Source organism: Cyclobacterium sediminis, assembly GCF_054781075.1.
Window position 1 is genome coordinate 230686 of record NZ_BAAGVC010000010.1, and the last position, 57671, is coordinate 288356.

General features: G+C 38.5%; 37 protein-coding genes (2 of these 37 only partly in view). 2 read left to right on the forward strand and 35 right to left on the reverse strand.

The window, feature by feature from the left end; translation table 11 throughout:
• The 24 genes from ACYVHJ_RS12380 to ACYVHJ_RS12495 form a co-directional block, all read right to left on the reverse strand.
• Nucleotides 1–1590, reverse strand: partial view of a TonB-dependent receptor plug domain-containing protein gene (locus ACYVHJ_RS12380; RefSeq protein WP_460515199.1) — the 5' portion only. Its footprint begins 45 nt before the window's first position; the window shows 1590 of its 1635 coding nt (coding positions 1–1590); the start codon lies at nucleotides 1588–1590; the stop codon falls past the left edge of the window.
• Nucleotides 1587–2309, reverse strand: coding sequence for a carboxypeptidase-like regulatory domain-containing protein (locus tag ACYVHJ_RS12385; protein ID WP_460515201.1), 723 nt, complete (start codon nucleotides 2307–2309; stop codon nucleotides 1587–1589). Before ACYVHJ_RS12385 ends, ACYVHJ_RS12380 begins: the two co-directional genes overlap by 4 nt.
• Before the next feature lie 282 nt (nucleotides 2310–2591).
• The gene (locus ACYVHJ_RS12390) at nucleotides 2592–3653 is read right to left on the reverse strand and encodes a glycoside hydrolase family protein (protein WP_460515203.1); all 1062 of its coding nucleotides are present in this window, start codon (nucleotides 3651–3653) and stop codon (nucleotides 2592–2594) included.
• Between the two features lie 125 nt (nucleotides 3654–3778).
• Nucleotides 3779–4114 (reverse strand): tRNA-binding protein, encoded by a 336-nt coding sequence (locus tag ACYVHJ_RS12395; protein ID WP_460515205.1) that lies wholly within the window; start codon nucleotides 4112–4114, stop codon nucleotides 3779–3781.
• A 236-nt stretch (nucleotides 4115–4350) separates the two neighbouring features.
• A complete protein-coding gene (locus ACYVHJ_RS12400; RefSeq protein ID WP_460515207.1) occupies nucleotides 4351–4887 on the reverse strand; it encodes a hypothetical protein in 537 nt (178 codons plus the stop codon).
• Nucleotides 4888–4905: 18 nt separating this feature from the next.
• Nucleotides 4906–6189, reverse strand: a complete 1284-nt coding sequence (locus ACYVHJ_RS12405; protein WP_460515209.1) for a hypothetical protein — start codon at nucleotides 6187–6189, stop codon at nucleotides 4906–4908.
• Between the two features lie 18 nt (nucleotides 6190–6207).
• The gene (locus ACYVHJ_RS12410; RefSeq protein WP_460515211.1) at nucleotides 6208–6786 is read right to left on the reverse strand and encodes a YceI family protein; all 579 of its coding nucleotides are present in this window, start codon (nucleotides 6784–6786) and stop codon (nucleotides 6208–6210) included.
• A gap of 464 nt (nucleotides 6787–7250) precedes the next feature.
• Entirely contained in the window at nucleotides 7251–7991 is a 741-nt protein-coding gene (locus ACYVHJ_RS12415) for a DUF4397 domain-containing protein (protein ID WP_460515213.1), read from the reverse strand.
• 497 nt (nucleotides 7992–8488) lie between these two features.
• On the reverse strand, nucleotides 8489–10024 hold the full coding sequence (locus tag ACYVHJ_RS12420) for a sulfatase (RefSeq protein WP_460515215.1): 1536 nt from the start codon (nucleotides 10022–10024) through the stop codon (nucleotides 8489–8491).
• Between the two features lie 58 nt (nucleotides 10025–10082).
• The gene (locus ACYVHJ_RS12425) at nucleotides 10083–10877 is read right to left on the reverse strand and encodes a DUF1961 family protein (RefSeq protein ID WP_460515217.1); all 795 of its coding nucleotides are present in this window, start codon (nucleotides 10875–10877) and stop codon (nucleotides 10083–10085) included.
• 16 nt (nucleotides 10878–10893) lie between these two features.
• Complete coding sequence (locus ACYVHJ_RS12430) at nucleotides 10894–12573, reverse strand: N-acyl-D-amino-acid deacylase family protein (protein ID WP_460515219.1); 1680 nt, start codon at nucleotides 12571–12573, stop codon at nucleotides 10894–10896.
• 365 nt (nucleotides 12574–12938) lie between these two features.
• Complete coding sequence (locus ACYVHJ_RS12435; protein WP_460515221.1) at nucleotides 12939–14396, reverse strand: RagB/SusD family nutrient uptake outer membrane protein; 1458 nt, start codon at nucleotides 14394–14396, stop codon at nucleotides 12939–12941.
• A 27-nt stretch (nucleotides 14397–14423) separates the two neighbouring features.
• Complete coding sequence (locus tag ACYVHJ_RS12440; RefSeq protein WP_460515223.1) at nucleotides 14424–17726, reverse strand: SusC/RagA family TonB-linked outer membrane protein; 3303 nt, start codon at nucleotides 17724–17726, stop codon at nucleotides 14424–14426.
• A 463-nt stretch (nucleotides 17727–18189) separates the two neighbouring features.
• On the reverse strand, nucleotides 18190–18495 hold the full coding sequence (locus ACYVHJ_RS12445; protein ID WP_339901229.1) for a hypothetical protein: 306 nt from the start codon (nucleotides 18493–18495) through the stop codon (nucleotides 18190–18192).
• 357 nt (nucleotides 18496–18852) lie between these two features.
• Nucleotides 18853–19932: a hypothetical protein gene (locus ACYVHJ_RS12450; RefSeq protein WP_460515225.1), complete on the reverse strand. Its 1080-nt coding sequence runs from the start codon at nucleotides 19930–19932 to the stop codon at nucleotides 18853–18855.
• Nucleotides 19933–19956: 24 nt separating this feature from the next.
• Nucleotides 19957–23118 carry an FAD-dependent oxidoreductase gene (locus ACYVHJ_RS12455; RefSeq protein ID WP_460515227.1) on the reverse strand — a complete coding sequence of 1054 codons (3162 nt, stop codon included), beginning with the start codon at nucleotides 23116–23118 and terminating at the stop codon, nucleotides 19957–19959.
• Entirely contained in the window at nucleotides 23115–24452 is a 1338-nt protein-coding gene (locus ACYVHJ_RS12460; protein WP_339901232.1) for a TolB-like translocation protein, read from the reverse strand. The genes ACYVHJ_RS12455 and ACYVHJ_RS12460 overlap by 4 nt, the downstream gene beginning before the upstream one ends.
• A 35-nt stretch (nucleotides 24453–24487) precedes the next feature.
• The gene (locus ACYVHJ_RS12465) at nucleotides 24488–26170 is read right to left on the reverse strand and encodes a RagB/SusD family nutrient uptake outer membrane protein (RefSeq protein WP_339901235.1); all 1683 of its coding nucleotides are present in this window, start codon (nucleotides 26168–26170) and stop codon (nucleotides 24488–24490) included.
• A 10-nt stretch (nucleotides 26171–26180) separates the two neighbouring features.
• Entirely contained in the window at nucleotides 26181–29495 is a 3315-nt protein-coding gene (locus ACYVHJ_RS12470) for a SusC/RagA family TonB-linked outer membrane protein (RefSeq protein ID WP_460515230.1), read from the reverse strand.
• Between the two features lie 157 nt (nucleotides 29496–29652).
• Nucleotides 29653–30762 carry a FecR family protein gene (locus tag ACYVHJ_RS12475; RefSeq protein WP_460515232.1) on the reverse strand — a complete coding sequence of 370 codons (1110 nt, stop codon included), beginning with the start codon at nucleotides 30760–30762 and terminating at the stop codon, nucleotides 29653–29655.
• 154 nt (nucleotides 30763–30916) lie between these two features.
• Nucleotides 30917–31522, reverse strand: coding sequence for an RNA polymerase sigma factor (locus ACYVHJ_RS12480; RefSeq protein ID WP_460515234.1), 606 nt, complete (start codon nucleotides 31520–31522; stop codon nucleotides 30917–30919).
• A gap of 450 nt (nucleotides 31523–31972) precedes the next feature.
• The gene (locus ACYVHJ_RS12485; RefSeq protein ID WP_460515236.1) at nucleotides 31973–32680 is read right to left on the reverse strand and encodes a 3-keto-disaccharide hydrolase; all 708 of its coding nucleotides are present in this window, start codon (nucleotides 32678–32680) and stop codon (nucleotides 31973–31975) included.
• Between the two features lie 220 nt (nucleotides 32681–32900).
• Nucleotides 32901–33791, reverse strand: a complete 891-nt coding sequence (locus tag ACYVHJ_RS12490; protein WP_460515238.1) for an endonuclease/exonuclease/phosphatase family protein — start codon at nucleotides 33789–33791, stop codon at nucleotides 32901–32903.
• Nucleotides 33792–34044: 253 nt separating this feature from the next.
• Entirely contained in the window at nucleotides 34045–35709 is a 1665-nt protein-coding gene (locus ACYVHJ_RS12495; protein WP_460515240.1) for a neutral/alkaline non-lysosomal ceramidase N-terminal domain-containing protein, read from the reverse strand.
• 154 nt (nucleotides 35710–35863) lie between these two features.
• On the opposite strand from ACYVHJ_RS12495, the gene ACYVHJ_RS12500 reads away from it, so the two are divergent.
• The gene (locus ACYVHJ_RS12500; protein ID WP_460515242.1) at nucleotides 35864–36904 is read left to right on the forward strand and encodes a carbon-nitrogen hydrolase family protein; all 1041 of its coding nucleotides are present in this window, start codon (nucleotides 35864–35866) and stop codon (nucleotides 36902–36904) included.
• A 330-nt stretch (nucleotides 36905–37234) separates the two neighbouring features.
• Here ACYVHJ_RS12500 and ACYVHJ_RS12505 read toward each other — a convergent pair whose 3' ends face one another.
• Nucleotides 37235–40009 carry an outer membrane beta-barrel protein gene (locus ACYVHJ_RS12505; RefSeq protein ID WP_460515244.1) on the reverse strand — a complete coding sequence of 925 codons (2775 nt, stop codon included), beginning with the start codon at nucleotides 40007–40009 and terminating at the stop codon, nucleotides 37235–37237.
• Between the two features lie 472 nt (nucleotides 40010–40481).
• On the opposite strand from ACYVHJ_RS12505, the gene ACYVHJ_RS12510 reads away from it, so the two are divergent.
• Nucleotides 40482–40835: a hypothetical protein gene (locus ACYVHJ_RS12510; protein ID WP_460515246.1), complete on the forward strand. Its 354-nt coding sequence runs from the start codon at nucleotides 40482–40484 to the stop codon at nucleotides 40833–40835.
• A gap of 350 nt (nucleotides 40836–41185) precedes the next feature.
• Here ACYVHJ_RS12510 and ACYVHJ_RS12515 read toward each other — a convergent pair whose 3' ends face one another.
• The 10 genes from ACYVHJ_RS12515 to ACYVHJ_RS12560 all read right to left on the reverse strand — a co-directional run.
• Nucleotides 41186–42676, reverse strand: coding sequence for a hypothetical protein (locus ACYVHJ_RS12515; RefSeq protein WP_460515248.1), 1491 nt, complete (start codon nucleotides 42674–42676; stop codon nucleotides 41186–41188).
• Between the two features lie 13 nt (nucleotides 42677–42689).
• Entirely contained in the window at nucleotides 42690–43604 is a 915-nt protein-coding gene (locus ACYVHJ_RS12520) for a hydroxypyruvate isomerase family protein (protein WP_460515250.1), read from the reverse strand.
• A gap of 25 nt (nucleotides 43605–43629) precedes the next feature.
• Nucleotides 43630–44478: a sugar phosphate isomerase/epimerase family protein gene (locus ACYVHJ_RS12525; protein WP_460515252.1), complete on the reverse strand. Its 849-nt coding sequence runs from the start codon at nucleotides 44476–44478 to the stop codon at nucleotides 43630–43632.
• Between the two features lie 36 nt (nucleotides 44479–44514).
• A complete protein-coding gene (locus ACYVHJ_RS12530; RefSeq protein WP_460515254.1) occupies nucleotides 44515–47541 on the reverse strand; it encodes a PVC-type heme-binding CxxCH protein in 3027 nt (1008 codons plus the stop codon).
• A gap of 36 nt (nucleotides 47542–47577) precedes the next feature.
• The gene (locus ACYVHJ_RS12535; protein ID WP_460515256.1) at nucleotides 47578–49077 is read right to left on the reverse strand and encodes a hypothetical protein; all 1500 of its coding nucleotides are present in this window, start codon (nucleotides 49075–49077) and stop codon (nucleotides 47578–47580) included.
• Nucleotides 49078–49091: 14 nt separating this feature from the next.
• On the reverse strand, nucleotides 49092–50516 hold the full coding sequence (locus ACYVHJ_RS12540; RefSeq protein WP_460515258.1) for a hypothetical protein: 1425 nt from the start codon (nucleotides 50514–50516) through the stop codon (nucleotides 49092–49094).
• Between the two features lie 109 nt (nucleotides 50517–50625).
• The gene (locus tag ACYVHJ_RS12545) at nucleotides 50626–52161 is read right to left on the reverse strand and encodes a hypothetical protein (RefSeq protein WP_460515260.1); all 1536 of its coding nucleotides are present in this window, start codon (nucleotides 52159–52161) and stop codon (nucleotides 50626–50628) included.
• A 105-nt stretch (nucleotides 52162–52266) separates the two neighbouring features.
• Nucleotides 52267–53853 (reverse strand): hypothetical protein, encoded by a 1587-nt coding sequence (locus ACYVHJ_RS12550; protein ID WP_460515262.1) that lies wholly within the window; start codon nucleotides 53851–53853, stop codon nucleotides 52267–52269.
• Between the two features lie 93 nt (nucleotides 53854–53946).
• Nucleotides 53947–55572, reverse strand: a complete 1626-nt coding sequence (locus ACYVHJ_RS12555) for a RagB/SusD family nutrient uptake outer membrane protein (protein WP_303614456.1) — start codon at nucleotides 55570–55572, stop codon at nucleotides 53947–53949.
• A gap of 11 nt (nucleotides 55573–55583) precedes the next feature.
• Nucleotides 55584–57671, reverse strand: the 3' portion of a protein-coding gene (locus ACYVHJ_RS12560) for a TonB-dependent receptor (RefSeq protein ID WP_460515264.1). It continues 1359 nt past the right edge of the window; only the last 2088 of its 3447 coding nucleotides appear in the window; the start codon falls outside the window, past its right edge — the gene reads right to left on this strand; it ends in the stop codon at nucleotides 55584–55586.

Consider the following 57671-nt stretch of genomic DNA (forward strand, 5'->3'; position numbering starts at 1 on the left):
CGGTATTTCATCGATTTCTTTTTTAACGTTATTGTAGTAATAATCAATCGCTGTATTATTATTTGTCAGATTTTGAATATCCAGTTTGACCTCATGGCTTAGCTTTTGTTTATTCACTCGATAACTTATGGCTATATTAAGGTAGAACACATCATCTGCCTTATCCCCCAGGTATTGACCTTCATTTTCCACTTGCTTTTCCTGTTTGATGGATTCTTCCAGGTCAATTGAAGTATACCTTCTGCCTCCCAAAAAGGTAATTCTTGAATTAACTCCTATGGTTTTATCATTAGAATTTTTTCGTCCCACTGTAAATTCTTTTCCAAATAGAAAGTTCCCTACATAATTCCCATTGTATCTGGAGTTTTTCCAAGCTCTATTTTTGGCCTTGTATTTAGAATCATAGAGGGAAGTCGTTAGCAAGAAATAATATTGATTGCTAAAATACCGCTCCAAGGTAAGTTCCAAACCAATATTTTTTCCTTCACCTTCATTTACTAAAGCCTTGTCCACAAAATAATCATCTTGATTGATTAAAGAATAGAGACTCCCTAATTTGTCCTCGACAGGGATATTATACAAATGCTGATAATAGGCTTCCAGCTTTAAAAACAAATTGCTGTTCAATAAATTTTCATAGCCAATTACATAATGGGAAGCCTGCATAAGCTCTAAATTTTTGTTGGGCATGGAATAATTGCCATTGGGCTGGTAAACCAGGGCATAATGATTAGGCAGAGAGGCCATTTTACTATGTAGGCCAAAAGCTGCATTTATATTTTGCGATTCATCCAGTTCGTATTTCAAAGCCAATCTGGGTTCAATATATACCTTGCCATTCAAATTGCTTTTGGAAACATGCACCCCGTTTATAGCAGTAAGAAGTGCTGAAACCCTCCATTTCCAATTGAAATAACCCTCAGTAAAATTGGCTACTCCTTCATTCTCCTGCCCTTTCAAATATTGATTTTGAGGAATACTGAAATAGCGATTCTCAAAATCAAAGTTACTATGAGCATACATCAGTCCTGCCTGAAAATTGTGCTTGGAATTAATTTTATGATGTAAGGTGGACAATAGACGTGAGGTTTGATTATTTAAGCTTGCGTTATAAAATTCTTTCAATATTTCTTCTTCATAAGGTCTTTTTTCTATCAATTTACTCCCATTGAAGCCATATGAGACTATGGATTTTAAGTAGGTATTGTTTCCCAAGGGGATAAAATGTTTAAGTCCTGTTACTGCCAAGTTACTGTATTGGGAACCATCTTCCAATATGATTTCTTCGTCTTCCTCATCTTTGGTAACAAAGCCTATTTTACTAGCTCCCCCTAATCCAAATAAGGTAAAAATTCCCGCTTTTTCTGTGGGGAAATAAAATTTAAAACTTAAATCCTGATACCTGGGAACGCCACCAAAATCAACCAAGCCTATATCATCCAATAAGGAAAGGGTAGAGTAACGGTAGTTTACCAAGTAACTACTATTGTTCTTTTTACTGATGGGGCCTTCAGCGGTAAAATCTAGGCCCAAAACGCCTAATGAGAAACTATATTCCTGCCTTTCATCATTGCCTTTCCTGAGTTTCATGTCAAAAATACCCGATAAAGCGTTCCCATATTGCGAGCAAAGGCTCCTGAATAGAATGCTGAATTGGCCAACATTTGGCTATTCAGGGCATTGATGGGGCCACCTGTAAGCCCTTCAATGGCAAAATGATTTGGATTTGGAATTTCAATGTCTTCCAACCTCCATTGAATAAAACGAGGGTTATTCCCTCGAACAATAATGTCATTGTTACCGGATCCCTCATTGATAATTCCGGCAAAGGAAGACACCAGACGTGCGGGATCACTTATGGCTCCTGCATGTCTTTTGGATTCTTCAATGGAGAGTTGTTTGGCGGAACTAATGGCCATTTCATTGGTGGATTCTCCCTTTTTATAGGCCCTTATTTCCACCTGATCCAATTGCTGAAATGATTCTTTCATCTCAATGTTTAAAACAGTCTCCTTACCTGAAATCAACAAAATATTTGGAACGGTAACCCTTTCATAACCTAAGCTTGAAACCGACAAAGTAACCCGACCTACGGTAACATTCTCAATTTTAAAATTGCCATCAATATCTGAGGTCACACCAATTAATGGGTTTGAATTGTCTATTGTGACATTTGCAAAGGGAATGGCACTTTTACTATCGGTATCTACAATTCTCCCTCTAATCGTTTGATGGGGACTTTGTGCATTAACTGCATTCACAAATAAAAAAGTGGCAAAAATAAATAGGCCAATTACGTTAGGTTTCATAAGATAAATTTTTAGTGTTTACCTAATGACAACAGAAGTTGCATTTCCCCCTAGTTTGGGGGAAACTGAATCAAACCTATCGAAAGGGTGATGGCCTTATTTTTGGTCGATAATATTAAAAAAATATATTTTAAATGGGTGGATTGGTTCTAATTAGCGTGTGCTCCTTATTAAAAATCCTGAGTTTAAAGAAACGATAATAACCTGGCTAAAAACATTTAATAACTCATGTTTACTTTTACTCATTAAAATTAAAGGCTAAGAAAAGGTAGTTTAGCCTGTTTAGTTCTTTTTCAAATCTTCGGATGTAGCCAAAGCGATTACTCTTCCTTCGCTGCCTACTGCATTGTAGAAGTGATAAACCACACCCTTCCACTTTATTACCCATGGCTTATGGGCATACTTTTCGTCAAAATCTTCTGAAGGTGCAACCAGATCTTCCCCCTCCCAATCTGTCCAGTTAATTAAATCATAGGAACAAGCAAACCTTTCAAAAGCTCCAGGCTTCCAGAAGGCTCCAAAATAAAACATAACATATAGATCATATATTTTAGCAATTTGGGCATCTCCACAAATTCCTTTTCCTCTGCTTATGACGGGATCATTTCCAAAGCGTTTCCAAGTCAACATATCATCTGAAACAGCCATTCCAATACTTTCATAATTTGCTGAATCTCCTTTCGCATTGTAGTACATGATAAAAGGATGTCCGGTGTTTTCATCATTGTCTCGGATGACCAAGCTTTTGTAAATGGTTTTATTTTCAAACCAACGAATATCCTCATCCTCAGGAGACAATAATGGTTTATGGTTTGTTTTCCATTCTTTAGCATCGGTCAAGGTAGTGGTGTTGGCCATGCCTATTTTAAGTGTTCCTGCTTCATAACCTTCAGAGCTCCCTCCCAAATAACTCATCCAATATTGATCCTTAAATTTTTCCACACTATAATCTCCACCCCATTCTGTATTGACTAGGGAGACATATCCTGCCTTTTGGTTGGCATCCCAAGTGTCTTTGGTGAAAGACAAAATTTTACCTTTGGATTCCCAGTCTAACAAATTTTCACTTTCTGCCAACCATGTTTCATAGCCTTGCCCATCAAAAACAATATATGTCATGTACCAAATCTCATCTTTTTGGAAAATGGTTGGTGAATCAATCATCTTAGTAGTATCCGGATGCTGAAAAACCACTCCATATTTGAAAGGGGTTTTAACTTCTTCAAATACTTGATCCATCATCTCTTTAGAAACTGCGGTCTTTGGATTTGATTCCTTTTGGTTACAACAGCTCAATGCTAAGGATATGAATGTTAGGACTATGGATAAGAATGAAGATTTCATTGGATACAATAACTTTATTAAAAATTATTAAGAATAGAAAAAGCCCTGTGTAAAATGGGCTTAAAATTAATTTGAATGCTGAATATAAAGTAAAATATCTTTGTACTCAATTTGCACCTATGATATTACCCTATTCGCATTCCATTTGGCACCGCACTATCAGGTTGAATTAATGTCACCTCTTTATTGTCTCCTAAACCTCCCAACACCAGGCACTCACTCATCATGTTGGCAATTTGTTTGGGTGGAAAATTAATTACAGCAATTACTTGTCGGCCTATTAATTCTTCAGGTTTATATTTTTTTGTTATTTGAGCTGAAGTTTTCTTTTTGCCAAAAGCCCCAAAATCAATCATTAATCGATAAGCAGGATTTTTTGCTTTAGTAAATACTTCAGCCGAAAGTATTGTTCCTACTCTCATTTCTACTTTTAAAAAGTTATCCCAAGATAATTCCTCCATTATTATTCGCTTAAATTTTAAGTTCTCAGGCCATGAAAACAGTTTTTGATTTATATCCTAACTCAAATATATCGGAAAAAAGTAAGGTTATGAAGCCTACTCAGTTTAAGAAGGCAGGGTTAATGTCCGTATCAATACCTTCGAAAAGTGATTCCATCATGGAAGAATAGTTCTTTTGCACATTCAAGCTTTAAATGGTTTTGATTCAGTATATCTAAATCTTAGCCCTTAAGCATTCAAACATCCTCCATAAAAAGTTTTATTTCTAAATCAATGGACTCTTCAATCTTAACTAAGCCTCCTAAACGGCTTGAAGCATTAAGCCCAAGCTCTTCCATGGAGAGGTTTAGGGAACCTTGGTATTTACCATCCAATTGGTAAAATGCCACTTTTTCTAAAACATGATCTTTACCCGCCATTTGTAAAAATATATCGCCAAAAATCATTTGAGAACCACGTTGCAAATTACTTACAGAAACCAAACATATTGGATGTTCTTCAGCTTTAAGCGTTTTTCTAAAATCACTGTTCAATAAAAAATTACCACAACCAAAAGCACTTACAGGGATTTCAAAATCCAGGGAAGCTACTGCACTGGACTTTGAATCAAAAAGTAGCGTATCGCGTTTGTCTTGACTCTCATAGCTGCATTCAAAACTCCCGATTGTAGTTTTGCCTTTTACAATGATTTCTGTTTGATCAATAACCAATGCTTCATTTTGAAATGAGCCGGTTAGGAATAAACAACAGCCAAGTAGTAACGCGATACGCATGATTTAATAAATTAAACTTTAAAAACCTATTACTCCTTCGATCATTAATCCATTGAAAGAACCTCCATTACGGATATCAGTTGGAGCAAAATCCTGATAGTTTTGGCTAACATATTCTAATTTTGCCAGAATATTTTTGGTAATATACCAACCACCACCAACTTGAACACGAGAAATGTTTGGTTCTATTCCACTTACCATTTCACCACCAACCTTATTGTAACGGCCCGCCAAATAGTAATTGTCACTGGCGCCAAAACGGTAAACTGCGTCAACACCTACTTGATTCCAGGTTCTGTCTTCGCTTTCATTGGACGCTTTACCTTTTGATTGCTCAAAGTTTCCAAAAAGCTCCAAACCACGATACGAAATAAATGGGTTCAACACAATTGCGGTTACATTGTCTCGCATACCGGGATTAAAGCGGCCTGTTCTAAAATCGGAAGAAGTAGAAGCCAATGTATTGGACATGACAAGGTAATAACGTGAACCTGATCTATCTCCTGCCCACAGGGTGTTATTTACAGAACCTGAAGTTGTATAAACTGATCCTGTCAACCTTAGGCGTAGTTCATTGTCTAAGGTTTTATCATAGCCTAGTTTTCCGATAAAAGATGGCTTTCTTTTGTCCGGATTGGTAACTCCACCTTGAATTTCCCCCCCAGTCATGGATGCTACAGCAATAAAACCGTTGTTTTGGTAAATAACTTCAGCACCAATTTCCGTAGCGAAGGCATCCATTATATAGTTTCCAACAAATGGATTATAAAATGCATTGCCATTGTCAGATCTTCTAAAATGGGAATCACCATAGTTGACTTCCATATGACCCACCTTAATGGTCACATTCTCCATGATTTTATCAAAGGCTTTACTATTGAGAAATGAAAGCTTATCCAATTGCAAATACCCTCCTTTGACCCAAGTTTCCGGATGGTGCCTTGACGATAAATAGGTTATCAGATTCAATCGGACTCCATCAGCCAAGGCCACATCAATATTTAAATTCGCTGTAGCAAGATTAAATCCTGAACCTATATCCATCAATTGATTGGTGTTGACTCCATTGTCATTAATAACCGCCGAAGCTGTGTTTTCATGGCTAATGGATTGAAATTGTTGGGCAAAGGCTCCTCCAATTCTTACTTTTACCCCATCAAAAGCAACAGTATCTGCCTTTCCGGTTTCAAATACATTGATTCCTCTCTGATCATAGGGTCTCCAAAACTGCATGTCTCTTTGTTGTGCAAGGCTGCTGAAAGAGAATAATAATGCTGTCAGAAATAAAATGCTCTTATTCATGATTGAAAAATTAATGTGTTATTTACTTGGATTAAATTTAATTTTTATTTGAATTGCCATATCGTCACCCGTCTTTATGGTACCAAAAACAGCAGTTGGAGGCACTACATTAAAATCGGTTAATTTAATGTCTGCAAGCCCTGTCAATACAATACTTTCACCTTCCGGGGCGATTTTTATCATAAAGGGAACCGTTTTCGTTTCTCCGGCAATTTGAAGCCTGCCAGATACCTTCCAATCATTACCTCCATCTTGATGGGCTTCAAGCATGGAAAAAGTAATTTCAGGAAACTCCATTTCTTTTAGCGCATTGTAAGCATTTTTATCCATTTGGCTTTTTCCACTTTTGAGTGATTTCACCTTCATCGATACTTTAACAGCTTGAATTGCTGTCACTTTTCCAGCAGAAACTCTTATTGAAGCTGTTCCTGTCGCCTCCTCAGAAATCATGTCCCAGTCATGAAGTGTTGACGTACCAGACACCTTCATTTCAGGATTGGGAGCTACCGAGTAAGTCTGTTGAGCAATTCCCTGTACACCTTGGGAGAGGAAAAGTATAAATATAAAAAACGAGGCTAATTTTAAGTGATTGTACATTACTGTTTAATTTAGCTTTACAGAAAATTCATCGCCAAAACATGACCACTTGTTCGTTTTGACAGGTCAAAGGTATGGTTCAACCGAGTTGAAAAACATGATCAAAATCATCTTTTGCCATGATATATTTAGTGAATAGTACGAGCCATTTAAGGAAAGTAGCGAGTGTATATATTGTAACGCCTTCAATAGCAAATAAAGTGCGAAAAATTACACGTCTCTAGATCTTTTAAGATATTAATTTTCAATATAGAAACACCTCATATATTGAATAAAATTCTTTTAGATTTTCGAAGTGGAAGTGAAATTTACCTTATGTGAACAACAACCATAAGTAGTAAAAAAGCCCCAACTCCGGCTGATAGCAGGTATTGGGGCTTTTTATCAAATAATAAGTATTTATTAAAATCCTTTCCTATTTGTTATCAGGAATCTCTTATTATCATCCTTATGGTAAATAGGAATTAATTATTGATCAACACATCAGCACTTAGGTTATGTTGGTTGCCAGACGGTGGATTACTATATCCTCTTACTACGAAGGTATAGACTCCTCCGGATCGTAAATTTAAATCCGGTAGAGAGAGCAACTCTTCATCGGAGTCACTGGAATTTACTGTGAATGACTGAACACCACTGTCCACCACTGTAAAAGGAGTAGTATTTAAATACTCACTGTCCTCAACTAAAATGGTATTTTCTTCATCCTCCATCCTAACCAAATCTACTTGAGGAGAATCCGGTGAAAGGTGAATAAACCTTACAGCGGATTCTCCATCAGCTAGAGATTCCGGGTTGTCCTCTATCAATAGTGCTTTTATATCAGCATATTCATCTACATAAAATAAAGAATAGGCCAAGTTAGGTTCAAAATTAAATGTAGTATCTAAAACTACATTTGACGCATTGAAAGGATTCACCCGCATGGTTCTTTCTCCAGCATAGAAATTAAGGTAATCGGTATATTCAGAATACCTTAGCGGATAATAGTTGATTCTTCCATTTTCCATGTTAACATCGAGCGGAGGAGTATCCGGAGATGCATGGTATAGGCCTACATAGGATATATCAGGAAGAGGTTGTAAATCTTCATTATCATCCATGTCACAGCCGGAAATTATACTTACAATCAATCCAAGTAAAACCAGCGTTGGAATCCGAATGCTTGTTCTTTGTAAGAAATTAAATTTTTTAGCTAAATACATAACATTGATTTTAAATTTACAATTTATTGTATTCAAATAGCTCAATAATTATGCCGACGTATGGTAAATTTAAAAGATAATTAAAATTGATAAAATCCTTAATTAAATAAATTATTATTAAATAAATAACAAAAATAAATGTATTAATTATAATTATTAAAATTGATTTGAAACAAAATCTTAGTCCGAGATTTAAATTTTTTCATCTTGCATTTTGGTAAAGATCTTGTAGATAAAAGCATTAATTTATATTGTCTGTATAGCAACTTTTATCCAACCGATCAGGAAATTATAAGCGTAAATCTCCCCTACTTACTGAGCCGAAGGAAGCGTATTTTTACCGATCTACGTAAACAACAAAAGGTGAAAAGGGGTCATTATTGTAATTTCCTATTTAAGTTTTAAGCACTTTTGTAGACATTATTGATTAATAAACAAGAGTAAAACCAAATGATCAAGTTCAGAAAAAGAAAGTTACCTTTACCAATCCAAGATTGTTATTGCAAATTCTTTAATCCGGTCTGGGCATTGCTTTTGATCTCATTCAGTTTTTCTCGTATGGTTCCTAAAACAGTCTTATAACCCTTTTCTCCCACCAAATTGGTATTCTCTTCCGGATCATTATCATGATCGTATAGTTCCTCATTGGTACCCTTGGCACTTTCTCCCCAGCGATTATATCTCCATCTATCCGTCCGCACACTTGCTCCATCATTGTAAATGGTATAGGCAAAATTATCTTCCCCACCTTTTTTTTCACCTTTTAACTCATTAAGCAAACTCTTTCCTTGAAGGATCGCAGGTTTCTCAGAGGAAAATCCTGTAAGATCCGCAAGAGTAGGGTAAATATCCAGTAGTTCTGAAATACTTTTCGTTTGGCTTCCATAGGCCCCTTCAAAATCTTTCCCGGGCACAGAAAAAATTACCGGAACCCGAACACTACCTTCCCATAGGCTGGATTTCGACCAGCAATCATGTTCCCCTAGGTTATAACCATGGTCTGACATAAAGATCACAATCGTTTCTTTCCTAAGATCCAGCCTATCTAATGCATTCAATAGCCTACCAACTTGTTCATCCATAAACCTGACACTTGCCATATATGCACGAATGGTTTTGCGCTGCTGAAGTTCATCCATTCCCCATATCTTCTCATTTTGTCGTTTTAAAGCTTGGGATGGTACATTTTCACCTACTTTTACCGTAGGCAACAGCACCTCTTCTACCGGATAAGGGGCAAAGCTCTTTTCAGGGGCAATTAAGGGCACATGTGGCCTAACAAAGCCCACTGCCAAAAAAAATGGTGCATCCTTTTTAACTCTTTGCTTATTGGTTCCGCCTGAAGGGATTTTACCGGCGCGATTTTCCAACACGGCGATGGCCTGACTGGCAGCCATATAATCGGTCTGTGTTCCTTCTAAACTATCAGGAATAACCATTTGAGCAAAGTTTGAACCATAGTGAAGGTTTTTGGGAGAAAGTAATTCCAAGTTTCCTTGACTTAATGTTTCCGGACCAAGCACATTGTAGGCATAATCCCAAGAATCCGGATCATCTCCACCCACGGCTCCTCTTTCAATTCCTCCGGGCACCCCCATATGAAATATTTTAGATATCCTAGCCGTATAATAGCCCCTTTCTCTAAAGAAACCTGCCATAGAAGGATGATTTGCCAATGCAGGAGTTTCTTTCCTATAACTACCCAATTGATCATTATTACCCAATACACCATTGGTTTCAGGATACAAACCGCTCATAAAGGAGGCTCTAGAAGGACCACACAATGGAAATTGACTATAAATATTAGAAAAACTTACTCCCTCTGCTGCAAGTCGGTCAAGATAAGGGGTATGCTCATAGGTATTCATATAAGGCCCTATATTCGTATTTAGATCATCTGAGATAATCAACAATATATTGGGTTTTTGGGCCTTTAAACTAAAGGAAGTAATCAATAAGATAAGTAAGAGTGAAATTTTAAAAATTAAGCCTCTAATGCTTTTTAGGGAAGCCAAAACTATGCTATGAATCATATTATTTCTTGGGTTTCGTTATATTGCCTTACAAACAAGACTTAGCTGCTAAGTTAATTTATAATAGCCTCCAAACCTTAAAATCCTTATACCTTGCACTGCGGGTAAACATATGCCTTAAACCAATTCTTCCGGATTCAATGGAAGGAAAAATAGAAGCATCCCATCTGCAAATCAATGTGTCTGAAGAATCACTTTTGTTTTGTATATGCATTTCAATAGTATTGGCATACTTGAATACTTGTATGTGATAGGTTACATCAGATTTAAAAAGGCCTGTTTTGAAATGATCTTCCGGTACATCGGTCCCGGTAAGGCCCTCCATGCTGGGGTTGTATCTTCGCAAACGTATATAATCATTTTCTCCTGAGTATTCCTTCGCTCCAAATGCAGCATAACTAATGTGGTAAGTGTTCATATTATTAAAATAAGTCCGCATGGATGGCACCTTTCTTTTGTCATTCCATAATGAAATATCCTTAGGATAGTCCTCATCTCCTTTTCCCGAAGCATGAAAGTAAAGAATATTGACACATCGAGTGGTCGTATCTGTTCTGGTGTAATCGTACTCAATACAGATATTTCCTTCGAAGGATGGTTTGGCCCACAAAACAGTATGGTGGGAATCATTGCCATGTTCAGGTCCTGCTATAAGTTCCATTCCTTCATTGCTGTTGACCACCTTTGCTTTTTGTCCATCTAACATCCATTTTTTCTCCCAATTATCTGTACCTGAATCTTCAAATAATAACTCGGATTTGGTCCATGGCTTTTCTTCTGTTTCCTTGGATTTACACCCAAAAATAGAAATGATTGAAATTAAGATTAATATAAAGGATTGGCTGAGCTTCATTGTATTAATGTTTTAATTAATCTAAGGACTTAAATCCGGGACCTTTGACTACCTGTCCGGGCAAGGCCCCGGTATGCTGACCATCTTTTAGAACAAGTATTCCATTGACCAATACATGCACCATCCCCGTCGCATATTGCATGGGCTTATCATAGGTGGCATGGTCTTGTATTTTATCCGGATCAAAAATGGCAAGGTCAGCGAAATATCCTTCTTTTAGCGCGCCCCTTTTTTTGATCCTCAAATTCGTCGCCGGTAGCGTAGTAAGTTTATAAATGGCTTCTTCCAGAGAAATAATTTTTTCTTCACGGACATACTTGCCAAGGAGTCTTGCAAAATTTCCAAAAGCCCTAGGGTGGCTTCTTGATTTGAGGAAAACTCCTTCAGGAGCATAAGAAGCCGCATCTGAGCCAAAACTCATGTATGGAAGGGAAATTTTCTTTCTTACATTTTCTTCAGACATCATAAAATAAACTGTTCCCACTCTGCTCCCATCCTGAACAACCAAGTCCATGGCCGTTTCTACAGGAGAGGTATTCCTCATAGCTGCCACCTCAGCAAGCGATTTACCTGTCAGGTATTTTAAGGAATCGTTTTTAAAACCTATCAGGAGCATGTCGTCATATGATGCTACCCCCATCATCAAACTCTCCCAATCATTCGTCGGTGTCACCATTTCTTCCTTTAATTGGGCTCTAATTATTGGATCTTGTAATCGTTCGGCCCATTTATCATAGCCACCTTCTTGAACCCAGGGAGGCATGGAAGCATCTAAGCCGGTAGCTCCGGCAGTATAAGTATACATATTTGTGGTTATAGAAAGGCCGGCATTTCTAGCGGAGTTTATCTTTGAAACCACCGCATCAAATTTGTCCCAGTTGTTTTTCCCAGCCATTTTCAGGTGATACACCTCAGCTCTGATATTTGCCTCATCAGCGATACGAATCAACTCATCTAAACTTTCCAAAAGTTGATTTCCCTCACTTCGCAAATGAGAAATGTACATTCCATCGTATTCGGAAGCAACTTTACAAAGCGCTATTAATTCCTCAGTACTAGAATAAAATGCCGGGGCATAAATCAATGAAGAGCCAAGGCCCAATGCTCCTTCTTCCATGGCTTCCCTTACCAAGTTCTTCATGGTTTCCATTTCATCATTAGTGGGAGCACGGTTTTCGTATCCGACCGTGTGAACCCTAAGGGTAGTAGCACCGACAAAGGAAGCTACATTGGTAGCAACCCCTTTCTTAACAAGAAAATCAAGGTATTCACTTAAAGAAGTCCAGTTGATCGGATATTTGATATCACCCTGACTTTCCTGCTCTTCCTTTTTCATTTCCTCATTTAAGGGGCCCATCGAACTCCCTTCTCCGAAAACCTCCAAGGTCACCCCCTGTCTGATATCACTTTGTGATTTACCATCTTCTATAAGTGCATCTACAGCCCAGCTGAGCATATTAATAAAACCCGGAGCAACAACTAAGCCTGATGCATCTATCTCAATGTCCCCATGAGCTTCGGATAAATCGCCTATGGCGGCAATGGAATCAGCAACAATTCCAACATCACCAGTATAGGCAGCATTCCCCGAACCATCCACTATCTGTCCATTTTTAATTAGCACATCGAAAGATTGTTTAGGCTTGCAGCCGAATAAAACAAGAAGGCCTAAAAAGCTAAGAAGAAGTGCTTTCATAAGAATTGGCTTTGCAACAATTAGAAGAATCCATTTATCTCTCTAAAAGTAACAATTATGCACATAAAACTTAAATATGGGTCGATAAAATGATTGGGTTTGACATTTATACATCGATTATTAAGGTTGATAATTCATTAATGGTATTCCGAAAAAAACCTTGTAACATTTGAAAAAAATCTTTTATTCTGCTACTAGAATTTCTAGCTCTCTCAATGTTCAGAATCAGGTTATCGCTTTGACCAGAGTTGAATTTACTATTCTACTATTAACTCACATCCAGCCATCTAATTTTGGAAAGTAAAGTAACCTTCCCTTTAGGAGGGTTACATTTACAATCAAGAATTATTTGAATATGAACCCCATCAATACCCAGGGTTTTGGTTTATTTTGTTATTGACATCAATTGCCCGCAATGGAATAGGGAACACCAACTTTTCTTGGTCAATATCAAAACCTTTCGCTTGCATTAGTTCTACAGCCCTTCCTGTTCTGGCAAGGTCAAAAAACCGATGAAATTCAAAACACAATTCTACGCGTCTTTCATGTTCTAATGCTAAAGATAAGTCATTGTATTCCTCAGGGTATCCAGGTTCCCCAAATCCAGGTAAGCCAACCCTAGCTCGAACCATATTTAGATAGGTTGGGTCACTGGTTACCTCCGCGTACATCAATAAGATATCCGCAAACCTGATTACCTCGAAATTTTGACCTGGATATCTCCAGTTAGGATCATAAAATTTCATGGTAAATGGGTAATCAATGAACTGATCAGTATCCAAATTTAGGTAGCCGGGATATACAGAGACCCTCTTTCGAACGGTATCTTCAGCTTCGAATTCATCTACCAAATCCTGTGTTGGGGTATTCATTCCGTTTCCTCGGAAAGTTTCATTCATTCCCGGCAAGTGAAAAGCCCAATGAAAAGGAGTATATTGAGATTGGTGGTTGCTATTTACCGCATTTTCACCTCCCAGGTACTGAACTTCCAAAAGGGATGCTTTTGAATTTTTCGTGTTAGGCATGAATAAAAACTCATAATCGTCCGAATTAATATTCCCATCTCCATTGGCGTCTAGTGAAAACCTATTGCTATCAATAATTTCTTTAAGTTCATTCCCTGCATTTTGCGTATCCCCCATGGTAAGGTATACTTTGGCCAGAATTGCAGCAGCTCCATATTTGGTAACCCTGCCTACATCATTCCCGGTGTAGCTTTCTGGCAGGTTGGTTTTGGCATATTGCAAATCATTGACTATTTGTTGGTAAACCATCTCTTTGCTTTCCCGAAGGTAGTCATAGCCTTCTTCGGGTTTCAATGGTTTTAAAGGCAAAGGTATTCCTCCCCAAACCCTAACCATATTGAAGAAAATCAAGGATCGCACCAAGGTAGCTTCTGCTTTAAGCCTTTCTCTTAAAGTTGGGTCGGTAAACTGGACCTCAGAATTCTCTAAATGAAATAGGGCATTGTTGCAAATAAAAATGGCATTGTAACTGGTTTCCCAAGCATTTTCAATAAGACCGTTATTTGTTCTTATATAGTAATCTGCTATTTCTTCCGAAAAGGTGGTTGAACCTCCTGTAAATTCTATATAGGTGTTGTCTGAACGAAGTTCTCCGTACAGGTCTGCAATACCTTGAGCATTGTAAATTCTAGCCAACTGTCTGTAAATATCATTTACAGACAAGATTAACTGTTCCTCATCTTCATAAAAATTACCTTCGGTAATTTGGGTTTTAGGGTAAAGATCCAATTCATCTTCGTTACAAGAAAAGGCACCTAAAATCACAACTATAAGAATATATATACTATTGTTTTTCATGATTTCTATTGATTTGATGAAAGTGAATTAAAAGCCAACATTTACTCCCAAAGTATATATTTTGGCTGTTGGATACGGAGAATGAGCAACCCCTCTTCTTTGTGCCTCAGCAGCTCCACCATTGAAGTTCTCCGGATCAAATATTGGACTTTGTTTAACGGTAAGCATGTTCATACCATTGAAATAAACCCTTAAAGAACCCAATTTCATTCTTTCCAATAATGTAGGCTGGAAGGTATAACCAAAGGTCAAACTCTTTAACCTTAAATAGGATCCATCTACAATCCAATAACTGGAAGCGGTTCTTTCCAAACCGTCAAGATCAACTGTTAATTTATAATGGTAACCATCGCCCGGATCTTCTTCAGACCTCCACCTGTCAACCATTTCATGGTAATAATTTCGCCCTTCATGGTATTGCATCGAGCGATGGATATTGTTGTCAAAAACCTCGCTTCCTTGGACCCCTTGGAAAAGAAAGCTAAGGTCAAATCCTTTATAACTAAAGTTATTTGTTATACCCCAGGTAAAATCAGGAGCATAGTTGCCTATGATAGTTCGGTCATCGGAAGTAAGTACGTCATCTCCGTTGACATCGGCATATTTCCCATCTCCTGCCACTGCAGATTCATACCTTGCGGGGTCTGTATCTGCTTCTTCCTGGGTCATGTAAACCCCATCATATTGGTAGCCATAAAAGTTATAAACCGGATAGCCTACCTTATTGATGGATTGCATACCAAAACCGGCATTGTATATCATTGGGGCATCCTCTTCTCCTAATTCCAACACCTTATTTCTGTTCCTCGAAAAATTCAATTGGGTTGTCCAAGACAAAGCTCCAGTAAGGTTGTGAGAGCTAAGGTTCAATTCCAATCCTTTGTTTTCAAGCTTCCCAATATTTCTAAACACATTGGTAAATCCAGTAACCGATGGGACAGGTACATCTAGTAATAATCCATCAGATTTTGAAATGTAATAATCTGCTTCTAAGGAAAATCTTCCTTCAAAAAGGCCTAAGTCAATCCCCAAGTTCAACTGTCTTGTCCTTTCCCATTCAAGGTTCGGATTGGTGAAATCGGAAGGGTAATAAGAGGCTCCAAGACTGTTGCCTAAGGCTATTCTTCCTTGGGCCATTGAACCTATCCATCTGTAATCTGCAAATTGATCGTTCCCCGTAAAACCATAACTCGCCCTCCATTTAAAATGACTTATAGGCACTAGGCTGTTCATAAAGCCTTCATCGGACATTATCCAGCCCAATGACAAACTAGGAAATGCACCCCATTTTTTATTGGGACCAAAGCGGGAGGAACCATCTCTTCTATAACTTGCAGATGCCAGGTATTTTCCGTTATAATTATAGGTAATTCTAGTAAAATAGGAGATAAGTACCCGCTCTGTCGCATTGTCACTGGCTTGAAAGATATTTTGTCCTCCACTTAAGTAGGGCACCAGATCATTATTGTACCCTCTCCTTTGTGCGCTGGAAGAATAATAATCATCCTTAAAGTATTCATTCCCTAATAGGAAGGAGAATTCATGTCCATCAAATGATTTATCATAGGTCAATAGGTTTTGCCAATTGTAATTCATCCTATTGTTTTGGTTTACGGTCATTGCCCCCTCTGTGATATAATTGGGGCCCATGTTGTGATCAACAGCTTGATAGTTGGTGTCATCTCCTCTTCTGTATAAATAGTTTAATGAAGACCTGAATTTTAGTCCAGGTAGCAGGTCAAAATTGGCATAAATGTTTCCAAGACTATTAAAGTATTTGTGCTGGATGTCATCATTTATTCTATATAATGGATGTCCATTTACCGCCCTAAAAAGTATAGCACCATAATTTTCGTAACCGGAAGTGGTAGAAGGTTCTCCCAAATAACCATTATTTCCGTTTACTGGAAAAACTTGAGGATACTGAACAGCCCATTCCACTATCCTATTGTAGGGCTCATTCTCATGATCATAAACCACATTCAACATCCCTCCTATTTCAGCCCAATCTGTTACTTTTGAGGACACTTTTAGATTTAAGGAATATTTTTTATAATCAGAGTTGATGACAATCCCTTCTTGATTTACATAGCCACCGGATATTAGGTAAGTTGTATTTTCATTTCCCCCGGAGACATTGACATCCACCCTTTGCATGGGAGCAGTACGAAAAATCAAATCTTGCCAATCCGTGTTAGGTAAATTTTGCGGATTTTCAAATGCTTCCGGCCAAGTGTATTTATAATGTCCTCTTGCAGCCACTGTATTGGGAGCATTCGGATCCCCTCCAGATTCTAGCCAACCATTCTGAGCGGCATCTATAGAAGCCTGCGCATATTCAGCAGAATTCATGATTTTGATCTTGTCAATATTCTCTTGTAACCCATAAGAATAATTGATTGTCACCTTCCCTTTGCCGGATTTTCCACTTTTTGTGGATACCAAAACCACTCCATTGGCACCTCTAGAACCGTAAATTGCTGCTGAAGCCGCATCCTTTAGGATTTCAATAGATTCTATATCCGAAGGATTAATCAAATTCAGGTCATAATTGGGAAGTGGAATTCCATCTATAACAATTAAAGGTGAACTATTTGCAGAAATCGAGTTGATGCCCCTAATTTGAATAGTACTTGAACCACCTGGTCGGCCGCTGCTATTGATTACCTGCACACCGGCAATTTTCCCATACAAGGCCTGTCCAAATTCAACCATGGGCCTGCTGCTGAGTTCTTCGTCCATTTCCAATGATCCCACAGATCCTGTCAGGTGACTTTTTTGCTGTGTTCCATACCCTACCACCACTACTTCCTCCAAGGAGGCCAAATCTTCTTTTAAGCTAATATCAATCACACTTTGGTTACTCACCACCACCCTTTGTGATTCAAATCCAATAAAAGAAAAAATCAGTGTCACCCCTTCAGGAACAGACAAAGCATACTTACCATCTAAGTCTGTTGCTGTTCCTTTCGCCGATCCCGGCACAGAAATGGTTGCGCCGGGTATTGGAGCACCATTGGCATCAGTGACGGTTCCGGAAACCTCAATATCAGCCCAAGCGCTTTCTAATTTCTCTGGATTTAACGGTAATTCAGCCATTTCACTATCGGAAAAATCAAAATGTAAATCTGATGGTATTTCCTTTAGAGATAATCCATTTTCAAATTTTGAATCTTCAAAAGATTCTGCGTCCATCCTTTGGTCAATTTTAGCTGACTTACCATTCGTTTCTCCTGCTATAAGGAGACCGATGGTTAGCAATTGAATCAGCAGAGCATAAGTACATCGCCTGACCATGTTTATTACATGTCTTGGTACAAGATTTTTCATACGGTTAGATTAAGGGTTTATTAAAATTTTAAGATTAGGTTTTGGATAAATAGGCCTCTGAAATTTACTTTAATTGGGATTAAACAACTGTAATTACCTTCATTGCTATTACAGATTGATTCAATTGATTTTCAGTACATTCCATTGTCAAACCGGCCAAGCTATCCTTTTTTTGATTTATTTTATCATCACTATTTACAAAGGCTTTTAAACAAATAATTCCAGGCCAACGAAGGGATAAAACTCACCACTAATACCCAATTGACTTACCCAAGGTTTCAGCCTTAAATTCATCCACGATGCAGGCTCATGACTATGGTTATAACTGTTTTAAAGAGTAAACGAGTGAATTTATTACAATGAATCTTTCCCGATTTTGTTGGTCGTTAACTCCTTCTCTCATTCATTCACCATTGGAAAATATGTCATCAAACACGGATTTCCTTCATTTTAAATTCTTAGCCTATAGACATCTGGTTGTGCCAATTTTTCCATGATTATTATAGAATTTGAATGGTTTTGCATTAAAATGACATGGGCCATGTTTCCATGGAATACCGATGGGTTGAAATTTTAAAAAATATTCCTCGAACTTACTTATTCCCGAAAGCCAACTCCCAATAAGTGTCTGGCTCAATTTTAAAAATTCAATACTAAATTTTGCATACAAAACTTCAAGACCGAAATTCTCATCCCTATAAATTTGCTGCCAACAATTCGGATAACCACCAAATTGATCTAAATTCAAATATAATTTTTCCTTTTTCATTTTGGGTATTATGGTTTTATTTTATTTAAATTAGCTATTAATCAATAAATATAAAAATTAATCATCGTTAATTTAAAATATTTATTTTTATAAAAGTTATAGGATTATAATTAAGGATTTCAAACTAATCTCTATATAAAAAATCATATTAAAAAAATCAATATTTAACCATTAGAGCAGGTAATATCCTTTATTTTGGTTGAAATAAAGGGTAAGTCAAGCAGTTGTTAATTAATGAAAAAAATTGATCAATTTAATGAATCAAAAAAACACATGAGAATTAATAATTACCGATGGAAACGCGTCTTTGAAACCTGATTTAAATCCAATTAATAATTTTTTTTTTAGCCTAGGTTATCAAATTTCTTTTTGATATTCACTTAAAATACTTTGAAGCTGGGGATTATCAATGTGCGAAAGGTTTGATGCTATACCCTTCAACCTATCCTTGTATTGATCCCTATTTTTCATTACTTCAAATACTCTTATAATGTACCATTCCTGTTGGGTTTCTAAATGGTGAACAATTGCAAGGAACAAGGGCTCAGGAAGATTTTCTACTTTTTTGAATTCATTAAGTACCTGTAGCTTTGCTGTTAAAGGCAAACCACTGTATATGTCAATTATATTTTGAAGAAAATAATTATCAGAATAATTGCACTTGGAAAGCGTTTTTAGGGCCACTTCTTTTACTTTAGGTTTATCATCTCTACCCAAACTATTGATCACCAAGGAATTGAGGTAGTCTTTTTGCCCCAACTCCCCTTTGGCGAAAAGTTCAAGGAAAAATAAGCTGTTGTGTTCTATTTGAGGAGCCTGCATAAGGAATGTCATTAGCTCTTCATCCTTATTCAATTCATTTATGGTCAAATTCACCAGTTGTTCTTTTTCTCCAACGTGAGACAAATGCCAGATGGTATGGGTCGTATATACAGCATCAACCACGGCTTCCGCAGCGATTTCTTTTTTGGTAGCCCCAGAAGTACCATCTACCTCTGGGTCTCCATTTTCAGGTTTTTCTACAAGATCAGAAAGTTCATACTCTCTCAAGGGTGACCAATCGTTTTCTAGAATTTCAATCAGTCGTAGATAGTCCTTTTCAGTAAATTCGCTATGGTCTGTTTTGGTAAGGGCCTCCTCATAAACTTCCAGACCAAAAAAATCTCCAGCAAGATCCCAATAGATACCAATATCTATCAATTTGCACTCACCAATGAGACATACGGGGGTTTTGAGTTTTCTATGCCAATATAGAAATCCTTTATTGTCTTTTTTAGCGAAAATTTCTGCTTGCTCTCCCTTATCATCCTCAATATGATAAACAGAGACATCTGGTTGCCAATTTACGCCATGTAACTTTTCACTTTGAAAGTAAACGTCATCATTATTATTGAACAACAATAGCAGGAAAACAAACAGTATTTGAATACAAAACATGAACTTTTAATTCTATTACCTCAATTAAACTTCTATTGTTTTTTCCAACTTCCTAGTGGGTCTTGGATATTGTTTTTCTGCAAGGAACCTCCTCCATTTTAGAGGGTTGACACCAAAATCCTGATGAGTAATATCCCTGAGTTCTGCTCTGGCAAAAGCTTTATAATTGGAATGAATATCTTGTAGATAATTGACCAGGAGTTGATAACCAGACTTGGCACCGCAACGAGCCAGAGTGGCTGCAATGGAAATTTCAAGCAAGCCACCATAAACCCGCCATCTTACCTCATCATAATCTTCCGTCTTGAATCCCCCAATATTTTCATCTTTTAAAAGCTTTTCAAAGCCCGGAATAAATTGCGCATCAGGTATCCTGTCTCCGTAGAAACACAAGTTATGAATCCGGTTATAAAATGGAATAATTTTCAAATCAATTCTACCATTGAAGTAATCATTCGTTCGGTTGACTACCCCTCCCCCTGAAGTGGTATTTTCAATGATATTTCGAATGACAGGTATTGAACTTTTGCTGCCAGTCATTGCCAGCAGCGCAATGTTTTGATTGATTCTCCAGAACAAACCTTCCAAAACATTCTTTTCTCTCCCTCTTATAAAATCATAATCATCTACATATCCACCTGGGTAGCCCTCTTTTTGTTCCAGGTCAAACATTTCTTGTAATTCTTCTACTATGAGGGCGTTTCCATCGCTTTCTCCAAACCAGGCCAATGCTTTTGCCAGAAGAAGTTTGGCTTTTTCATCTTCAGATTTACCATAATAGGTTTTCAATACAGGAATAGCTTTCTCTTTCGGCAACCTGCTGCATTCGTATAAAAACTCTCGTTTTCCTTCTGAAAGTTCTGCTATCCTGGTATTGATTTCATCCTCTTGAAACCTTTTATCTTCATTGGAAGGTCGGTCATAATCCTTAGGAAGATACCCTAGATCGGCCCACTCACGTTGTAAATCACTCACATCAAAATCACGAGGTCTCGTATTGGTCCATGCCAGGTCAGCGGCAATTTGTCCTGTCAGGTATCCCAATACAAGGATATCTGCAGTCATGCGGGTAAATTGCATGGCATTGTGCGTTTGGCTTATCCCCCTACCGGCAATTAAAAGCCCATCCAGTGATTTGGGTACAATACAACGGTATGGAATTTCTACAGTTAGATCATTTGAATGGGGCAATAAAAAGCCACATTTCGAAAATTCGGAACTCCCTACATTATGTGGGTCAAAATCACTACTTGCCAAAGCAATTACATCCTTAAAGTGAGTTTTTTCAGCCACATCATAGAGGTTCAATACATGCATCCCTTCTATAAGGCGTGATTCTCTAACAGTAAGGAAAGGGTGAAAATCGTAAAAATGAGCTTCATAATGAGAAAGAAAGAGTCCACGTTGCAATTCTGATATTTTGGTAGTGTCCAGCACATCATAATCTCTATTGGTGGGTGAAGAAGAAATCGAAACTGCTCCTTTAACATCCCACTGACTGTAATTTTGTGTTTCGCCCGTTCGGGAGTTTCCTTGTGAAAAGCTAGCGCCAGCAAAAGAAGCAATGTCTCCATCTCCAGTGGCATCAACGGTGACATCCCCATTGATGGTTTGAAGTTTACCATTTCTACAAACCAAGAACCCAGAAACTTTCTGATCTTCCAAGATGGCACCACAGAAAATCGCTCCTGGAATAAACCGACCTCCTGCATTCAAAATTTCCTTGAGGTGGTAATATTTCCGGCCTACTTTTGTGGACATGTTATTCTCAAAAGCTGTCCTTTCTGCTTCTTCATTTTGTTTTTTAAAGAAACCATTGCTCGTTACCCCATGGTAATACCCCATGACTCCACCCATGGTTTTTGTGCCACCCAAATCATTAAAATAATCAGCAACAATGGTATTGGCACCTTTTCCTGCAGCACCCTTAGCGACAAAAGAACCACCCGTGCCTCCTCCCGCTACGGCAACCTGACAGTATTCTTTGTCTTTTACTAAAGCATTGTAATCAAAGGTCACTTGCTCCATTGGAATAGAAAAGCTGGCTTCATCCAATCCTGTGAATCGAATCTGATCAAGGGGAATCTCAGCATTGTGAATTCTTAAGGTTGATGCTTTTGCTTTACGCGAGGATTTTGCCAATGATTCAACCATTTTACGGGCTTCTTCATTAGTGGTCTGAATATTTTTACTAGTAACGGCTTTGCCATTCAACATAAAATATCCTTCAAGATCAACCTCCGGAAGGCGATCATCTTTTAAAATTATTGAGGTTTCTAGCCCATGCTGGTAGATTTCAGCATTTTTAAGGGATGGATCAATATTTTTGAAATTTTGACCTAGCAATGCTGCTTTATGTCTTGCCTGATGTTCTATCAATTCCAAACTTTGCTCCTCCACCTTAAATTCAAAATCCAAGAAAGCCTGGCCTTCAGACAACTTCCCTCTGTGAAAAGCAATTTGGTCTTGATGTACTTTATAATCCCTAGAAACTGACAAGACTTTTTTCTGAGGGTTTTCAACATTTTTCAATTCCAAGACGAAACCGGCCCTATCTATCTCATAGGCTTGATTAAAAAAGTTTCTACTAAACATGACCTGATCGGAAGCATCGATAAAATTATTGCATTTCACATGTTGCAAACCTTGCTTACCCGCCATCAAAACCCCTTTAACTTTTCCTTTGTCTTGAAAAATCCCGCAAACATCTGTCATCAATAGGACATGTACCTTACTGACCAGGAGATTTCTCAACATCCCCTTTCTGATACTGCCGGAAAACAGCAATATTTCATCCTCAAATTTACTGTTACCGGGACCTTTCCCGAGGGAATTGTTCATTTCCGCTACCTCTCCTTTGGGCAAAAACAAATTAGAAAGTTCAGGACTGAAATCCTCAAAACCATCTGCCTCCATCCATAGTTTGTGCTTTGCAAAAAGCTCGAAGCCTGGACTTGTCCTCTTTTCAATCAATAAAACCTTTTTACCTGACTTTGCAGCGTAACTTGCAGCAAAATAACCTGCTAAACCTCCTCCATTGACCACTAAATCATAAGTATCAAAATTGCTACTGCTAGAGAATTGTCTATAAATTTCGGCTTTAGCCTCTAGGCTCATCATTCCCGAACCCATCATTATGGCTCCTGTAGCCGGTAAGCTAATATTTAGAAATTTCCTTCTGTTCATTTGCTTAAAAATTTTTGTTCATGACTAATTATTCTACTAAGATCTGCTATATAAACACTTCGAACATCTCCATCAAAGCCGTTGAACACAACAAATCTTCCTGATCGATCCCAAGCTGGGTGGGCATCTAAACGAAAAGAACTATCACTTACGTCAGGAGTTTTAACTTTTGTAATTACAATTTCTTTTCCTGTACGAACATTGAGTAGCCTTAGGGGTACATAGCCATCCCCATCTGTAACCCTAGTTTCCTTGGCATAAGCATCAGTAATTATAAATGGAAGCCCGCCAGGATGATAACTTGGATGGCCTGAACCCGGTGCAAAAACTTCTTTTAATTCTGTACCATCATATTTAACGGTAACTACTTCCAATCCTTCTTTTCCATCATCTACCTCTAGATTCATTGACAAGTAATCACCGTCTGGCAACCATGCCATATGATGACCTCCTTTCCCATATTGAGTAGTTGTAATGGCAGTGCGAATATCAGAACCATCTCCATTCATGGTAATAACTGCAACTTTTCTTTTACCGCCTGTAATAGGCTTCAAAAGCAGACAGGTCATAATGCGACTCACTTGTGGGTTCCACATTGCTTTGAAGCAATAAATTTCAAAATCTTCCGGATTGGAAATCCCTATCCTTGGTTTGGCTTGCTTATAGATGTCTTCTATACTGGCTACCAACGTACTTTTTCCTGTTTTCACATCCGTAACATAAATACCATCCTTATCTGTAAGGCCAAAATTTTTGGATCTATAATCGTCTGGAACAATTACTCCGTAGCCAGATTGTGCATATTCAGAATTACGTAGATTATGAGAAACCAATTTTTCACCATTGATAGAAGCCATAAACAGCTCTCCATTAATCCGTTTAAAGTCCTCATTTTCCATATTATAATGAACAGTAAAAGACTCCCAACTTGAAGTATCTACCTGATTGTAGAACAATTGCTCATCATTCTTTCCCCATTGCACATTGGCTCCAAGCTGCATTTCCCATCCAAATGAATTGGCAATTACTTTTTCTTCACCTGTCTCCAAATTGATTAAAACCACCTTACCAAACTCTCCCGCTTTTGGGTACCTATCTTCGAAAGGAAGCCGAAATAATGCAATATACTTCCCAGAGGGACTAATTGGTGAGGTATCATGAAACCTATGAATCAGACCATCGCTTCCAACTTTAACAATGGGAATAGAATCATTTGTATTCTCCTTTATTTCAGTATTCATTGCGCTACCATAAAAAATGGTAAACGGATTTATATAAAAGCTCATTAATGCCAAGGCAAAAACAAACGAATAACGCATATAATTTATCATCATTATCGAATTTTATATATTAACCTAAAGGGTTAATTTTAATAACCTGGATTCTGAGTCAAATTTGAATTGATATCTAGTTCCCGTTGAGGAATTGGAAGAAATTTATCCTTTTCAGGATTATAATTTCTTGTATCAAACATTCTTAATTCCTCAGCATACGCTTCATAATTGGGGGTGCCATTTTCATTAAATTCCGGAACATACTGGGATTTATAAATCCCTAATGGCCTACCGTACAGTGGCCCGGAAATGACATCCTCAGCGATATTCCATCTTCTAATATCAAAAAAGCGTAATCCTTCATAAGCAAATTCTACTTTTCTTTCTTGTCTAACAACCTCCCGCAATTTGTCTATCGTTTGCCCTTGTTCTATTCCGGGTATACCTGCTCTTTCCCTTACCGCATTTATCGATTCATATACCGTGTTATTTACCTGACCTAATTCAATTTGAGCTTCAGCATAAATCAATAAAATTTCCGCATACCTTATTAGCATGATATTTAGCTCCGACTCTCTTCTAAACTCTCTTTCATCTGCAGCCACATATTTTCTATACTGATAACCCGAGAATGTTGCATAGGGATTAATCACTTCCTGGTTGTCAATACGTTTTGGTGGGTTTTGATTGAAATCCCATACCAATAAACTATCAGGATGTGTTTCAAACTGGTAACCCAAAAACTCTGATCCCGGCACCACGCAAGTTGCATGAAGTCTTGGATCTCTATTTTGAAACGGATTCGCAGGATCATACAATGGAGATTTATCTATCCTTAAACCATCTACACAAGCATAGGAATCAATTAAAGCTTGGGTAGGGATTTTGGTAGCAAAACCTCCTGTAAGTCTTCCTCTTGTATGTACAGGAGATTCGTGAGTCAATTGGTTTGCTCTACTGAATTGAATCGTGAATAGTTCTTCAGAATTATTTTGTCCTTCATAGGTAAACAATTCCTCAAAATTTGGGTGCAATTCATATATTCCTAATGCCATAACCTTTTCTGCGGCACTCGCAGCTACGGCCCAGTCATTATGAAATGCTGCCATTCTGGCCTTTAGGCCCCAAGCTGCCCCTTTGGTTATTCGACCTCTATCATTTGAGGGGTACTCAACAGGTAAAATTTCACCAACTATTTCCAACTCCTCCAAAATAAATTGGTAAATGGTTTCCTTATCTGTTTGAGGAAGTTGCGCATCAAATACATCCAAAGGATCAGTGGTAAATGGCACATCACCATATAAATTTATCAGCCACCCATACCAGTATGCTCGGAAAAACCGCGCTTCCGCTTCAATGTTCTTAAAAGTTTCGGCGTTGGTTACTTCTTCTGCTTTATCCATGTTGGCCAACAACCTATTACAGCTTCCAATATTAACATAAGCATTACTCCAGGCACCAAAAATTAATGTAGGCTCTACAGATGTAACCTGGCCTTGGCCAAGTAATTGCCAAACACTTAAATTTCTGTCCCAACTAATATCAGTAGCAAAATCAAAAAGAAACTGAAAGGGAATATGTGTAGCCGCTCTATCGGTAAAATAAAGGCTACGATAAACTGAATTTATTGCCATTTGAAGCTCAGATTCGGTACTCCAAAATGTGGCGTCAGATGGCTGGTCAAGAGGATATTTTACTAGATAATCTTCGCAAGAATACAATAGGGTTGAACTTAAAACAACCATTATTATCGATAGAATTTTTATTAACTTTTTCATGATTTTATCATTAAATGGTTATCTCCAATCCAAAAACAAAAACTTTAACCTGGGGATAAAAAGTACCCTCCCCAATTGGTGCTTCAGGGTCAAAGCTGTCATAAAAATTATGGAAGGTCAATAGGTTCTGGCCATTGCCAAAAACCCTGCATTTTGAAATACTTAACTTATTGGTAAGGACAGAAGGTATGGTATACCCAACTTGTAAGGTCTTCAACCTAAAGTAAGAAGCACTCCTTACCCACTGAGATGAAACTTGTTCATTGTTTGGAAAGTTAAAAGTTAGTCGGGGATAGGCCGCTGTAGGGTTTTCGGGTGTCCAATAATCTTTGTGCCATTCCTGAGCCGTTCCACCTAGATAAAAGGCCATGGTTGCAAAGTTATCCAAGTAGCCATCAACCTTCCCTACCCCTTGTCCTAACAAGCTAAAATCAAACCCTTTGTAGTCCAAAGAAATATTGAAGCCATAAGTATATTTGGGAATAGTGTTTCCAAAAATTGTTCGGTCTGCGGCATTAATAACACCATCATTGTTTATGTCTTCATATTTAATGTCACCTGGACTTACTTGTCCAAATTGAGTAGCATGTTGGTTAATTTCTTCCTGATTTTGAAAATAACCTAAGGACTTTAGCCCATACAAAGACCTGAACGGTTGCCCTTCTTGATTGATTTCTCTAGCATAAATATGAGGTCCACTGCCCATCAAATCCACCACTTGGTTGTTTACGTCGGATAGGTTGGCCGAAATGCTTAAATTCAGTTCACCAAATTTTTTTCTGTATCCTGCACTTAAATCCCAGCCTTTGTTCCTTACTTTACCTGCATTTTGGTAAGGCTCAATTAAGCCGGCAATACGTGGAACAGGTATTTGAAGCAGTATATCATCCGTATTTCTCACATAATAATCCCCTGTAAATTCAAAGTCTCCGATACTGGCATCAAAGCCAACATTTATCATCCGTGTAGTTTCCCAAGTAATGTTCCGGTTACCGGAGTAGAGCAGTGCCGCTCCCAAAGCGGGGATATTGTCTCCAAAGACATAATTTTGTCCCATCGTAACGGTCGAAGCAAAGGGATAAGTACCGATTTGTTGATTGCCTAGTGAACCCCAGGATCCTCGGATTTTTAATTCATTAATCCATGAATTAGTGGATAGAAATTCTTCTTCTGACAATCTCCAACCAAAGCTAAAAGAGGGGAAATACCCATATTTGTTTGTTCCTAAAAATCTGGATGAACCGTCGGCTCTAAGATTGGCTTCAAATAAATACCTGTCATTGTAATTGTAATTTGCTCTTCCAAAATAAGAAAGTAAAGACCACTCTAGCGCAGATCCAGTCGCTTGCTGGTTTGCTATTGATCCGGCATTTAAAACATCATAGTTTTCTAAAGGAAACTGATCTCTAAATCCACCAAGCCAATCGTTCCTGTAATCAATTGCTTCCGTTCCAGCTAAAATTTCTAAAAAATGGTTGCCAAAATCTTTGTTATAATTGATTAAAGCCCGGTAATTATTATTAATAGACCGCGAGAATTGTTCGTTCAATGACGCTTTATAAGGGCTTGGATTAATTATAGTACCGTCGGGAAAAAATAAATCTACCTGTTTACGGAAATTTTTTACTTGTCGATAATTGACATTGGGAGCAGCCTGCAGGTTTATATTAAGGTTTTCAATCGGCTGCCAATCCAATTTTAAATTGGCCATTAACTCATGACGTTTGTCTAAATTGTAGCCTCCTTCTTCCATTGATGCCCAGCCATTTGATCCGTCCCAACCGACGCCCCAAGAACCATTTTCGTTTTTACCGGGTATATTGTGAGGATAGCGTGCAAGCCAGTGCCAATTTTGGGGTGGCTCATTTCTATCCTCATTTCTTGCTAAGATATCAATTCCAATTTTTAAATTGTCCCGTACTTTGATGTCTGTATTTAACCGAATATTAATCCTTTCAAACTTTGAATCCATCAAACCATTTTGATTCATATAAGAAACAGATCCTAACACATTAATTTTCTCACCCCCACCGTTAATTCCTACATAATGGTTTTGCTGAAGTGCTTTATCATTGAGCATTACATCGTGCCAATTTGTTTCCGGATAGGCATCGGAAGGGGCGTTTTGTCTATAAGCGTCAATGTATTCTTGTTGGAAAGCAGGATTCCTCCCTACATTTTCAAATGCTTGGTTAATCATAACCATATGGTCATAGCCACTAACTTTTTCCATTAAAGCAGTAGGCTGTTGCCATCCTATACTGTTTCTGTAGTTTATTGAAAATTTCCCATCTTTACCCCGCTTGGTTGTTACTAAAATAACACCATTTGCCGCACGGGAACCATAGATTGCGGCAGATGCTGCATCTTTTAAAATAGAGATTGACTCTATTTCATTGACATCAATATCATTTAAGCTCATCGGAACTCCATCAATCAATACCAGTGGGTTTGAATCTCCTAAAGTGCCAATCCCTCGAATCCGAATTGTACCTCCATCTGCACCCGGTTTACCGGATCTTTGGGTTACTGTGACTCCTGGTGCCAACCCCTGTAAGGCAGTTGACGCTTGACCAACAGGCCTGGAAATTATATCATCAGAGGCAATGGCATCCACAGCACCAGTTAAATTTACCTTCTTTTGTGTACCATACCCAACTACCACCACTTCTTCCAGTGAAGTATCATCAAGTACCATTTTTACATCGATTTGTGATTGGTTGGTAACAGTGATTCTATTTGTCTTGTATCCTATGAAAGAAACCACCAAAACAGCTCCTTCATCTACGGCGATAGAGAAGTTACCATCGATATCCGAAACCGTACCTGAAGTAGTATTTTCTAAAGTAATAGTAGCACCAGGCAGTGGTTCCCCATTTTCATCGGTTATTTTTCCTGAAATATTTATTTCTAACTGTTTGTCCGCTATCAATTTAGTATAATTCCAGCGTCCCTGGGCATCAGTCCTTCGAACATGAATATTTTGATTCACCTGTTTAAAATACAAGCCGGTTTGCTGGCCAATAATTGAAAGCAGGGAATAGACACTTTGGGTGTTCTGACCGAAAGTATTAACCCTCGGAACATCTTTTAATTCCATATCCGTGTGAACGAAATTGAAACCGGTCATTTTCTCAATAGTGGAAAAAGCCTTTTCAATTTTTGTATCCTCAAAGGATAGTGTGATCATTACTTCTTCAATGTCTTTTACCTGAGCATTGCCGTTCCAGGCAAACAAAAAGCTCATGGAAAGAAACTGTATGAGAAAAGAGTAAGTAAATAATTTAGTCATGCGTATGACATGTGAGAGTACAAGATTTTTCATATCTTTACTTTGTTTGTTTTTAAAACTATACAGAATGGTTTTAGATGAACATTCCGGTAAATTCCTGGTAAGAATTTCCGGAGAAATACAGCCTGAGGATGTTGACGCATCCTTAGGTTTTTTTTATTTGGGTTTATTTCATAGACTATTTTTTACCTTAAAATATAATTGTAACATTTTCTTTATTTATTTTATATTCAAACCTGGTAGAAAACCTCAATCCCTCCAATACATTTTCTAACGTTTCTTCTTGGAACTTTCCGGACAATAATATTCGATGACTAGGTAGATTCTTTAAAGTAATATTTACCCCATACCAGTTTTCAAGTACTCTTATTGCTTCTAATAATGGGGTTTTTTCAAAAACAATACGTTTTTTTGTCCATCCAATCACTAGGTCCTTATTAAATTTTGCTTTTACTAACTGATCTTTTCCCTTATCAATTTTCAAAGCTTCCCCAGGAAGTAAAGTGATTGGTTTTTCCATTGAATCTTCTTTATTTACAGCTACTTTTCCAGTCAGAAGTGAAACATCGATGGTTTCTCCTTTGTAAGCCCTCACATTAAAACTTGTTCCTAAGGCGGTGGTAGTGGTTTCCAGGGTATGTACAATAAATGGCCTTGAGGCATCTTTGGTAACACTGAAAAACGCTTCTCCTTTTAAAAAGATAGCTCTTTTGTCCTTTTCAAAATTTTTGAGGTATTTCAATTCACTCCCTGAATTCAGAATTACCTGAGAACCATCACTTAATGTAAGATGAGATTTTACTCCCGGAACAGTCGTGTGTTCCTCGAAAACTATCAAAGGGGCTTTATTTTCAGGAATTGGCAAATCTGTAAAAAACCAACTGGAGAAAGCACCAAAGGCTATGGCAAAAATCAAAACACAAGCAACCCTTAAATTAAAATAGTTATAGATGTTTGGTCGGGACGAGGGGCGATTAACTGCTTTTTCCAATGTACTAATTGAATGAATTGGAATTATTTTTTCATCCTCACCGAATTGTTGATGTTGGTTTTGCTTGGACAAGCGATTATCCAAATCCTTCCACATACCTGAAAACTCAGTGTCCGAAAGTTTAGGTTGTTTTTTGGTATTTAATTGTAAAATTATCTCTCGTGCCCTTTTTGCTTCTTTGTATTTCAATGGATTCTTTTCCAGCAAACTTTGCCAAAACAAGTTTGATTCAGCATTGGGATGCATCACCCATTTCTTGAAAGAAGGGTCCAAAACAAAATCCTCTATGGTGTAATTAGAAATCTCCATTTATGATAAAATTCACCCACATAAGTCCGGGCTTCAAAAAATCTATCCATCTTCAAGAGAAAAAAATTAAAATTTACATTATATTAAAATATTCCAGCCTATAAATATGAATTCGATAAATTATTTATCTGTATAGTATAAAAAAACCAACAGATTATACGAAGGAGAATAATAAAATCATTGTGACCAAGTTCAAACTTTTCTTTAAATTGGCAATGGCCTTCCAAGCTAATGTATAAACTGACTGAACATTAATACCCATAATTATGGAGGTATCTTCGTAGGAATGGTTCTCATAATACAATAAGTGAATTACTTCACGTTGGCGGGATGAAAGAGAATTTATGGACTTCATTAAGGTTAAATTCTTACTTTCTTTAACATTATTAATTTCCTTGTCAGCTTCAGTTTCGCTGCTCAATTGATCTTCTAATTCAAGGTTAAAAAAACCATACCGCTTTTTTTCTTTCCCTACTTCTTTGTGAATTTTATTACTAAGGCACTTAAAAAGATATAGTTTAACATTATCAGTGGTTTTGACAGTATTTCGGTATTCCCAAATATTAAAAAATACCTCTTGAATACAATCTTTAATCAAACTCCGATCTCCTTTAATCGACATTCCCAATCTAAAAAGTTCTTGCGTATACTTAATATACAAAGCCTCCAACCCCACTCTTTCTCCTTTTTTTATCTGCTTCCAATATTCTGCATCATCACCTGTTTGAACAGAATTGTCATATGATTTCTCCTTGTACATTTTGGGTATATTGGGTTTACACTTCCCAAATTAGGTATAATTCAATTAATTAAAAATGAATAGCCTGCCTTTTGGTGATTTTCATCGTGTAAATTTCATATTAGCATAACCCATCTACCTTTAAATTCCTGAATTTTGAAGCAATAAATAATTATTAAATTGAATACTATTCAGAAATCAACTGGTTTTACCATTAACCTGAGTTCGACCCGATTTCATGAAAAATTCGTCATTCCGAGGCTTAGGGAGGGCTTTTAGTGGAAAAAACCGTGGGAATCCCCAGCAAGACGAAACTGCCACATCCTTTGAAACTCATAAATCTCACCAAAAGGGTTCACAGGGATGATATATCCTCTTTTTTAGGACGATTTTAAATCGAACTCAAGTTATTATTACGCAAAAAGTGAGCACGCTATTGTGCTTAAATCGCTAACCATATAAATAAAAAGTTCATTTCTTTCCACCCATATACGGATTCCCATCTGCTTCAACCAAGGCTTCCATCAATTCGGATTCACTATATTTCCCTAACTTCAGTTCCGGATTATGGATTAATTTCACAGGTTTGTACGCAACAATTTGTGCTGGCCCGGCATGTACTTGTAAAGCTATAAAACCTTCTAATTCTCCATTGGGATCTTCATACGCTACAGATAAAGTGCCATTAATGGCTGTCCAGATATTATCGCCTACAGCAAGAATTTCATAGGTATTCCAATCGTTCTTCTTAACTGCAGCCTCTCCTTTTCCTTCCCAATGCAACTTTTCTCTCCCACTTTCATGGTATAACCTTCCCCATACACCTTGTCCAATATCTGCCTGATAACCCAAGGCCTCATCTCCCTTCTTTTGCGAGCGAAACTGAATACCAGCATTGGCAGTATTAGGGACCACTTTTACCAACACTTTCAAATAGAAATCCCTTACTTTTTCTTCGTGCCAAAGGAATTGGTTATTGACTATTGAATCTTTACCTTCCCCTCCAACTATTGATCCATCTGCAACCGACCAATAACTCATGTCAGAAGAATTCCAATTTTGAAGGTCATCCCCATTAAATAATGACAGTTCCACCTTTTTTTTGCCTTGTGTACAAGCACTTAAAGCAAATAGAAAAATTGCCATTGAAACAAATAAGTGTCCTGAAAATACCTTCATACCAATAATTTTTTATTAGCCAATTTAGCGAAATAGGAACCAATTTACCCCTCTCTTTATAATGGAGAGATTTCTCAATCAATTTCAAAGATATGAGTAGCCTTTACCCTTCAATTCCTTTCCAATTAATAATTGGAATATACATAAAAAAACCAACACTAGCTACATTCGCTTATTTCGTAAAGTATTCAATCTCAGATTTAATATCCGGTAATTTTTGTCATTTGATTAATTTAACTTTAGCAACTATTGGCCAATGGTCAGAAATAAATAGTTCCCCTTCTACTATTTTATCAACACGGTGTTCCTCAACCTCAAAATAATTGTTTACAAAAACATAGTCTATCGCATGTCCTTCTTTACTTTCCCAATCAGGCCTGAAACCGGTACTGGTTAACCCACTTGACGCGACAGGAGATTTAGAAATATAGGCCGAGTTCTCTAAGGAACTGATTTCTTTAAAGCTTTTTATTAAGTTTTCGTACAAGGCATTGCCCAGATTCGGATGTTCTTTTCTAATATTGAAATCTCCGGTAGCAAGAACTGGAGCATCTCCCGCAATTTCCGAAATTTTCTTTGCCATTAATTTCGCACTATTCATGCGGGCTTCTACTCCTCTATGGTCAAAATGGGTATTGAAAACATAAAGATCTTTGCCCGATGATTTGTCCTCAAGTTGGGCCCAGGTCACTATTCTTGTTAGGGATGCATCCCAACTTTTACTCCCTGGAATATCCGGCGTTTCTGATAACCAAAATTGGGAATGATCAACTAGGTTAAACTTATTCTTATTGTAAAATATAGGCGCATATTCTCCGGATGTTTTATTATCATTCCTTCCTGTACCAACATAGTCATATTCAACAAGCATTTCTTGGAGATCAAGTATCTGATTGTGAAGAACTTCTTGCATCCCTATAATATCGGGCATTTCTGAAGTCAGGTAAGATTTCACAATAGGAACTCGATGCTCCCACCTATTGATTCCATCATCAGGGTTATCATAGCGAATATTAAAAGATACAATTTGTATTGATAGGTCCTTTGGACTGCATGCTAACACAAATACAAGCGGTAATAGGAACCAAAAGTTTTTCAAATGATTTTTCATAAATATTAACAAGGTAAATTCAAAATTTCATCAGCAAAATAGCTGTAATTTATGAGAGGTAATTTCATTAATTTAGGTATTTAATATCGACTTACTAAACAGAACCTACACAAAGTAATGGAATAACTTCAAAAACAGAAACCTCAACTCCTATTGAGCATTTCGAATATTAAAATTAAGGATATAATATTAATTCAATATGAAGTGCGTATTATTTAAAATCATCGCATAAAAAAACAACCCATATGCATCATTAATCATAGAAAAGTTCAATCATTAGTTTTTGCACGCCTTCCACCAAAAGCTCTCCTCCCCCAGGCATAAAACGCGCACTTTGAACTTCATATCCCCCTTCAGAAAAAGCTTTTCTGTCAGGAATGTAACTGAGGTTACCATTTCCGGATTGTTCACAGATGATGGTATGCGTAAAAGGTGATTTGAGCTTTATAGCCATACTAAGTTCCACAAAGGCATCCCCTGGAAAGCCTACCAAAGCAAGTTCAGAGCCGAAACCCATGACTTGGACTTCACTGACAATGGCTTTTCTATCCTTTGTCAATGGAACCGTCGTAGTAAATTGTGACCTGATACTGTCATTATAATTTCCTTCTTTTAAATCGAGAATTCTCCAGGCCTCTACCACATCAGAAAATTTGGGAGGATTTGTTTTTCCAAACTGTCCGATTATCTCCTCTGCCCAAACAAGTTCTTCATGGGTAAAATTAGGTATTGGCAAAGTTACCTCCATTTTACCAACCTTAAGGGAATTGATTTCTAGAGGTTTTAAGGAACCTATGGCTTTAAGTACATCTTCTGCTAATACCCTTCCAATGCGTGCAGATTCTTCATATTGACCTAACTGAGATTCATTTTTCACATCAATATGGTTGATATTTCCGGAATTCCCATTGGTGTATACCGTTACCAATTCCTTTCCATAAACCTTTTCTAATTGTTGAGAGACAATGCCTGGAAAATCCGCAGAAAATTGATTTCCTCCAACAATAGCAGGATGAAGGGCAAAATTTACCAAAACAGCCAAGGGTTTCTTATCCATTGACTCAAAAAGCAGCACAGACCCAATTGGGTCTACAGGACCCATGGCCCTATCAATACCTGGATTTAGACGCCCTGGATTTGTCCTAAAACTTCCATCCTTCATTAAAAAACGACGGTTGAAATTGACTTTGTCCTCATAAAATGTCCCAAAAGAAACTTGAACAGGTTGCAACGAATCTTCTGCGATTTTTATAGCGTTTAACAATTTTTTGGGGAGTTGTTTGATATACTCCAAACTCTTAATTTCCGCTTCACCACCAACGGCTTTCAGAAACCTTGGATTCATCTGTGGTCCTGCATGACAGTGGGTAGCTGTAAGGATGACATTGCCAACAGGAATGTCTGTTTCTTGGGCTATCAATTCTCTGACTTGTAAAACCATCCCATACGGCAAACTAATCAAGTCCAATGCTAGAAATGCTCCTTTAACTCCACTCACATCAAATACCAATACTTTTGCAAAAAGATCATCATGAATGCCTTCAGAAATATTGATTCCATAAGAATTGCCCATCACACTCCCAACCGGTGGGGTAATATTCAATGATGTTGCGCCTAATAAAATGGTTGACCTATCCCTTATGTCTTTTTTAATTAAGTTAGCTCTGACATTAAATACATTGCTTATTAGAAGTAAAACAAAAACAAGCCAAAAGTATTTTTTATTAGCCTTATTTTTCTTTATAGTCGCAATAGCAAAAAAATTAGATCCCATAAATTTATTGTAAAATCTATATTTAAGTAATTTACCCATACTTCCAATATTTTTTTTGTAACACCTTAATGCATTATATGTGGAAGATAGAATAAAACCACTAAATATCAATTCACATAATGCATTGATGGTTAAGTTTAACATGAACTAAGTTTAATAAAATCTTCAGACAATTGGATCGGCTTATTTTTAGTGAAAAATTTTAACTTTTCTTCACAGGTTTGAAAAGGTTTGGTAAATTCCCTTCTCAATATTCAAGCGTAGAACATGACAGTTAAAAAATATAATCGGTCACCCCATGGATAAAAAAACCAATCCCCGAAGAAAATTTCTAAAAACTGCGGCCTTGACTTCAGGTATCTCATCGATAGGTGTACTTCCTGTAAACAGTACACCATTACCAGATGCAAGCCTTATAGGGAAATTGCCACGAGAGGTATGGGTAGCCGGCATATCTCAGGAAGCTGTTTTTGCAGACAGTGCTGAGCAAATGGTAGATGAGATATTTATACTAATGGAAAAAGTATTGGTCAACCAACCGGACATTATTTGCCTACCGGAGTTGTTCCATACTGCCAACATTAAACAAAAATACAGCCTATCTGAAAAAATTGCCATATCCAATACAGTATTAGATAGGATGGCTGCCTTTGCTAAAAAGCACAATTGTTATCTGGTGGTTGCCGTAAATACCGAAGAGAGAGAAAAGATATTTAATTCAGCAGTATTGTTGGATAGGAATGGACAAAGGATTGGTGAATATAGAAAGATTCATACGACCGAAAATGAAATGGGATTAGGAATTAGTCCCGGACCCTTGGACCCACCTGTATTCGAAACGGATTTTGGAAAAATAGGCATTCAAATCTGTTTTGATGTACTTTGGGAAGATGGTTGGAAAAAACTAAAAGACAAGGGTGCAGAATTGGTTTTTTGGCCGTCCGCCTATGGAGGTGGTCAGAGCCTACAGGCCAAATCTTTGCAACATAGATACGTTGTTGCTACCAGCACCAGAAAAGGAAGCGCTAAACTTTGGGATATCACCGGAAAAGAAATTGCAAAAACAGGTTTCTGGGAGAAAAATTACTATTGTGCCCCTGTCAACCTGGAAAAAGTCTTTTTACATACATGGCCATTTGTAAAGTATTTTGATGAAATCAAAAAAAAATATGGAAGGAAAATCCGAATCACCAATTTTCACGAAGAAGAGTGGTCTGTGATTGAAAGTCTTTCCCCGGACATCACCATAGCAGATATTTTGAAAGAATATAACCTAAAAACCTATGATCAACACAGGTACGATGCTGAAATGGCCCAAAATAAGGCAAGAAACTCCTAGATTAAGCCCGGATTATGTAATAGGATTTCTCCGCCCTGACAATGGTCAGAGGTGGAGCCTGTCCCGTGTTTACGGGAAGTGTTGCAATCGCAAGAAAATCAGGCTGTTTGGAGATTTCAGCATAGCACCGCTATGATGAAATTGAAAACGGCAACGATGTGGCTGATTTTGAAGCGATTTCAGCACGTAATAGTTTGTCTATTGCATATTTCGGGTTTAGTAGATAACCTAAACATTCATAGCTAATCATAAGGAACTTTATATTAAAGAAGTTGAAATACCAATATTTCCAAGAATTATAATGCTAACTACTTACAATCTCCCCTGGAATTAATTTCCGCCGGTACCCATAGCTCCTTGTCCAAAACTTCTTAAATTATAGGTCAATGTTAACATGAAAAATTGTTGTAATACCTGCGTTCTCTCGTTCTCGATATAGACGTCTGTTACATTCCTATTGATGCTTGTATTTTGATTCAGAAGGTCAAATACGGTCATCTTCAATTCAAACTTTTGGCTCGGTGGAAACCTATAGCCTAAATCTGCATTCATCAGCCATACGGACTGATCAAACTCTTCTCCCAAGCCGGTATACCATTGGTTGTTTACATTGGTACTTACAAAAAATCCCCAAGCAAAATTCCAATATAAATCTAATCTTGTACTTTGGGTATAGTAATTGTTATTTTGATTTTCTTGCAAACTACTTCTTACAATATTGTAATTTCCACGGGTAGAAATATTGAAATCCAAATCTTCCCCTAGATTACTGCTTATTCCAATTCCGGGACCTATCCCTAAATTTTTATTATAATTGGTTTGTCCATTAATTATGCCGGGCTGGTTGCTATAGTTTGCCCTAGCGGAAAGTTCCAAGTTACTTTTCATAAAGCTGAGAGGGAATCCGAAAGAAAAGTAACTCCTTAGGTCCCAATATTTATCAAGGTTTTCGGGTCTACTTAGTTGCCCTCCTTTCCTTAACAAAACATCTCCTTGAATGAGTGTATCTTTCGACATAATATAAGTTGCATTCCCCAAATAATTGGATCGCACAGATCCTCCCATATACATAAAGAATGATTTGGAGGTTTCAGGATCTACATTTCTAATTCGGGTATACACCCTGTGTTCATATTCTTGTTGCAGGTTAGGGTTTCCCGTAGATATTTGAATGGGGTTACTGTTATCAATTACATCCTGTAACTGCCTTACTGAAGGTGCGTCCGTATCTCCTCGGTAATAGACCCGAATATTGGTGTTTTCATTCATATCATACATGAATACCATTCTGGGTACAAAGTTTTTAAAAGTTCGATTGGTATTTTGGAATCCTGGAAAAAGCCGGTCACTATCTAAAATAGACACCTGATAATCGAATGAAGAGTAAACCCTGATTTTATCTTTGTTAAAACTGTACCCTAAACCTACCTCATGTTGTAAATAAGTGTTTTCAAATTCATTGGTCAAAGTAGAGTCTAGTTCAAATACCATGGACTCCATTTCTCTCTGACTTACCTCCTGCCTGGTTTTGCCCAAGTCGTTACCCACTTCATATTCCAGCCTCAGCTGAGAATTTTCACCAATTGGCTCCGTATACTCAATTTCCATTTCATAATCAAAGGAATTAGAGCTACTGATAGAATTTTGAATCAAACTATCCAAATTGGACGTTTGGAAATCTCGATTGACAGATACCAACCTTGAATCACTATTCGAATCACTCAAACGGGTATCAAATTGCGCTGAAAGCGTCCGACCTTTTTTATTGAATTTATACCTATAGATAAAATCACTCGAAAAACTAAAAGACTCATTGGTGGAGCTGGTTTTGTTTTGAGTCTCATTGATAGGGGTGTTCAAGTTAAATAAGTTTTGGGCATTGAGGCTATTTATGGACGAACCCTTTTCATATCTCATCCTGGGTCTCCAAATAATAGCATGCTTATCTGAAATGTCATAATCCAACCTTAAATCCAAACGGTGGTTTTGGTTATAGTTTTCATCATTTCTGACTTCATCATACAATTGGAGGCTATCACTGGATAAAATATATTCTCGAGATGAATTTTGGTTTAAATAGTTGGTGCTTTCATTAAAGAAATAACTTCCGGTAATTTTTGCCTTTCCTTCATCAAATTTATCTGTAAAATTTATACCTACTGCATTGGTATTGGTGATCCCCGGTCTTTCCCTTGTTGTCAATGGATTTCCTCCTCTTCCTCTACCTCCTCTTCTATCATCTCCTCCACCAAAGGCTCCGGTGAGGTCATCTGCAGAAAAATTTTGTTGGTTAATATTATTGCTTAGTCCTAACAGTGTAAGCCGCTGTGCCCCGTTAAAAAAATTAACACTACCACCTACCAAATAATTGTCATCTGTACCATATCCGGCAAACATTCTACCGAATTCTCCTCCCCTTTTTTCTTTTTTGGTAATAATATTAATGGTTTTGATGGTTTCCCCATCATCAAAGCCAGTTAATTGCGCCTGAACGCTAATTTGATCCAAAAACTCTATCCTGTCGATTATTTCAACAGGAAGGTTTTGCATGGCCATGGCAGGATCATCTCCAAAGAAAGGTTCACCATCCACCAATACTTGCCCTACTGTTTCACCTTGCACCTCAATGGTATTTCCTTGCATGGTCACTCCAGGCATTTTCCGAATCAATTCTCCTGCACTTGCTTGAGATCTGGTCTTATACGCATTCGCATTAAGGGACAAAGTATCCCCTTTCATCTCACCAGTCATGGTAGCTGCTTCAATTTCGTAAGTTTCCAATAAACTTCCCTTCTCCTCCAGTTTAAACATCCCTAATTTGTTGTTGGATGGATTATTGATGGTATCGGTAAAATCTTCAAAACCTATGAAACTAATATTAAGTACAAAAGTGGATACATCTGGTTTATCAAGCTGAAATTGTCCTTTTTCGTCGGTAAAGGTATTGGCCAGCGTATCCCCTGAAGCATTGAGAACAAAAATATAGGCTCCAGGCAAAGTCTCTTTGCTTTCTTTATCTTGTACCCCCCCCTTTAGAAAGGTTTGCCCCCATACATTTCCAGAAAAAGTGACAGTAAACATGATTAATAATACAATCTTATTCATAATGAAATAGAATTAGTTTTAATAATCTGGTTAAAATTATAAGAGCGGGTATGCAAATATACAAAATTTAAAATATTTATATGATTAAATTATATAAATGGAATCGACATCTACTAAACGGAATAAAAGCCTTATGATTTGATAAATTTAATTGTAAAAAGACACTTACGATTAATTATTATGAACCTAACCGATTGTTTTCCAAATAGTTTAAATATTTAGCTTTTTCAAGTCCGATCACACTGCATAAATATTTATTTTACCTAAAAACCGTATACAAAGACAAATAGATATTGGAAGCACATATAAATATAGGAGCCCAACAATTCATAAGGAATTACTTAAATAAAAACACCTTATTTTTGAGACAAATAAAAAAAATCAACCTTTTATACCGGAGTAACTTTGACAAAATGATCAATCATTATTACCTTTAACTAAAAAATAACGCACAGCACTAAACTTTGATGTAATGCTCAATTTTAAGAAAATTTTTTATTTTCCTGTTTTAATATCTTTGTCATTAATCTCCTTTTCAGGATGTGGAGATGGAGAAAATGATGAGCCTTCAGGATGCAATAGTTTTAACTGGTCAGTTGAGCTCAATGATGAGTTAACCGACTTAACTACAGCGATTTCAAATTTTGCTCAAAATCCAACAGAAGCAAACTGCAACAATTATCGACAGGCACTTTTAACCTATGTGGATGCATTAAGACCTTATGGAAACTGCCAAGGGTTGACGGGGCAAAACAGGGTTGAATGGCAAAAATTGATCGATGAATACGAGGAGGATTTAAATGAAGAGGACTGCTCAGACATTTGATTAACGGTCTCGAGAAATGGTATCTATTTTGCCAATAAATACCATTTTTCGAGACATTATTGTGCCTTTTATTTATCTCCATTTTTCTCCTATAGTATTCTCCGGTTTTAATCTTATGCATTGGATAAGGGATTAAAAAATCTTTCTTTTTTCATATAGAATTAACCAACCACCTATTTTCTTACACTGAGTTTTATAATGCATCTATTAGGCTCAATGTATTATTAATAATCCCCCCTTTATTCAAGAAAAAAACTCCACCAGCAAAGAATTAAGCTTTCTCTGAGATGAAGTTTTTAAGTGTCAAATCGGCCAAATCAGTCAAATAAAAGCCAATAAATCGATAATCCTTATTTAATATCACCTAACAAATCCAATAATCGAGCGATGATCTTATCTGAAGCAATCTCTTCTACTCTATTGGTTGAAAGCCATGTTTCGTAACCACCCAGTTTATGTTGCTCCGGGGTGGGCAAATAACCAAAAAGACCATTTGCCAGACCAATGGTAAAATGATCTTCCAAGGGACTCTTTTCCTTTAATTCAAGCCCTATTTCAACAAAGGTTTCGAAGGGTATGGCGCCAATTCCCAAGTCTCCGATTTTAAAAGCCTGAATGACTACATCAATATCATCCGGAAACGTTTCCATCTGCTTGATACGTTTGGCATAAGTTTTTTCGTGTCTATGCCTGCCTTCAACAGTTTCAGGCCTGGCATTCACTTCATCTACAAACTTGGCCAATTCAGGACTTGGTCTACGAACTTTGAGATTTAGTAGCGCTTGTTTGGCATCCAAAGGCACCCAATCCAAATAGTTAATGCCATGATAACCTTTCATCACTGCCATGGCCACATCATCAGCCACCAACTTCATTTTTTCATAAGGAGGGCGGCTTACCCTAGGGCCTCGAAAATTGATATTGTTTATATCCCCGGAAGTACCATTTGACATCATGGCAACAAACTCCGGATTCTGCCGGTCTGCTCCAAGTAATTCCTGAATCTTGTCAGCAAACATACCAAAATAATCTGCTGACACATGACCTGTAGGAACACCTCCTACATAATGTAAGGAGTAATTGGCAAATAGAGCCAATGGCCTGCCATCTGTTGCTTGAATGGAAAGGTAAGACACTTCAGGATCTGTAGGGCCTGCAGGTTCCAATAGGTTAGGGTTACCCACTCCCGGATTCATCACGGCAATGTCATTGCCTCCCAATGGATTTGGCGTGGGTGTACCCGGCTTCATCTTCCAACGTCTATTGAATACATGTTGTGGCACATCCACAGATCCCCAGCCTATCCTTGCCGGCTCAAGGTTACCCAAAGCAATTTGGACCCCATCCGAGATTCTAGAAGCCAAAAATGATTGATACTCATCCAAAGGCTCATCCGGGTGCCATTCCCTGCCTTTGTCCCCCACACCTCTGGCACTTGTAGCGGAATGGGTATGGGTAGATGCTATCAAAATATGAGAAGCCGGAATACCTGTGGCTTCCTCAATGCTTTTCTTGGCTACATCAAACACTTTTTGATCAACACCAACATTGTCTACAGTTACCATTACCAATTTATTCTCTCCATCGTCCAAAACTATACTTCGGGCATAGAGCTCATCATGAATGTAACCTGCAGGAGGAGAGTTCCACCCGCCAATAATTGGGCCGCCTAGTTTTGGACTAATGTTACTTTTGTAGGCTCCTGCTTTGAAGGACTTGTTCCCTTGAGAATAAACAGGATTAAAAATTAAATAGCTTAGGAAAACCATGCAAATGGTTAATCCATGGAGACCTATGTTTTTGCTGAACAACATACAATCTTTTGATAGAATCTTCGTCATAACTTTTAAATATTTAAGATGGGTCAACTTGTTTATAGGCTTCCAATACGGACAACTCACCGGCTATTCCCGGCTTGCTGGAACTGTGCTCAAGACCTAAAAAGCCTCGGTATCCTTTGTCCCAGATATGTTGTAATAAATTCTTGTAATTGATTTCTCCGGACATGGGCTCAAAACGACCGGGTGTATCCCCAAGCTGAAAATAAGCTATTTGGTCCCAAGCATAATCAATGCTGGGTATTAGATTTCCTTCCTGAATTTGAACATGGTACACATCACAAAGCAGTTTTATACTTGGACTATCCACGGCTTTGGCCATAGCATAAGCCTGAGGCAGTTTATGCAAAAACATTCCTGGATGATTGATTTTATGATTCATGGTTTCCATGACCATCACTAATCCATGAGGTTCATAAATTTCTGCCACCCGCTTCAAGAGTTCTGTGGCATTGGCCAATTGAAAATCCCAGGGTAATCTAGGATCAGCCATCCCCAATACATTGTGTATAAACTTGGTATTCATCCGCTTGGCTACTTCTACAGAAGCCCTTACCTCCTTGAGTACATTGTCTCTGATGCTTTGATCCCTTCCCGCGAAGGTGACCTGCTTAAAGTCCATGGTGCCTACAAACTGCCCAAACTCCATCCCCAGTTGTTGGAGGGTATTGCTGATTATTTTTTGTTCTTCCAAGGGACGCCGTTGCAAAAAGGTACATTCCCAAGCATGAAATCCATTATCATGCCCCCACCTGATTTGGTCTTCCGGTGACTTTCCGGCCACATCCGCAAATAATCCAAAATCAGGTGAAAATTTCATATTAAAAGGGTTTGCCTTAGCCAAGGCCTGTCTTCCTTCCGGCAAACCAAGCCCTACAAAAGTAGCAGCTCCTGCAATTAGGCCATTCTTAAAAAAAGTTCTCCGTTTCATATTTTTGGTTTATTTTGGGTTAAAATCAAGGAGTCAGGTTGCCAAAATACTTGACAGCATGGAGGACATCTTCAAGATTATCCTCCATTTTGTGTTCACATTCCACATAAACTTCCCCATCAAATTGTTGCCTTTTTAGCTCATGAACTACAGCTTCAAAGTCAATTACCCCTTCACCTACCTTCACATCCTTAGCAGACTGGGTGGAAGCATCAAGATCTTTGAGATGTATACTTATCAGATGACCTTCCAGCTTCTTAAGGCTTTCCACGGCATCTAGACCACTTCTGGTCCAATGCCCCAAATCTCCACATGCTCCGAAATTAGGGTGGTTTTTTATGGCTGAAAGTACCGAGTCCGGATGCCAATAAATACTTCCTGCCTCCTTTGAATGTTGGTGCAAGGCTATTTTGATTTTGTATGCTTCGGCAAGTTTATCCACCATGTCCCAATTTTCTCTTTTGGGTTCAGCTACCAGGTATTTAATTTTCAGGGACTTGGCCAACTCAAAAGCTCTTTGCCAGCTATCCCTGTCATTTGCTTTACCAACATACATGGATTTCATTTTCAACCCATTGGTTTTCAAAAGTTTCCTTACTGCCATTGCATCTGAAGGGCTGAGGTCTGACATGGTTTTATCGCCAAAGTCTCCACCCAACTTATGAAAATCAAAACCTTCTACATATTTCGCTCCGGTTGTTTTCGCCTTTTCCAAAGTGGCAGAAAAAGGAAACCGATTGAAGGAATACAAGGCTACACCTATATTCCAATCACTTTTAATGACTGATGCTTCATACAAAGGCCTTTTCACCACACTTGCCAAACCAAGAAACAGTATTGGCAAAGCAATAAACACCCAATATTTTTTTAACATATTCTTCTATTTGCTATTGATGTATAAAAATTTTCTTTATTCAGCATTTCTTATAAAAGCCATCAGGTCAGCAATTTTTTGTTGATCAAGCTGAGCTGACAATCCGGGCATAAGGGACATATTCATCCCCTTTATGGCTTCAATATCTTGGCGATTTATAGCTTGTTCTATTCCCGGAGAAATCCTAAGGCTTATTGCCGCTGAAGTTTCATTCATAATCATTCCTTGAATAGTTTCTCCGTTTTTAAGAGTCACTTCCCATAAGTCAAAACCTGGAGCAATAGACAAATTAGGGTCCAAAATATTGGCCATAAGATCTTTTGGATGCCAATTGTGCAAGGTACCTAGATCAGGCCCAAAAGCCACTCCACCTTTCCCTCTAAACTGATGACAAAGGGCGCAATTTTCTATGTAGACTGATTTTCCTGCAATAGGGTCACCATTTATTTCCAGGGCCTTTTGGTACTTTTTATTGATCTCCTCTCCTTCATCCTTAGTCAGTAGTTCTCTTGCAAAATTTCGAGTGGCCTCATCTCCATTGTTCATAAGCCTAACCCTCATTTTCCAGCCAATCGCTACTGTGGGAATTTTTCCATCTTTTAACGCCTCAAGCAATAGTTTGACCCGATCGGATTCGCTCATAAAGGTTCCCAAGGCGACATCTCTTATTTCAGGTGTCAGAGAATTCCATTTGCTAAGAAGATATTCAGGTACACTTGTTCCTTTGATATTGCCAAGGGCTTGCATCGCTGCGATTTGCAACACAATCGGTTCAGTAGTAGCAATCATTGCTTTCAATTGATCGGCATAAGGGCTTACATCTCCCTCTGGTAAAAACCTTAAAGCTTCTGCTCTTCGGTCTTCTGGAATGGACTGATCTGAAGCAATGATCATGGCTTTGTCCATGCTGGATTTAAGCAATTTCTCGTCTTTGAAATCTAAGGTTTTGATCAAGTTCAATGCAGATTTTCTAAGTCCTGCATTTGGGTGATCAAAAAAGGCAAGTACTACTTTATCCATATAGGCTGTTAGCGCTTTCTCATTCTCCTCATTTCTCTTGACTCCATCAGCTATTCCATATAATACAGATGCTTCCCAACCTCTGTTTTCCGATAATTTGAGGGCTGACTGAAGCAATTTTTCTGCTTCCCCTTCATTCTCATTGGCTGTAACCATGGCTGTTAATCTGCGAACCAAACTACCATAAGCAGGTACATTTTTATCAAAGCGATCTAGTACTGTTTTTATTAATGTTGTATTCTGGGATGTAGAGGCAGACAATGCTGCGATTTGTACCCACTCATCAGAAAGGTCATGAAACAACAATTCTTCGGCAACCTGCCCTGCTTCTTCTGTTTCAATAAAACCCAATGTACAGAGCAATTGAAATCTAACTCTTGGATTGGGATCTGTATTTAGATTGAGCAATGCCTCCACTAAATCATTTGACTCATTGAGATGCATTTCAGCAAGCTTAATGGCATTTTCTCTAACTCCCGCTTCAGAGTCATTTAAGCCTTGAATAATCAGATCTGTTCTCAAGCTTTTCAAGCCTTCCATAGTCCATAATGCATGCAATCGACCTTCTGCAGATTCTTGATTGGTAGCCATTTTTTCCAATTCAGGTATCACCTCCAGGTTTTCGGCTGTGACTATAAGCCTTTGGGCATGATTTCTCCACCAATGGTTTTTATGTGCCAGGTACTTCACCCATTCCTTGGGGCGCTCAGCACCAAAATCCAAGCCCGAAGTCCAATCGGCTTTGCCAAAACCTGTTGGACTTATCCGATATATTCTTCCCATTTCCACACCATCATACAAGCCACCTGCAGCCACGGCTTCATCAGACATCCATTCGGGATGTTCTATAATCCTACGATAATAATCCAGCACATACAGTGCACCATCAGGACCTACGTACATATTTACAGGCCTGGACCAAGAATCTTTAGAAGCCAGAAACTCCTTATTTTCTCGTAATCTTTCAGCAATAAATGTGGCTCCTTTTTCTTTTAAAATATCCACATGAACTAGGTTGCTTACAGATTCAGCAACAAAGACAGCATTCTCAAAAGGTTCCGGAAAGGCACCGCCCAAGTAGGCCGTCAAGCCGCTAGAAGAGGTTGTCAATCCTACAGGAGTAAAAAGCTGACGATCAGGATTTGTGGTAATTTGAAAAACTTCTGTTTCCTTGCCATGATCAGAAATAGATTCACTGGCATTAGAAACAAGCAATCCCGGATTTCTGGAAAGGTATGGGGCAGCAATTACTTCATGGTAAATGTGGTTTTGATTGTGTGTCAGTAAATACCTACCCCAACGGTCAAAAGTATGCCCAAACTGGGAACGAGTAGAGGCCAATTCTGCCACATGAGTATTCGGTTTAAACCTAACCGAATGGCCATTGGCATTTTTGGGTAAGACTGAACTTTCCGGCTGAATGGGGAAAACGATGTTTGATCCTTTATCTCCAAACTCTTCTTCGTATTTCCTTGTGCCAATATGCCCTAGATGGGATAAATGTATCCAGTTGTCCAATCCATAAATGGGATTATTTACATTCACATGGGGGTTGGATAGAGAGAAACCTGTCATTATCACTTCTTTTATATCCGCAACGCCATCACCATCGGTATCTTCAAGGTACAAGACATCCGGTGCATCCGTTATCAAGACGCCATTTTTCCACCGCATGATACCATTAGGCAAAACCAATTGGTCTGCAAAAACGGTACGCTTGTCCATTACCCCATCCGAATCGGTATCTGAAAGGAGTACAATTCTACCGGAGCCACTTTTGTCAATCGGATACCCGGGCATCTCCACTACATACAATCTCCCAAATTCATCAATTTCCATGTCCACAGGATCCATAACCAAGGGTTCGTGGGCTATTATCTCCATTTGAAAGCCCGGAGCCAGTTCAAAAGTAGCCACTGCATTTTCGGGAGAAACTGAGCCTTTACTTGACGGTTCACTGCTTTTTTCTCCACATGATTGTAAAAAACAAACTCCTAAGAGGTATAAAAAAATAATGATCTGACTGATTTTTATATTATTCATTCTCTATTAACTAATATCCTTACTATTATTGATGCTTTATAATTTTTGATTGATATGGACTTGGCCCTCTTCTTCCCAAAACTTATCGATAATTTCCACAGTTCTGTCTACCAACAATTGTCCTCCTTCTGCCCCCACTATATTGCTTTGACAGACTGCACTGTATCCTCCACCTGCAATGGCCTTTTCGGTAGGTAAATAAGTGCCCGGACCAGCCAACTGGATAACAAAAGTTTGTATGGCCTTGCTTCTGGCCTGAATGCGAATACCATAATCAGTAAACAGTTCAAATTGATTGGTGGCGATTGCTGCATCACCAATTCGCAACACGTGAATCTCTGAAGTGTAGGTAGCTTCAGGATTTTTTTGTTGTGCTTCGTACCGTTTTAAAACATCCCCAAACCAAGTCATTTTGGCATAAAGCAAAGGGGCCTTGGGGGGATCAGCAGCTATTTGATCCTGACAATCTTTTACCACTTTTTCAGAAGCTATGTATTCTTCCTCTGTAATGATACGCATCGGTAGTTCAAGGTTTTCCATTTTATGGTGAAAAGCCACATTGGTATGCCGGTCATTTTTTACAATTTCATAGGTATTTTCCACTGCCCTTATGATGCGTTCGGCAATGTCATCCATCCGGGTCTTTTGAGCAAGTTCCTGCATTCTGGCCAAGCCGGCTTTTCTATACATACTATGTGGGGATTGGTCTCCTGCTGCACCTATCCACCCCAGAATACTTATCTCATTACCAAAACGGGCTTTCAGTTTTTCCCTAACCGGGTGCCAATAATCTGCATTGACGGTGGTTTTATGCTCGAACTCTTGGGCCGGACAGGCCACATCCACACTCATGGCTAGTAATTCATCAGCTTCGTTCCAGAAAAATAAGGCATTCATATCATGGTCTTCATAGCCTTCAAGGTTTTGAAATTCCTCTTTATTTGTATTCCCATACATTACACTGGTCCCATCCTTATAGACCGTTCGTCGATTGTATCCTACTGCCGCACGGTCCATTCCCCAGGTAACACTTCCCTTGCTTCGATTTTCCCAAGCCTCAACTATGGCAGCTGTCACATTTCTTACAAATAAAGCCCGATAATCTTTCACCTTGGTTACGCCTTCATCCGGAATGGGATAGATAAATGAAGACTCTTCCAAATCGTCTTCCAAGACCGGAGCTGTATGGGTATGCGTAGCACTTACAATAATTTTATTTACATTAAAACCGGGAATTCGTTTGGCTACCTCCTCCCTAAGCTCCTGCCTCAACCGGGCAGAAATATATACCAAGTCACAGGAAACAAAAACTGCGGTATCTAATCCAGTCTGACCATCTCTTGATTCGATGGCTACTATTCCAGCATACAAAGGAGTGTCTGCCGTTTCTGCAATTCTCATATGAAACTGTCCCATAAGTGCCACAGGTAATTTTGGACTAATATCTGCTGTAGCAGCTCCCAGGTATAAATCATTGGCTTGCAAAGGCACAATCAACCAAAAGGTCATGGCCAGTAACACACATAATCTCACCATAATGTTATTGTTTATTATTTAACTTCTTTGTCCCATAATTGATCAATCAACTCCACTGTCCTGTCTACCAAGACCTGACCTCCTTCAGGTCCTACTATATTGCTATGGATGACTGCACTATAAGCGCCACCATTTACAGCACGCTGTGTCGGTAGATAAGAACCCCAATCTGAACTTCCAGCAAGCTGAATTACAAAAGTTTGCAAAGCTTTACTTCTGGCCATTATTCGCATGCCAAAATCCGAAAACAGTTCAAACTCATTCGTACAAATAGCTATATCCCCCAAGCGGATGACATGCAAGTCCATGGGATACAATGGCTTGGGGTTTTCCAATTGCTTCTCATAGCGTTTTACCGTTCTTTCCTGCCAATTCATCATTCGATATAGTGCGTCAGCAGCTTTAGGATCCTCGGCAATTTGCTCTTTGGCATTTTGAACAAAAGCTTTGGCTTCCAAATAGTTTTTTTCAGTGACCCATCGCTCAGGCAAAGACAATTCTTCCACATGATGTCTAAATTCCAAGACGGAATGTCTTTCTGAAGCTACAGCATCATAGGATTCATCTACCGCCAGAATTATTCTTCGTGCCAATTCTTCTGTTCTACTAAGGTTTCTGAGGTTTCGCATCCGATCATCGGCAGCTTTTCTATATCTCATATGGGGTGTGATGTCTCCTGCAGCTGCTGCCCAGCCTAAAATATTAACCTCTTTTCCATACTTAGCTTTAAGGCCTTCCCTAACCGGATGCCAATAATCGGCATTGACAGCATGGCGGCCTTCTACCTCTTGGGAAGGACTTGCCACGCCAACTACTATGGATATTAGCTTACCTTTTTCATCCCACAAAAACAAGGTGTTGACATTGTGATCCTCTGAGCCTTCAAAGCTTCTAAACTCCCGTAAATTGGTTTTACTGCTCATTCCGGAGGTCCCATCTGCATAGACAATTCGTCTATTATAACCTGCCACCGCATAACCCATTCCCCAAGCCACAGATCCGGGAGCCCTTTCTTTCCATGCTTCCACTATGGCTGCACTCACTTTTTCCACGAAGAAATTGCGGTAATCTTTAACTTGAGTGACCCCGGATTTAGGAATCAAATACTCTCCTTCCAAAGCCAATACTGGTGCAGTGTGGGTATGGGTTGCATTGAGGAAAATTTTGGTTTCATCAATCTCAGGTATTTGTTTTTTTACATGCTGCCTTACCAGGCCTATAAGATCTTTAGGAATATACAGTGCATCACATGAAACCATAATGGCTTGCTCTCCATCTTCACCTTTGGTTTCGAGCACCATCACAGTTGCAACCAAAGGGGTTTCAGCAACCTCAGCTATTCGAAGATGAAATTGGCCGGTAACAGCCACAGGCAGTTTTGGGGTAATATCTACTGTTCGGGCCCCAATATAAAGTTGGGAGGCCATTATAGGGCTCATTACCAAAAGGCAGAAGCATGTTAGTACAATTGTTTTTATATATCCTTCTCTCATCATATTTACAGCAGTTCTATTTCATTCAACTTTCGAATCATATCTAATTCCAATCTTATGGCCACAATTTATCAATCATGGAAACGGTCCAGTTTACCAGAATTTGACCTCCTTCAGGTCCTACTTCATTGCTCTCAACGATGGCAGAGTAATGTCCTCCTGCTACAGCTTCCTTGGTAGCCAAATAATTTCCAGGCCCCACCAATTGCACCACAAAAGTTTGTAAAGCCTTACTCCTGGCTTTCATTTGTATTCCGTATTCAGTAAACAACTCAAAGGGATTGGTACAAATCACAACGTCCCCTATTCGCAGCGCATGAAGTTCCACAGGATACATGGGTTGGGGGTTCGATTGTTGGACAGCATACCGGTCCAGGACCTTATTGTACCAAACAATTCTTCGGCTGAATACTTGAGCCCGCTCAGGATCATTCAAGTCCTCATTCCTCATTTTTAGCGCATGATTGTATTCTGTTTCTGTTACCACCCGCATTGGAAGTTCTATATTGTTCACCTCATGTTTCATTATAGGCAATTTATGCTTGTCAATTTTAACCGTTTCATAGGTTTCATCTACTGCACGAAATATTCTTGCGGCAATTTCTTTCAAGTGATATTCATTCCTGAAATTAACTCCTCCGGTATGGGTAGCGAAATCAGGACTCTTTTTTTCATTGCGCAAAGCGATCATTCTCCACTCTGCAAATTCATCATATCGAGGTCTAGGCGTTTGGTCACCTGCTGCTCCTATCCAGCCGGCCACTACCAATTGGCGGCCATATTTTTCTTTAAGGCCTTCTCGTACAGGGTGCCAGTAGTCAGCATTGATTGTAGATCTATTTTCTACAATTTGCGCCGGACTTGGCACATTGATACATGTGGCTACAAATTCTCCTTTATTGTTCCAAAAAAACAAGGATTGAATGGCTTGATCTTCATAGCCCTCAACTTTAATGAAATTTGATTGAGCAGTATTTCCATACATTTTAGCTGTACCATCTTCATATACTGCTCGTCTATTGTAGGCGACTTTTGCATGACTAATGCCCCAAGACACGCTACCTCGCTCTCGCTGATTATAAGCTGTAACAATGGTTTTGGCTACCCGGTCGGATACAAATTCCAAATAATCCTTTACTTGGGTAACTCCTTCAGGAATGTTGTATCGATTGTCTCTCACAACGCCACCTGTATGGGTATGCGTAGCGTTAATTATGATCTTTTTTGTATCCAATACAGGCAAGCTTTTTTTAACCTCCTTCTGGATCATTTCTTTTAATGCTATAGGAACGGTGACCATATCACAGGAAACAATTACTGTAGTATTTTCACCTCTGGATTCTAGAACAATGACATTGGCTGTTAAGGGTGTTTCTGCCACTTCCGCAATCCGGACTGTCATTTGACCATCTACTGCCACAGGAAGTTTCGGTGTAATGTCCACAGTGGCTGCACCTATGTATAAGTTTTGTCCAAAAGTAACATTGGGCTTGAGTTGAAAAGCAGTAATTACTAGGTAGAAAAAAATGGTAAATAAAAGCTTGTTCTTTACGCTTAAAACTTGATAATTAATTGGTATATATTTTTCCATAATCATAAATTAATATTTTAATCGTTCAGAAAAGCTCGTTTTTATACGAAGCCATAAATTATATCCATGGCTGAAACTTTTCTGATTAAAGTGGTAGATGAAATTTTACCACATGGTGTTTATGATATTAAGTGTTTCGGCTACCAATTCATCTCCACCTTTGGGACCTATAAGTGTACTCGCAGGAACAGCCCCATAAGCACCGCCTTTGATAGAACGCTTGGTTGGCAGATAAGAACCTGAACCTGTAAGTTGTACAATAAAAGTCTGGATTGCCGGACTCTGCGCCTTCATTTGCATCCCATAATCCAAATACAGCTCAAATGGGTTGGTCGCAAAAACAGCATCCCCAATCCTAAGCACATGCACTTCAATGGGCATTTTAGGTTGAACTTTTTCCAATTCATACCTTTCCGCAACCACCAAACCTCTTCTTAGCTTGCTGTAGCTAATGGTAATATCCTTGTACCACCTTGGGGTTTCAATCATTACCGGATTGTCGCGCACCTCAGCTTTTAATCTATCATATTCAGCCTGCCAGCTTTTGGCCTCCTCGGTGGCTTCAGCTACATCTTCCGGACTAAGTAACCTCCTTGAAAGGGGTACCAATTTCATTTCATGTTTGAACTCCGGCTGCCATTCAATATTGGCCTTCATGACAGGAAATAAATCGATCACTTCGTCAGCTATACGCTTGGCAATTTGCTTACGCTGTGCAAGACTACCCCTGCCGGTTCCCTCTTCACCAAATCCCAAGAGTTGTTGCATTCTTTCTTCTGCATTTGACCCCACCATTACATGCGGCGATTGATCTCCTGCAGCACTTGCTTGCGCCAATACATAGATGGAATCTCCTAAACTTTTTCTCAAGGCAACTTTGGTGTCATGCCAAAAATCTGCCGATAACTTATAGGAATGTTCACTAACCTGAGAAGGTGCCGCTACATTAATTATAACACCAGTAAGTTGTTTATTTAGGTCCCAAAAATACATCAGGTTTAGGCTATGGTCTTCATGCCCTTCTATATGGCTAAATTCAGATGAATTGGTATTGCCATACATGCGTGATTTCCCATGTTTAAGGGCTTGAAGCCTATTTAATCCCACCACAGCATGCCCGAGGCCAAAACTCATTCCCCCTGGTTTTCTTTTTCCCCAAGCATCAAAAACTCCTTCCGCTATTTTATCTGCTGCAAAAGATATATAGGTTGCAGGAGACATGGCCGGCTTACCATTGGCCATTTGCTCCAAACTTACCCCATAAATAGCTTCAACAGCAGCAGTGGATGCCACATAAGGTGCTGCATGGGTATGGGTAGCATTTACAATGATTTGATCCGGCTTGATTGAAGGTATAGCTTTGACAACTCTAGTTCTTATTTCATCCCTCAAATTGGCTGTAGCTCTCATTCCATCACTTATTCCCACCAGGTCACAACTTATCCATATCGTTTTCTCTGAATTTGTTCCTTCCCCTGACTCTAACGCAAGAATGGTAGCGGTCACAGGATCCAATACCCCTTCTGATAGTCTCGCATGAAATTGTCCTGCCACCAAGACCGGTTTATCAGGTGTAATGTCAACAGTAGACCAACCAACTTTAAGGTTTTCGTCATTGTCAGATTGAGCATAATTTTGGAAGGAGAAAATGGATAAAAAAAGTAGGCTGAAGCATTGTTTCAAACAAATCATTTTTAGGCTTGGTTTATTTCAGAGAACAGTGTGGCAAATACTAAAGCAGCTATTGCCACACTGTGATATTAATCGTATTAATTTAATCTCTACTTACTCCCAACCAGGATTTTGAGTGAGTTGAGGGTTCAATGAAAGTTCTTGGACAGGTATAGGGTATAAATATAATTTATCGTCCCATGTTCTGGTATTACCGGGATAGATCACGCGGTACTCACCAGTTTCCGGATCTACTGCACCCACATAAGTCAGTGGATTTTCTAACAGCTTGCCCGCTTTCCACCTGACAAGGTCTTCCCAGCGGGTTCCCTCTCCTGCTGTTTCAATTCTTCGCTCTCTTCGAATTTCGTTGATCAAAGGAGTTACAGGCACCTCCCAGTCGGGCCAATTTGGATCTTCAAAACCTACATTCACCTCTAAATGAGGCATCCCTACCCTGTCTCTCAATAAATTGATGCTATTATCCAACACCTCTTGTGTGGCTTCTCCCAGTTCAGCCTTGGCTTCCGCATAGGTAACCAATAACTTACCATACCGGTAAGTAAATACATCTATGGTGGATTGATTTTGTAACCTATCTACTTCATAAGGTGAGTACCCTTTAGTAATATAATAACTTGTGGTCACATAGTTATTATCAAATTCAGGCATGGTACGGTAGTCAATGCTGCCGTCAGAGTAAATCCTGTAGGGACGATCGGGTACATAGATAGATTGTTTCATCCTTGGATCCCTGTCGACAAACTCATCTTCAAAATTTTGATCCCCTTGGTATAAAGAGCTAAGGGCTATAGGCAGTCCATCCTTACTCAAATAGGATTGCACAAAATCTTTGGTATATCCAGTATGTGGTTCACCCAAAGACCTTACGTTATTATGCATTCGGATTCCTTCAATAAATCTTTGAAAAAAGATAGCTTCCGGGTTTCCTGTAAGATTGTATTGAACAAAAAGATCAAAGTAATCTTGATTGGGATTCCCAGTTGAATAGAGACTAAAAAGCCCAGAGTTTATAACGGCTTCGGCTGCTGCAGCAGATTCAGCCAAAATTGCTTCATGATCACCTAGTCCATGGTATTTCCTGAAAGTCCCTTCAAAGAGACAAGCTTCGGCTTTGAAAGTAAGGGCAACATATTTGGTCAATCTATTCTCACCGGATTCTTCGGGAAGATTTTCAATGGCAAAATCCAAATCATTGAGCATATTTTCAAAGACTACCTTTCTAGAATCTCTAGGCTTAACAAGCCCTTCAGAATCAGTTTGTAAATCCTCTTCATACCAAGGGACATCACCAAAACGTTCAATCATTTTTTGGTAGTAGAAGGATTTAAAAAACCTTATTTCTCCTTCATATCTTAAAACCAAGGCATCTTTCTCCATTTCAGCAATTCTGGCTAAGGCATAGTTACATCGCCTAATTGGCTGCCAATCACTTTTGCCCCAGCCTCCACCAGTAGCAGGAATTACGTATTCACCCCAGACATAGGTATTTCTATCCCCCGGGGCATTGTTGTCCGATTTGTCATCTTTTCTCCAGTTAACTTGAGGATCTCTCAAATCAATATAAAATTGGTTGGCATAAAGCTCAATATCAGTGGAGGAAGTCCAAAATTGGGCATCACTAATTTGATCTAAGGGATACCGCTCCAAATATTCATCGTTGCAGGCAGTGGTTACTACAAGAAACAAAACGGAAATATATATAGTTATCTTTTTCACGACAGTATGATTTAGAAATTGATATTAGCACCTAAAGAAAATGAGCGGTAAATTGGGTAATACTGGGCCCCATTCATTTCCGGGTCAGATAAATTCTTGTACTCGTGAATGCCCGTTACTTCCCAAATATTATTTCCGGAAACATAAACCCTTACCATCTCCATCTTAACCCTTTGAGTCAAAGCTTTAGGAATTGTATAACCCAATGTCAACTGTTTCAGCCTGAGATAAGAGGCATTTTGAAGAAACCTGGTTTGAACTGCAGTAACATCTGAACCACCTGAAACCATAGGTCTGGGGAAATAGGCATCAGGATTTTCAGGAGTCCAGAAATCTGAAAGTAATTTATTGTGGGCATTCCACTCACTGGTATAGCCACCAAGCCAGAAATTATTGCTAAGCCACACATCACGTTTGGCTACGCCTTGGAAAAACACATCCAGATCAAAATTCTTCCACTGTATATCCGTCTTCACACCAAAACTGTATCTAGGCGTATTATTGCCAATTATCCTCCTGTCGCCGGGGTTATCTAAGGTGCCGTTTCCGGGAGATATTTTCCCATCATTGTCCAAATCAGCAAACAATAGATCACCGGCTTTTCTTTCTATCCCTACTAGGTTACTGTGATCCAACTCCTGCGCTTCGGCATCTGATTGAGCAATACCTGTGGTGGTATAGCCCCAAATTTCGCCAATCTGCTTGCCAACATAATAATCCGATATTAACCCAACAGGATTGCTAAATCGGGTTATTTCTGAAGTGTAATCAGACAAAATCAGGTTTACACCCCATCTCATCTCATTGCTTTGTTGCCGCCAACCTATGGTCATGTCCCAACCTGAAGTTTTCAAGTCAGCCGCATTTTCTCTGGGCTCTGTTTCAGCAAGGACAGCAGGAAGTGTTTGGGACCTGGTCAGCATGTTTTTGGTATCTCTTCGGTAAACATCGAAGGAGGTTGTCAACCTATTTTGAAAAAGACTAAAGTCCAGACCAAAGTTTCTTTGGGTTACGGTTTCCCAAGTTAAAGTAGGACTAACCAAACCTGGTGCATATACCGTGAGTGGCCTGTCTTCATTTAATATATAATTTACTGTACTTGCACTAAAAGTAGCGATGTAGGGATAATTTCCGGGCACATTTTGATTACCTAAATTCCCGTAAGACAGCCTTACTTTTAACATGTCAAAAGTATTTTTTAGGTCACCGAAAAACGCTTCATTATCTACCCTCCATCCTAAGGAAAGAGAAGGGAAAAAGGCAAATCTGTCGGCTTTGGGGAATTTAGATGAGCCGTCATAACGTCCATTAAATTCCAAAAGATACCTCCCATCGTAATTGTAATTTAACCTTGTAAAAGCACCTCTGATGGCATATTGTGAAGCCGCATCGCCTACATAACGCTCTCCATAAGCCAAATTCATAAATGGTATGGATTCCACCGTTAAGTTTTCCCTTTTCGAATAGAAATACCTGGAATCAAGATTTTCCTGGTTAAAACCACCCATTATTTTTATATCGTGCTTTCCAAAAACGTTCGCATAATCCGCATAGGCATTGAGCACATAATATTTGTCATTGTAGTTACTTTTGGTTACTTGGCTGGGGTTTGTAAAAGGATAATAACCACTTACGGACCCATCTACAAAGTACATTGGCAGTTTTTTCCAATATTCCTCCTCCTCAGTATTTTTAATATTGGAAGTATATTCAAAATTTATGGTGGTATTTTTTATAGGGGTCAACTGTAAAGATCCGGTTATCCAAGTATCTTGAATTTCTCTTTTCCTATGGCCTGCCTCATTGTAAAACTGAACGGTATTAGGTACCGAACCACCTGAGGCATAATTACCATCAGGAAAATAAACCGGCCAGTTGGCCCATTGATGCCACTGAAAGGGGCTATTGCCTTCCGGAAAATGATTGGTAGAATTGTTTGGTGGATAAATATGGTTGCTGTTGTTCATGGAAATCTTGGTTCCTATTTTGGCCCAATCTGTAATTTTATAATTCAGATTAGTCATAAAATTGTACCGCTTGTATTTCTCATCAAACTGCCTATTGATACCTTCTTGATATAAGTAATTTAAGGAAGTATA

Bases quoted from the DNA above. Each gene is read 5' to 3' on its own strand.
- ACYVHJ_RS12385 (WP_460515201.1), bottom strand. From the start codon at position 2,309: ATGAAACCTAACGTAATTGGCCTATTTATTTTTGCCACTTTTTTATTT.
- ACYVHJ_RS12390 (WP_460515203.1), bottom strand. From the start codon at position 3,653: ATGAAATCTTCATTCTTATCCATAGTCCTAACATTCATATCCTTAGCA.
- ACYVHJ_RS12395 (WP_460515205.1), bottom strand. From the start codon at position 4,114: ATGGAGGAATTATCTTGGGATAACTTTTTAAAAGTAGAAATGAGAGTA.
- ACYVHJ_RS12400 (WP_460515207.1), bottom strand. From the start codon at position 4,887: ATGCGTATCGCGTTACTACTTGGCTGTTGTTTATTCCTAACCGGCTCA.
- ACYVHJ_RS12405 (WP_460515209.1), bottom strand. From the start codon at position 6,189: ATGAATAAGAGCATTTTATTTCTGACAGCATTATTATTCTCTTTCAGC.
- ACYVHJ_RS12410 (WP_460515211.1), bottom strand. From the start codon at position 6,786: ATGTACAATCACTTAAAATTAGCCTCGTTTTTTATATTTATACTTTTC.
- ACYVHJ_RS12415 (WP_460515213.1), bottom strand. From the start codon at position 7,991: ATGTATTTAGCTAAAAAATTTAATTTCTTACAAAGAACAAGCATTCGG.
- ACYVHJ_RS12420 (WP_460515215.1), bottom strand. From the start codon at position 10,024: ATGATTCATAGCATAGTTTTGGCTTCCCTAAAAAGCATTAGAGGCTTA.
- ACYVHJ_RS12425 (WP_460515217.1), bottom strand. From the start codon at position 10,877: ATGAAGCTCAGCCAATCCTTTATATTAATCTTAATTTCAATCATTTCT.
- ACYVHJ_RS12430 (WP_460515219.1), bottom strand. From the start codon at position 12,573: ATGAAAGCACTTCTTCTTAGCTTTTTAGGCCTTCTTGTTTTATTCGGC.
- ACYVHJ_RS12435 (WP_460515221.1), bottom strand. From the start codon at position 14,396: ATGAAAAACAATAGTATATATATTCTTATAGTTGTGATTTTAGGTGCC.
- ACYVHJ_RS12440 (WP_460515223.1), bottom strand. From the start codon at position 17,726: ATGAAAAATCTTGTACCAAGACATGTAATAAACATGGTCAGGCGATGT.
- ACYVHJ_RS12445 (WP_339901229.1), bottom strand. From the start codon at position 18,495: ATGAAAAAGGAAAAATTATATTTGAATTTAGATCAATTTGGTGGTTAT.
- ACYVHJ_RS12450 (WP_460515225.1), bottom strand. From the start codon at position 19,932: ATGTTTTGTATTCAAATACTGTTTGTTTTCCTGCTATTGTTGTTCAAT.
- ACYVHJ_RS12455 (WP_460515227.1), bottom strand. From the start codon at position 23,118: ATGAACAGAAGGAAATTTCTAAATATTAGCTTACCGGCTACAGGAGCC.
- ACYVHJ_RS12460 (WP_339901232.1), bottom strand. From the start codon at position 24,452: ATGATGATAAATTATATGCGTTATTCGTTTGTTTTTGCCTTGGCATTA.
- ACYVHJ_RS12465 (WP_339901235.1), bottom strand. From the start codon at position 26,170: ATGAAAAAGTTAATAAAAATTCTATCGATAATAATGGTTGTTTTAAGT.
- ACYVHJ_RS12470 (WP_460515230.1), bottom strand. From the start codon at position 29,495: ATGAAAAATCTTGTACTCTCACATGTCATACGCATGACTAAATTATTT.
- ACYVHJ_RS12475 (WP_460515232.1), bottom strand. From the start codon at position 30,762: ATGGAGATTTCTAATTACACCATAGAGGATTTTGTTTTGGACCCTTCT.
- ACYVHJ_RS12480 (WP_460515234.1), bottom strand. From the start codon at position 31,522: ATGTACAAGGAGAAATCATATGACAATTCTGTTCAAACAGGTGATGAT.
- ACYVHJ_RS12485 (WP_460515236.1), bottom strand. From the start codon at position 32,680: ATGAAGGTATTTTCAGGACACTTATTTGTTTCAATGGCAATTTTTCTA.
- ACYVHJ_RS12490 (WP_460515238.1), bottom strand. From the start codon at position 33,791: ATGAAAAATCATTTGAAAAACTTTTGGTTCCTATTACCGCTTGTATTT.
- ACYVHJ_RS12495 (WP_460515240.1), bottom strand. From the start codon at position 35,709: ATGTTAAACTTAACCATCAATGCATTATGTGAATTGATATTTAGTGGT.
- ACYVHJ_RS12500 (WP_460515242.1), top strand. From the start codon at position 35,864: ATGGATAAAAAAACCAATCCCCGAAGAAAATTTCTAAAAACTGCGGCC.
- ACYVHJ_RS12505 (WP_460515244.1), bottom strand. From the start codon at position 40,009: ATGAATAAGATTGTATTATTAATCATGTTTACTGTCACTTTTTCTGGA.
- ACYVHJ_RS12510 (WP_460515246.1), top strand. From the start codon at position 40,482: ATGCTCAATTTTAAGAAAATTTTTTATTTTCCTGTTTTAATATCTTTG.
- ACYVHJ_RS12515 (WP_460515248.1), bottom strand. From the start codon at position 42,676: ATGACGAAGATTCTATCAAAAGATTGTATGTTGTTCAGCAAAAACATA.
- ACYVHJ_RS12520 (WP_460515250.1), bottom strand. From the start codon at position 43,604: ATGAAACGGAGAACTTTTTTTAAGAATGGCCTAATTGCAGGAGCTGCT.
- ACYVHJ_RS12525 (WP_460515252.1), bottom strand. From the start codon at position 44,478: ATGTTAAAAAAATATTGGGTGTTTATTGCTTTGCCAATACTGTTTCTT.
- ACYVHJ_RS12530 (WP_460515254.1), bottom strand. From the start codon at position 47,541: ATGAATAATATAAAAATCAGTCAGATCATTATTTTTTTATACCTCTTA.
- ACYVHJ_RS12535 (WP_460515256.1), bottom strand. From the start codon at position 49,077: ATGGTGAGATTATGTGTGTTACTGGCCATGACCTTTTGGTTGATTGTG.
- ACYVHJ_RS12540 (WP_460515258.1), bottom strand. From the start codon at position 50,516: ATGAGCCCTATAATGGCCTCCCAACTTTATATTGGGGCCCGAACAGTA.
- ACYVHJ_RS12545 (WP_460515260.1), bottom strand. From the start codon at position 52,161: ATGGAAAAATATATACCAATTAATTATCAAGTTTTAAGCGTAAAGAAC.
- ACYVHJ_RS12550 (WP_460515262.1), bottom strand. From the start codon at position 53,853: ATGATTTGTTTGAAACAATGCTTCAGCCTACTTTTTTTATCCATTTTC.